A 55126-nucleotide genomic window follows, 5' to 3' on the forward strand; every position below is an offset into this window, starting at 1 on the left:
GCACGCCGCCAGCGTTCGTCCTGAGCCAGGATCAAACTCTCCATGAAAATCATGAAAAACTATAAACCTGACAAAATAAACAAACAACCAGCATTAACTGCTGTATCATCCGTTATAATCTGCCATTCAAAATAATGGCATCGATAAACAGACACGCTATTGAGATATCAAGCAACACGCGCACTCAGCGTTCCGAACCTTTTCAAGCTCTTCGCCCTGAGGCAACCCGTCTAACTTAGGACTTCCGCTCCCCCGAGTCAAATCGCTGCGGTGTGATCCGCGCCGCGATCCTCTTCCGAGAACCTTCCGCCCCAGGTCAGGACCAGTTCCAACCTCTCGACCATGGGCCGATCCGCTGTCCCGATCTCCTGGGCACGAGGAAGAACATTACGGGGGTTCCGAGACCCCGTCAAGCCAGAACGACCCTTTTCGGGGTGGCCTCGACCACATTGCCCAGAACGCCCTGCGGAAGTCTCCTCCTGTGCCTCGGTCGCGGCCTCCGAGGCGGCCCCGGTGCTCCCAGGAGTTCTTCGTGAATGCTGCGCAGGGCATCCCCGGTGCCGGCGCCCCTCGGACCGTTGGCGTCCACGTTGCCCGTCTGCTCGTACCGCTGCGCCAGCCTCCTGATCCCGGCGTCGTGCCGCTCCGGCGTTCGTCCTGGAACGAGCCAGAGCCCTTCCGGCTCGGTGCTCGGCCAGGGGCTCGATGCCGTTGCGCTCCCCCAGATGCCTGACAGCCCACCGCCCCGTGACCCCGCATCGCATCCTGCGACTGCCGACCGCTTCGCTCCCCTGCTCGCCGGATGCTCTCGGTCCTCGTCCTCTCGCACGGCCCTCGGGTCGGCATGACGAACGTGTCCCTCTGCGCCCATGTCATGCTGCTACGGGCCGGGGTGCGCGAACCGCGCGCCCCTCCCTCTGCTCGTCGGCCCGTGCGATCAGCTCCTCCGTGGCGAGTGTCCGCGCACGGGGCACCAGCTTTCCGAAGGCAGGAGTCGTCGTCGGCCTCCGTGCCCGCACGGGCTGCGGTCCATGACCGTCCCGCATCGGAGCGGATCGTGACCCACCCGTGAGTCACCCCTTTGACATGGCCAGATCACGCGATCCCGCACTCTTCACCCCCGCTGCGACGTCATCGCTGCCCGCATCCCCTGCTGCAACAGCTGTCAGCTGGTTCCCGCGGGGTTCCCCCTTTACACGCTGTGGCCGCCCCGCACGGCGGGCGGCGCGGTCACCGAGGCCCCACGCGGAGCCCCGCAACGCAGCGCCCAGCACCACCCGCACATCCCTGCTCCGCATGCCGCGCAGCACTCGCGGCACGGTGACTCCTCTCCTCCGCAGGATCTCGAACAACGCAGTGCAGCCCCGCCGCACGGCAGGTCGCGGAGGAGAAACGATCGGCCGCACCCCTCTGGACGAGGGCGTCGGCCTCCCCGGCTCAGGCTGCGGCCCATCCCGGGCTCGGTCTCCACCGACACCGGAACGATCCTCGCCCGCCCCGAGGGCGCCGCCCCGCGAGCCGGCGAGGGGGTGCTGGGCTTCCTGGGCTCCATCAGCAGGTTCGCCCGCATGCTCTTCGGGTCGGTGACATTGCCGCACTATGCTCTGGGCGGATGCTAGGGTCGAAGTCGATAGCCTGGCTACGTACGTCACGACGGACAACGGGAGGTCGCCGTGATCGGCACCGCTGCGACACGAACGGCCGGGACGGCCGACGAGGACCATGTGATCCTGCTGGACTCCGACGGCTCCCCCCGCGGGCTGGCCCCCCGCGCCACCGTCCATTCCATCGACACACCGCTCCATCTGGCCTTCTCCTGCCACCTGGTGCGCGAGGACGGGGCCGTGCTGCTGACGCGCCGGGCGCTCTCGAAGCGCACCTGGCCCGGAGTGTGGACGAACGCGTTCTGCGGCCACCCACGCCAGGGTGAGTCCCTCGAGGAGGCGATCTCCCGCCATGCCGCCGGTGAACTCGGTCTCCAGGTGCGGGAGGTGCGGCCGGCCCTGCCCGACTTCCGGTATCGCGCCGTCGACGCCTCCGGCATCGTCGAGAACGAGATATGCCCCGTCTTCACCGCGATCCCCCAGGGCGAGCCCGTGCCCTCACCCGAGGAGGTCATGGATCTGCGGTGGGTGACAGCGGACGAGCTCGCCGCGCTCGCACGCCTGGCGCCGTGGACGCTCAGCCCCTGGGCCGTCGCGCAGCTCGAGCAGCTGGGCGACCGGCTCGGACGTCTTCCGGCAGAAACCTCATGAGCATCCCCTGCCCTCCTGGCGTCGACCACGAGATCAGACGTCTCCTGCGTCGCGGCACCGCGCTCGGGGGCGCAGTGGCCTCCGCGGACCACCATCTGCTGTGGAACGCGCTCGGCGAGGCCACCGAGGGCGGCAGGAGATTCCGGCCCGCCCTCCTGCTGGCCACCCACGACTCCCTGGGAGGCTCGCGGCACGAGGCCGCGATCCAGGTCGCGGCGGCGGTCGAGATCCTGCACACGGCTTTCGTGGTCCAGGACGACGTGATCGACGGCGACCAGATGCGGCGCGGCGCCCCGAGCCTCCCCGCCTCCGTGGCCGCGCAAGTGCGCCGCGGGGGTGCCACCGCGCACACCGCACGCCGGGTCGGCGATGCTGCCGGGATCCTCGCAGGCGACCTCGGCCTGATCACGGCCCTGCGCGCGGTGGCCGGATGCTCGGCGCCTGCCCCCGTGGTCGCCGCTCTCCTGGACCTGATGGAGAGCTCGCTGCACGCCTCGGCCGCCGGGGAGATCGCCGATGTGCAGCTGCCGCTCCGGCCCGCCGAGCGGCCGGAGACGCTGCAGGAGGCGCTGACGGTCGCCGAGCTGAAGACGGCGGTGTACTCCTTCCAGCTCCCCCTCCACGCCGCCGGACTGCTCGCCGACGCGTCGCCGGACCGTCTCGAGGCGCTCGACGCGATCGGTGCTCTGCTCGGCATCGGCTTCCAGCTGGTCGACGATCTCCTCGGCGTCTTCGGCGACGAGGAGCGCACCGGCAAGAGCGCGCTGGGGGACCTGCGGGAGGGCAAGCGGACCGCCCTCGTCGCCCACGCCGCGACCACGGCTCACTGGTCGCAGCTGAGAACGCTGCTGGGGCGCGAGGACCTCACCGACGAGGAGGCGCGCAGCGCCCGTGACCTGCTCGCCGCGAGCGGATCGCGCGTCTGGGTCGAAGAGCTCGCCCTATGGCATCTGTCCAGCGCAGTCGACGCCGCTGCACGCCACGACCTCCCGCCCGCGTTCAGCGAGGCTCTCGCTGCCACCATCGCGGAGATCCACGCCGGCCTCGAGCTGCTGCTGCCGTCGGACGTGTCGGGAGGAGAGCCGACCGGGCCCGATCCCGTCGCGGCCGCCTGCTCGCAGAGCGCCGCCGCACAGCGTGACGCCGCCTCGCAGCGAGCCAGCGCATGAACGGCTCCGCCGGTCCCGACGCCCCGCTGGTGCTCGTCACCGGCGCGAGCGGGTACATCGGCGGCCGACTCATGCCGGCGGCGACTGAAGCCACCGCGGTGTCAGCCGGGACCGGGGCCCCCGCGCCCTCCCGCGCAGGGCCCGGCGCCGCTCCACCCACCGTCGACGACGAGGAGTCCGCATGACCGCCGCGAGCACCCCCGACCATTCGGCCGCCGCGCATCGCCGCCGGGAGGGCCGACGGCGCACCGGCCCCCGCCCGCTGGGCCGGCACCTCGCGGTGACCCTGGCCTTCCTGCTCGCGATGGCGGGCACGGCCGTGGGTGTCGGCGCCTTCGGCGGAGCACCGATCGACGAGGCCGCTGGCGGCCTGCTCTCCGCCGACGCGACCCACCTCGCTCCCGCGACCCCCGCCTTCCGGATCTGGTCGGTGATCTACCTGGGGCTCGGCGCGTACACGCTGTGGCAGTGGTGGGACCGGCACGACCACCGCGGGATCGCCGGCCTCACGATCGCCTCGCTGCTGCTGAACGCCGCCTGGATCCTCGTTGTCCAGGCCGGAGCGGTCGCGCTGAGCGTGCTGGTGATCTTGGTGCTGCTGATCGTGCTCGGCGCTCTGTTCCGTCGTCTCACGGCCAGCCCTCCTGCCGGGGCGGTCGAGCGGGTCGTCGTCGACGGCACCTTCGGGCTGTATCTGGGCTGGGTGAGCGTCGCGACCTGTGCGAACATCGCGGCGGCGCTCAAAGGCGCGGGCTTCTCGGGCTTCGGGGCTCCCGAGGTCCTCGCCGTGATGGTGCTGCTCGCGGTGGCCGTGGTCGGCGTGGCGCTGACCTGGGCCGGTCGCCGCCCGGTCGCCGCGCCCGCGGCGGTGGTCTGGGGTCTGCTCTGGATCGCGGTCGGCCGCGCGATCGAGGCGCCCTCGTCGCCGGTGGTCGCGACCGCCGCGGCGACTGTCGCCGCGGTGATCGTCCTGGCGACCCTGTTCGCCGTGCTGCGGCCGCCCCGGCGCCTCGAGGACGGGCACGGTCCCGCCGGGGTGCGGCCCTCCGACGGTGGTGCGCGATGAGCGCGCAGCGCCTCGCCCCGGACGCGCTGACCCTCTACGACCGGGTCGCGCAGCGCAGCGCCGGCTGCGTGATCGCCGGCTACTCGACCTCTTTCGGCTGGGCGACGCGCCTGCTCGAGGAACCCGTGCGCACCCATGTTCGCAGCCTGTACGCCCTGGTCCGCCTGGCCGACGAGATCGTCGACGACCCCGACTCGGGCCTCGACCCGGCCGCCAGGGCACGCGCCCTCGAGGAGCTCGCCGCCGAGACCGCCCGCGCGGTCGGCGGCACCCGCTCCACCAACCTCGTCGTGCAGGCCTTCGCCATCACCGCACGCCGCCACGGCATCGGCCCGGAGCTCATCGACCCCTTCTTCGGCTCGATGCGCGCGGACCTCACCGTCACCGCCCACGACCCTGAGAGCCTCGCGCAGTACGTGCACGGGTCGGCCGAGGTGGTGGGCCTCATGTGCCTGCGAGTCTTCGTCGACGGTGACGAGGCGGCAGCTGCGCGCCTGGCCCCCGCGGCGAGCGCGCTCGGCGCCGCCTTCCAGAAGGTGAACTTCCTGCGCGACCTCGCCGAGGATCACGACGGCCTGGGCCGCGACTACGTCCCCGGGGTGGACGTGGACCGCCTCGACGACGCGCAGCGGGACCTGCTGCTCGACGACATCGACGCCGACCTCGCCCGCGCCGCGACCGCGCTGCCCCATCTCCCCTCCTCGAGCCGCGCCGCTGTCACCGCCGCGCACGGCCTCTACTCGGCGCTCTCTCGTCGACTGCGCCGCACCCCCGCGGCCCGGATCCGCCGCGCCCGCGTGCGGGTGCCGGAGTCGGAGAAGGCCCTCGTCATCGCCCGCGCCCTGCTCGCGGCGCGCCGTGGAGCGGCCCGATGAACCGGCGGACGACGAATCCCGGCACCGGGTCACCACCCCGAGCCGCCGCCTCCGGGTCGCCGGCGGATGGATCCCGCCGAGCGCCCGACGGGTCCCGCCCGTCGGCCGTGATCATTGGTGGCGGCATCTCGGGCCTGGCCACCGCGGCGCTGCTCGCCCGGGACGGCCACGAAGTGGACCTGATCGAGGCGCGGGAAGAGCTCGGCGGCCGCGCCGGCAGCTGGGAGCGCGACGGGTTCCGTTTCGACACCGGCCCCTCCTGGTACCTCATGCCCGAGGTGTTCGACCACTTCCTGCGCCTGCTGGGCACCTCCGCCGCGCAGGAGCTCGACCTGCGCCCTCTCGACCCGGCGTATCGCGTCCTGTGCGAGGGGTACGAGGAGCCGTTGGACCTGAGCGCCTCCGCCGCCCGCAATGCCGACCTGTTCGAGCGGATCGAGCCCGGGGCGGGGCTGGGCCTGGCCCGCTATCTCGACTCCGCCGCGAGCACCTACGACATGGCTCTCGAGCGCTTCCTGTACACCTCGTTCACCTCGCCGCGGTCGCTGCTCCACCCCGCCGTGCTCGCCCGCGGCCCGCAGCTGCTGCGCCTGCTGGCCGAGCCGCTGGACCGCTTCGTCGCGCGCCGTTTCCGCGACCCCCGCCTGCGACAGGTGCTCGGCTACCCGGCTGTCTTCCTCGGCTCCTCCCCGGACCGCACTCCGAGCATGTACCACCTGATGAGCGCCCTGGACCTCACCGGCGGGGTGCAGTACCCCCAGGGCGGCTTCACCGAGCTCGTCGACGTCATCGCGCGGCTCGCGGTCCGTCACGGCGCACGCCTGCACACCGGCACCCGAGCCACCCGGGTCCTCACCGAGGACCACCGCGGCGGGCGCCAGCGCGGTGCGCACCTCGGCGGAGGGCCGGGCCGCCGCGCCGCGGCCCGCGGGGTCGAGATCCGCACGGCCGAGGGGGAGGTGCGCGAGCTGCGCGCCGACGTGGTCGTCGCGACCGCCGACCTCCACCACGTCGAGACCGAACTGCTGCCGCGGCGCCTTCAGACCTATCCCGCCTCCTGGTGGAGCCGCCGCACTCCCGGCCCCGGCGCGGTACTGGTGCTGCTGGGCGTGCGCGGGGCCCTGCCCGAGCTCGCCCATCACACGCTGCTGTTCACCCGGGACTGGGACGAGAACTTCGGGGCTCTGCGGGAGGGGCGGGTCCCCTCGCCCGCCTCGAGCTACGTGTGCCGTCCCTCCGCGACGGATCCGTCGGTCGCCCCGCCCGGTCACGAGAACCTCTTCGTGCTGGTCCCCGTCCCGGCCGACGCGTCGCTGGGCCGCGGCGGCGTGGACGGCAGCGGTGATCCCGCGATCGAGGAGATCGCGGAGGAGGCGATCGCACGCCTGGCCGCGGAGGCCGGGATCCCCGATCTCGCAGAGCGGATCGTGGTGCGCCGCACGATCGGCCCTGGGGAGTTCGCGGAGGACCTCGGCGCCTGGTCCGGGAGCATGCTCGGGCCCGCCCACACCCTGCGCCAGAGCGCCTTCTTCCGGGCCCGCAACGCCTCGCGGCGGGTGGAGGGGCTGCTGTACGCGGGCTCGAGCACGCTGCCCGGGATCGGACTGCCGATGTGCCTGATCAGCGCCGAGCTGGTCGCGAAGCGACTGCGCGGCGACCGCTCCTCGTCCCCGCTGCCGGAATCCGAGCGCGTCGTGGGGGCGCGAGAATGAGCGGGATCGTGTACCTGCTGTGCCTGCTGACCGCGCTGGCCTGCATGGTGCTGCTGGACCGGCGCTTCCGCCTCGCCCTGTGGCAGGCCCCGCGCCGCGCGGCGACGGTGCTCCTCGCCGGGGTCGCATTGTTCCTGGCCTGGGACCTCGCGGCGATCGCGGCGGGCCACTACCGGATGGGAGACAGCGCTCTGATGAGCGGCATCGAGCTCGGGCCGGAGCTGCCGCTCGAGGAGCTCGTGTTCCTCGTCTTCCTCTGCTATGTCACGCTCGTGGTGCGGGGGCTGGTGGATCTGCTGCTGGGTCGACGACGGCAGTCCCCCGCCCGACGGGAGGAATCATGAGCTACGCCGCCCTGGCCGGGCTCTTCCTGCTCCCCGTGCTGCTGGTGACGGTGCTGGCCGCCGTGCGCTGCCGCCCCGGGCCGCGCTGGTGGCTGACCACCGCTGTGACGATCACGGTGCTGCTGGTGCTCACGGTCGTGTTCGACTCGCTGATGATCGCGGCGGACCTGTTCCGCTACGCCGAGGAGGACCTGCTGGGCGTGCGGATCCTGCTCACCCCGCTCGAGGACCTCGCCTGGCCGCTCGCGGCAGGGCTCCTGCTGCCCTCGCTGTGGCTGATGCTGACCCCCGAGGAGGAGCGATGAGCGCCCTGTCCACCCCGACCCCGGGCACGCTGCCCCAGCTGTTGGGCACCTCTCGCCCCCTGAGCTGGATCAACACCGCCTACCCCTTCGCCGCCGCCTACCTGCTGGCCGGCGGGGGCGTCGACGCGGCGCTGCTGGTGGGCACGGTGTTCTTCCTCGTCCCGTACAACCTGCTGATGTACGGGGTGAACGACGTCTTCGACCACGAGTCCGACCTGCGCAATCCCCGCAAGGGCGGGGTGGAGGGGATCGTGCTGGACCGGCGCGTCCACCGCACGACCCTGTGGGCGGCGGGCCTCGGCTCGCTGCCCTTCGTCGCGGCGCTGCTGGTGCTGGGCGGTCTCGCCTCCGGGGCGGTGCTGCTGGTGGTGCTCGCCGCAGTGGTGGGGTACTCCGCGCCCGGGATCCGGCTCAAGGAGCGACCGGGGCTGGACTCGCTGACCTCGGCGGTCCACTTCGTGGGACCGGCGGCGTTCGGCCTGGTGCTGGCCGGTGGCCCGGTGGGCGCGACGGCCGTCGCCGCGCTGTCGGCGTTCCTGCTGTGGGGCATGGCCTCGCACGCCCTCGGCGCGGTGCAGGACATCCGCCCGGATCGCGAGGCGGGGATCGGCTCGATCGCGACCGTCCTGGGTGCGACGCGCACGGTGCGCCTGGTGCTGTGCCTCTACGCTGCGGCCGGCGTGCTGATGATGGTCACGGGGTGGCCAGCAGCGCTCGCGGGGCTGCTGGTGCTGCCGTATCTCGCGAGCGCCTGGCCCTTCCGCTCCCTGTCCGATGCCGACTCGGAGCGCGCCCACGCCGCCTGGCGCCGCTTCCTGCGCCTGAACCTGCTCAGCGGCTTCCTGCTCACGCAGCTCCTGCTCGTGATCGCGCTGACCGGCTGAGCCGAGGCGGGGACGGCGTCGGCGTCGGCGTCGGAACAGCATCGACGCCGACGGCCGACGGCGATCAGCCGAGCATGATCCCCGCGATCGTGGCGCTCATCAGGTTCGCGAGCGTGCCCGCGAGGATCGCCTTCAGGCCGAGCTGCGCGATCTCGGGGCGACGCTCGGGGGCGAGTCCGCCGAGCCCGCCCAGCAGGATCCCCAGCGAGGAGAGGTTCGCGAAGCCGGTGAGCGCGAAGCTCGTGATCGCGGCGGTCTTGGGGCTGAAGGTGTCGATCTCGGGACCGAAGCCGGCGAAGGCCACGAACTCGTTGACCACGATCTTCTGCCCCACGAAGCTGCCCGAGGCGACGGCCTCGTCCAGCGGCACCCCGATCATCACCATGATCGGCGCGAACACCCAGCCCAGGATCTGCTGGAATGTGAGGTCGTCGGCGCCGAACCAGCCGCCGACCGTGCCGATCAGCAGGTTGATCAGCGCGATCAGGGAGATGAAGGCGAGCAGCATCGCGCCCACGGTCAGGGCGAGCCGCAGCCCGTCGGCCGCTCCGCCGGCGGCGGCGTCGATGACGTTGCTGTAGGAGAGGGTGTCCTCCTCGTCGTCGTCCTCCGCCGACGTCGCGGCCGACGAGCTGCCCCCGGTGGGGGCGGGCGGATCGGACGTCGCGGCGGCGCCGGAGCGCGCGGCGGAGTCGACGGCGGTCGCGGAGATCGGCGCGGTCCCGTCGGCCGCGGCAGTGCCGGCCCCCGCAGCGGTGTCGCCGGCTGCGGCGGTCCCGTCGGCCGACGGCGCCATGCCCTTGCCCTTCCTGCGGGTCGTCGCGGCCACCAGCTCGGCCTCGCGGGCGACGGCCTCGGGATCGTCCTCGGGCAGGAGGATCTTGGCCATGAGCAGGGCGCCGGGAGCGGCCATGAAGCTCGCGGCGATCAGGTACTCGAGCGGGGCGCCGAGCAGGGAGTAGCCCACCAGCACGGAGCCAGCGACGGTGGAGAGACCGCCCACCATCACCGCGAACAGGCCCGAGCGGGAGAGTCTGCTGAGATAGGGGCGGATGACCAGGGGCGCCTCGGTCTGCCCCAGGAAGATGTTCGCGGCCGTGTTCACGGACTCGCCGTAGCCGGTGCCGAGCAGCTTGCCGAGGGCGCCGCCGAGCAGCTGGACGATCCACGGCAGGATCCGCCAGTGGTAGAGCACCGCGGTGAGCGAGGCGAAGAAGATGATCACCGGCAGCACCTGCAGCGCGAAGATCGTCCCTTCGCCCTCGGCCGGCAGCAGCCCGCCGAAGAGGAAGGAGATGCCCTCGGAGGAGGTGTCGATGACCGCCTGGAATCCGGCGCTCACCTGCTGCAGCGCCCATCGGCCGGGGCCCCAGTACAGGACGATCACCCCCAGCAGGAGCTGCAGCGCGAAGGCTCCCGCGACGGTGCGCGGGCGGATGGCACGGCGGTTGCTGGACAGGGCGAAGGCGATGAGCAGGAGGCCTGCCATCCCTCCGATGCCCCAGAGGACGTCGAGCATCGCAGCACCTCGCAGAGAGTCGGGGACAGGGGCGCGGTCGACGGCGACAGTGTAGGGGGCGACCGGTACCGTGTCCGCCATGACCCCCGGCCGCCCCGCCCACGTGAGGACCTCCTCCGAGGCCCTCGACGACGAGCAGCTGGTCGAGGAGCTGCGCAGCCTGCTCGCCGAAGAGGACGGCTTCGGCGAGCTCGCCGCGCGCATGGCGCTGCTGGCCGACGAGCGTCGCCTGCGGATCCTGTTCTGCCTGCACGCCCATCCCCTGATCCGCAGCTCGGACCTCGCCCGGGCGATCGGGGCGCACGAGTCCACCACCTCCCACGCCCTCGCACTGCTGCGGGAGGCCGGGTGGGTGCACGCCGTGCGGACCGGGCGCGTGGTGCGCTACGAGCTCGCGAGCGGCTTCGCCCACGACCTGCTGCACGAGCTCGGCTCCGAGCACCTCGACGACGTCGACCACCCGCACCACCACGCACACGACGGGCACCACGCGCACGGCGGACCGAGCGCGGACGAGGGCTCCGGTCGGCGCCCCGACGCCTGACACCGCACACCGCTCGGCGAGCCCGGGCAACCGCGGGCACGGCCCGCCCGGCCAAACGGCGATACTTGTAGGCTCGTGCAAGTGACGTCCTCTGCCCCTGCCTCGGCGACCCCGGCCAGCGCCCCGGCCGGCACCGCGCCGGCCGGCCGGCCCGCGACCGGCCCCTCCCCCGACGCGCTCGGGGTCCGCTCGCGAGCCCGACGCTCCGCGCTGCTCCTCGCCGTGCTCGCCGTCGCGAGCCTGGCGAGCATCGTGCTGTGCGTCGGGATCGGCCCGGTGCCGATCCCGGCGGGGACGACCGTGCAGGTCATCGCGCACCACCTGGGGCTGCCCGCCCCGGCGGCCCGGGAGGCCTCGGTCGACTCGATCGTCTGGGACGTGCGCGTGCCGCGAGTGCTGATGGGGGCCGCCGTCGGCGCCTGCCTCGCTCTCTCCGGCGCGGCGCTGCAGGCGATGGTCCGCAACATGCTCGCCGACCCGTACATCCTCGGCGTCTCCGGCGGCGCCTCCACCGGGGCCGCGGCCGCGATCCTCTTCGGCGTCGGCGCAGCACTGGGCGACTACGCCCAGTCGGCGCTCGCCTTCCTCGGCGCGCTCGGCGCGGCCCTGCTGGTGTTCCTCATCGCCCGAGCCGGCGGCCGAGTCACCTCGCTGCGCCTGCTGCTCTCCGGCGTCGCCGTCGGCTACGCGCTCACGGCGCTGACGAACCTTCTGATCTTCTCCTCCGACTCCGCCGAGGGCTCCCGCTCGGTGATGTTCTGGATGCTCGGCTCGCTGTCCCTGGCCCGCTGGAACGCCTTCCTGTGGGTCGCGCTCGTCGCGGCGGTGCTCGGCGCGATCGTGCTCCTCGCGGGCGCCCGCGTGCTCGATGCGCTCAGCGCCGGCGACGAGATCGCCCACGGCCTCGGGATCCACCCCGACCGCGCCCGCGTCGGCTTCCTGCTGGTCGTCTCGCTGTGCACCGCCGCCGCGGTCGCGGGGGCCGGCTCGATCGGCTTCGTGGGGCTGGTGATCCCGCATCTCGCCCGCCGTCTCGTCGGCGCCCGCCACCGCGTGCAGATCCCCGCCTCCGCCCTGCTGGGCGGGCTGTTCCTGCTCTGGGCCGATGCCTTCGCGCGCGTGGTCATGCAGCCGCGGGAGCTGCCGATCGGCGTGCTCACCGCCGCGATCGGCGCCCCCTTCCTGCTGATCCTCGTGCGCCGGCTCCACGCCCGGCAGCGCTGACCCCTCTCCCCCGCTCGAAGGAGCACGATGCCTCGCACGTCCCTCCCCCAGGCCGACGCCCTCGGGTCCGACGCGATCGGATCCGAGGCGGCGGAGCCCGGCTCCACCGGGCCCGTCGGCCACGGCCCCACGCCCGCGCCGCTGCGCCGCCGCACCCTGGTGGCGGGTCTCGTCGGCGCCGTCGGCCTGACCGCCGCCTGCGGCTCCTCGGAGGGGAGCACAGCCGACGGGGACTCCGACGGCGGCGGCTCGGCCGAGGGCTTCCCGCTCGAGCTCGCCAACTGCGAGGCGACGCTGACCTTCGACGCGCCGCCCGAGCGGATCGTGCTGCTGGAGTCGGCGCCGGTGACGACGCTGGACGGCATCGGGGTGCTGGACCGGGTGGTCTCGCGAGCCGGCGCCTTCCCGCCCGGCTACTACGACGAGGACCTCGCCGCACGCATCGAGGCGATCCCGACGCTCAGCGACGAGATCGACGCCTCCGGCCATCTGCAGATCTCCCAGGAGATGGTGATCGCACAGGAGCCCGACATCGTCTTCGGCCTGCCCGACGGCGTCACCCGCGAGGCGATGGCCGACGCCGGGGCGCAGGTGGTGGTGCAGAACATCTACTGCGCGACCGGCGGGCACCGCTCGAGCTTCGAGACGCTGCACGAGCAGATCGACGCCTACGGGCGGATCTTCGACCACGGCGAGCAGGCCGAGCAGCTCTCCACCTCCCTGCAGGAGCGGATCGACGCCGCCTCCGAGTCCGCGAAGGACCTCGCCACCGCCACCGCCGCGGTGCTCTACCCCTCCGTCGGCGGCGGCCCGCTCTACACCTACGGCGCAGCGTCCATGGTGACCGCGCAGCTGGACGCGCTCGGGATCGAGAACGTCTTCGCCGACACCGAGGAGCGCGTGTTCGAGATCAGCGCGGAGCCGCTGCTGGCCGCCGACCCGGACGTCCTCATCGTGCTCCACCAGACCGATGGCGACGGCTCAGACGTGGCCGAGGAGATGATCTCGCAGGATCAGCTGGGCAGCCTCCGCGCCGTGCAGGACCAAGCGCTGCTGCCGCTGCTGTTCAACTTCGCCGAGCCCGCCTCCCCGCTGGTCGTCGACGGGCTCGAGCGGATCCACGAGTGGCTCGTGGAGCTCGAGAGATGAGCGGGCCGGTGCTCGCCGCACCCGTGCTGTCCGCGCACGGGCTGCGCCACTCCTACGGCGCCTCGCCCGTGCTCGACGGGATCGATCTCGAGGTGCACGACGGGGAGATGCTCGGCCTCGTCGGCCCCAACGGCAGCGGGAAGACCACCGCGCTGCGGATCCTGCACCGCTCCCTCGTGCCGGAGGCCGGGAAGGTGCTGCTGGACGGCCGCGACCTCGCCGAGCTGCCTGGCCGCGAGCGCGCCCGGTCGATCGCGGTCATGGCGCAGGAGCTCAGCGGCGAGGTGCCCCTGACCGTCGCCGATGTGGTGCTGCTGGGCAGGATCCCCCACTCCGGCGCCTTCGGCGGGACCGGCGGCGAGGACCTCGAGATCGCGACCGATGCCCTGGAGAGCGCCGGCGCCCTGCATCTGGCACGACGGGACTTCGGCCTGCTCTCCGGCGGCGAGAAGCAGCGGGTGCTGATCGCCCGCGCCCTCGCCCAGCAGCCCCGTGTGCTCCTGATGGACGAGCCGACGAACCACCTCGACATCGGCTCCCAGCACCACGTGCTCGAGGTGGTGCGTGCTCGGGGTCTCGCGACCGTGGTGGTGCTGCACGACCTGAACCTCGCCTCCCGCTACTGCGACCGCGTGGCCGTGCTGGACGGGGGCCGGGTGCGCGCCGAGGGCCCGCCCGCCGAGGCGCTCGAGGTGGGGCTCGTCGGCGCGACCTACGCCGTCGCCGCCGAGCGGGCCCTCGCCGCCGACGGCACCACCCAGTTCCTCTTCCGCGGCCCGGACGACGCCGCGACCGCCGGCCTCGATTGACCCGTCGACCCCGTCGACCCGACGACCACCGCCCTGGCGCCCCCGGTGCCGCAACTGCCCCGACCATCCCTGGAGCCGCCCCGATGACCCGCACCGCCGCCGAGGACCAACGGGCCTGGAACCGCTACTGGACCCGCTGGGCCGCCGAGTACGACGAGCACCAGCTCTCGCGGCTCTCCCTGCCCGGCGAGCGCGAGGCCTGGTCGCGGGCCTTCGACGCCGCGCTGCCGCCCGGCTCGCGCGAGGTGCTCGACCTCGGCACGGGCAGCGGCAACGTCGCCCTCCTCCTCGCGGCCGACGGCTACGACGTCACCGGCATCGACCTCTCCCCCGGCATGCTCGCGCAGGCGCGGGCGAAGCTCGAGAGCCATCCGCACCCTCCGACCTTCCTGGAGGCCGACGCCGCGGATCCGCCGTTCCCGCACCGCAGCATGGACGCGATCGTCTCCCGCTATCTGCTGTGGACGCTGCGGGACGCCCCGACGGCGCTGCGGCGCTGGCACGAGCTGCTGCGCCCGGGCGGCGCGCTGGTCGCGATCGACGGGCAGTGGTTCGAGCCCGAGGACGACGGGGGTGCGCCGCCCGCGACCCCGCGCCAGGAGCATTTCGCCGAGGCCTACGACGCGCAGGCCGTGGACCAGCTCGCCTTCGCCCGCGCCGGGGTGGAGCGGATCTGCGCGGCCTGGGAGGAGGCGGGCTTCGTCGACGTGCGCGCCGACCCGCTGCCGGAGCTGCTCGAGCTCGACCGCGTCCACGGCGTCGCCCCGGGACACTCCCCACAGCTGCTGCATCGCTTCTCCGCGCGCCGCGCAGGCTGAGCACCGCTCACGCCCTTCCGGACCTCGGACGACATTATCCCCTAGCCAACACTGTGTCTCACACACTATGGTGTGGGGCATGAGCGATGCTGTCGACACCCACCTGCAGGAGCTGCGACGCGGCACGGTCGTGCTCGCCTGCCTGCAGCTGCTGCGCGAGCCCGGCTACGGCTACGCGCTGCTCGAACGGCTGGACTCCCACGGCCTGCCCACCGATGCGAACACCCTCTACCCGCTGCTGCGGCGCCTCGAGAAGCAGGGCTTCCTCACCAGCGAGTGGAACACCGAGGAGTCCCGGCCGCGGAAGTTCTACTCCACCTCAGCCGACGGGATCCGCCTGGCCGAGACCCTCCAGCAGGAGTGGCGTGCTCTGACCGAGTCGCTCTCCTCCCTCACCGAGCCCGACCCCGCGCACGAGGAGTCCTGACATGTCCGCCACCCTGACCGAGCGCTACATCAGCGCCACCATCCGCTCCCTCCCCGCCGAGTCCCAGGAGGACGTGCGCGCCGAGCTCGCCGCCTCCATCGCGGATGCCGTCGAGGCCCGCACCGAACAGGGCGAGGACCCTGAGGCCGCCGAGCGCGAGGTCCTCACCGGCCTCGGCGACCCCGCGGTGCTCGCCGCCGGCTACGCCGACCGACCCCTGCACCTGCTGGGGCCGCGCCACTACCTCACCTGGCGACGCCTGCTGATCCTGCTGCTGTGGATCGTCCCGGCCTGCGCCTTCGTCGGCGTGGGCCTGTCCCAGGCGCTGATCGGTGCCGACGGCGGGACCATCATCGGCCAGGCGATCTCGACCGCGCTCACCGCGGCCGTGCACGTGGCCTTCTGGACCACGCTCGTGTTCGTGATCCTCGAGCGCACCGGCGCGGACACCGCCGAGACGTGGAGCGTGGAGGACCTGCCCGAGCCGAAGGAGTCCGGCACCGGCCGCGCCGACCTGATCGCCTCCCTCGTGTTCCTCGGGCTCGTGCTCGCCGCGCTCGGCTGGGACCGGCTGATCGGGCTGGTCCGCGTCGAGGGCGACTGGCTGCCGGCCCTGCACCCGGGGCTGTCGCCGCTGTGGACGCTGCTGCTGGTCGCGATCGTCCTGGCCGAGATGGTCCACGCGATCGTGCTGCACGCAAGGGGCCGCTGGAACACGGGTCTCGCCGTGGCGAACACCGTCCTCGCGCTCCTCTTCGCGGGCTGGGCGCTGGCCCTCTTCGCGAACGACCTGCTGCTGAGCCCGGACCTGCTCGAGCTGGGCCGCACCGTCGGCGACATCGACGCGCAGTCCATGCACACCCTCGGCGTGATCCTGGTGGTCTCGATCCTCGCGGTCGCCGCCTGGGACGTGGCCGACGGCTGGCTCAAGACGCTCCGCGACCGGCGCCGCTGAACGGCAGGCCGACCGTCGCCGGCCCGCTCCGCCCGCCGGGGATCAGTCCGCCTGCGGACGATCGAGGCAGACCACGTGGAGGGAGTCCGGGGACCAGCAGTGCCCGCCCGCGGTCCCCGGCACGCCGTGGAGACGGGCGAGATCGCGCCCTCCCGACCCGTCCACCGCACACAGGCGCAGGAGCGGGTCGGCACCGCCTGCACCCTCCTCCCCGGGCGGTCGGCTGACGTAGGCGACCAGCCGACCGTCCGGGGAGACCTGCGGGAAGCGGTTCACGCGCTCGTCGTGGGTGAGCTGCTCGATCCCGGTGCCGTCGGGTCGCATGCGGAACAGCTGCGAATGCCCCGGCGCGGCGGGGTCGCTCTCCGCGTCGAAGACGGCCCAGCCGCCGCCGTGCGCGGCGCCCGGCGGGTCAGGGGCCGCTCCGGGATCGCGACCGCGGTCGGCCGGAGCGGCCGGGACTGCTCCGGCGCCGGGGACGCGGACGACCCGCGGGGGGATCCAGGTGCCGTCCGCGAGCCGGCACGCGCCGACGCGGGTGAGGACGACCTCGTCGAGCCTGCCCCCTGCGGCCCCGGTCGCTCCGTCGACGGGGTCCGCCGGGGCCGGGGCGGGGCCGAGCCGCTGCGGCTCCCCTCCCCCGACGGGGATGCCCCACTGCGCACCGCCTGCGCTCACGATCAGCGTCTCTCCCCCGTCGGGCCAGCTCACGGACTCGAGGAGCAGCTCGGAGGACTCGTGGACGACGGTGGCGCGGCCGGTCTCGACGTCGAGCACCCGGAGCCGGGAGCGTCGGCCCGGAACGCGGGACGAGGGGACCGGGTGTCGCGCCTCATGGCCGGGCCTCGCCGGGCCATGCGTCGACGCCATGCCGTCCGAGCCATCAGCCATGGCGCCTCCGTCGTCGTCGAGCCTGAAGGCCCGCATGCTATGCCCGGCCCCGGGGACGAGAGCAGGGATCCGACCGGTCGGACCGGCGGGGCGATCACCGCTCGGGCTCCCGTCGGCCGAGCGCGGACCGCCCGATGGCGCGGGGTGGGGCCGCCCGGGCCGAACACCCGGCCGCCCGTGTCGACACCTCCCGCTCCGAGGACGCCACGGCTCGGACTCTCAGCGCTCAGAGATCTGTGGTCGCGGTGCCGCCGGCAGGTCGGTCCCCGGTCAGTCGCGCCCTCACGATCTGTGCGACCGCGGCGACCTTCCCACCCGGCACGCCCCAGTACTGCGCGGAGTCCCCGGAGAACCGCAGCAGGCCCAGGTTCTCGTCCTCGGGCCCTTCCGGGAAGTAGGCCTCGGCCGCATCGGTCCAGAGAGCCCGGATCCGAGCGCGGTCGTCCTCGAACACCGCCTTCCCGGCCACCGAGAGCCAGGTCCCTCCCTCTGCCACCGCGAGGTTCACGGCCGATCCCTGCCTCAGCGCCTCGGCATGCCCGCTGTCGAGGCCCACGAAGAACAGCACGTCCACGTCGTCGCTCACCTCCTGGATCGTCATCGGATGGGAGACCAGCGCACCGTCCCGGAGCGCGGTGGTCAGCATGACCAGCTCCGTCCCTCGCAGGATGCGCACGACGTCGCTCTGTCCGAACTCCTCGATACCGTTCATGGCGTTCCTTCCGATCGTGGTGGCTGCGCCATCGCGGCCATTCACCGCATGACGACTCGCGACCACTGCAACGTACCCGTCTCCGCTGCGGGAGGAGGGCTGCCGACCGTTCGGTTCCTCGCCGACCCTCGCGACACCGGTTCGTCGTGCGTCCCGCCACCGCTCCGAGCTGGGTCGATGCAGTGTCCGGGGTGTGCCGACCGATCCGGTGGAGCGCACCTGGCCGAAAGAGCCCTCGGTCGGTGCGAGGTGCCGTAACGTGCAGCGGATGAGCACCACTCTCGAAGGCTCCGGCGCGTGGCGCCCTCAGACGACGGGCCGCGAGTCGATCGCGGTCGGGGTCTCCGCCGCGATCGGCCGAACGCCGCTGGTCCGCCTGGACCGGCTCTTCCCGGAGTCCGGCATCGAGGTCCTGGCCAAGCTGGAATCCGCCAATCCGGGAGGCAGCACCAAGGACCGGCCTGCGCTGGCGATGGTGCGCGATGCCGTGGCCTCGGGCAGACTGCGCCCAGGCGGCACGGTCGTCGAGTCCAGCTCGGGGAATCTCGGTGTGGCTCTGGCGCGAGTGTGCCTGGAGCACTCTGTGCGCTTCGTCTGCGTGGTGGACTCGCGCACGAACGGGACCGCCGTCGCGGCGATCCGGGCCCTCGGAGGACGCATCGAGATGGTGACGGACCCCGATCCGGAGACCGGCGACCTCCTCACAGCTCGACTGCGTCGCGTCGAACGACTCCTCTCGGAGATCCCGGGGGCCGTGAACCTCCACCAGTACGGCAACCCTGCGAACCCGGCCGCCCATGAGGACGGGACCATGCGGGAGATCGCCGAAGCCACCGGCCACCGGCTCGACGTGCTGATGGCCGCGGTGAGCACCACCGGCACCCTCGCCGGATGCAGCGCGTACCTCCGACGCACCTCGATGGACACGACCACAGTCGCCGTGGACGCGGAAGGGAGCGTGCTGTTCGGAGGGGCCGCAGCCCCTCGCCCTCTGCCCGGTCTCGGCGCCGGAGTGGTCACGGACATCTCCCGCACGGTCGACCCGGACCGGGTCGTCCGCGTCAGCGGGCTCGACTGCGTGGTCGGCGCGCGACTTCTCGCCGAGCGCGAGGGCATCCTCGCCGGCGCCTCGACGGGAGGCATCGTGCACGCGCTGGGAACCCTCGTGTCGGACCTCGCCCCTGGGAGCCGGGTGGCCCTGATCGTCCACGACAGCGGCGTCCCCTACCTCGGCACCGTCTACGACGACAGCTGGGTGCGCACGACGCTGCACGCCGGTCCCTCCGACGTCGCCACCGCGACCACGGCCCTGCAGACCCTCGCCCGCCGTGGTTGATGGCGCTCCGGCGGGCGATCAGCCGCTCTCCCTGGCCGTCGTCGGCGACGGCCCCAAGGCGCTGTTCGCGCTCGAGGAGCTGTGCGCCCAGCTCAGCGACGCCGCACGCCACGACTCCCTCCGAGCCCTCGAGATCACCGTGGTCGCCCCGGGACCGGTCGAGGGGACCGGCGCCGCCTACGACGTCACCCAACCGCACTCCCTCCGACTCAACGTCGACGCCGCTCTGCTGGACGTCCCGGCAACCGGGACGAGCCCGTCGTTCCGCGACTGGGTCGCCGCAGCTCATCCCACCCTCGTCTCCGCGACCTACCCGCCGCGCGCCGTGGTCGGCGAGTACCTCCATGCGCGGTGGCGCCGGGTGCTGGCGGACATGGCCCGGACCGGGGTGACGGCGAGGACCGTGAGCGATCGCGCGGTGTCGCTCCGGCGCACGGCCGGGGCTTGGGAGATCGTGACCGCGAGCCACGGCGCGCTCCCGCCGGTGGAAGAGATCCTGCTCGCCACCGGACATGCCGCGGAACACTCCGGTGCCCTGGCCCGCACCTGGTCCTCGACCATCCCGCTGCGTCCGGCGGTGCTGCCCGCCGCGGAGATGCTGGGTTCTCATGACGTCCCGCCCGGCGCGCGGGTGGCGCTGCGCGGCAGCGCCCTGACGTTCATCGACGCCGCCCTCGTGCTCACCCTCGAGCGCGGCGGGCGCTTCACCCCGCGCGCCGACGGCGTCCCCGGCCTCCTCCACCGGCGCGGCTCCGAGGAGCCGCTGGTCCTCCTGCCCACGGCGCGCCACGGCCGCCTCCTGGACGCGAAGCCCGACCCTCGGCTCCCACTGCCGGCCGGGGTGAGCCGTGCCGTCGCCGAGGGAGCTCGACGCCTGGGCTCCACCGAACGGACCGACGTCGGCCCCGACGCCGTGATCGACCTCGTCCTGGACGTCGCCACGGCCGCCCTCGCTGCGACGGGGACGGATCCCCACCTAGTGCGAGAGGCGGTCGAAGGCGCACTGGCCTCGGGATCCGACCCGGATCTGCACCGCGGACCGGGCCACGCCGAGGACGCCCTGCGACGGAGCGTGGAGATCGGCCGAGGCGGACGGGCCCCCGGCCCCGCATGGATCCTCGGACGCGTCTGGGCAGGGCTCTACCGCCCCCTCACGCTCGCGGTCCGCGGTTCCGCGGCCCCCGCCGAGGAATGGGCTCGCTTCCGTCGGGCCTCCCAGGTGCTCGAGAGGTTCGCGTTCGGCCCTCCCCTTGAGGTCGCGGAGATGCTGCTGGCCATGATCGGGTCCGGGGCGCTGGACCTCTCCTGGGTGGACGCCGGGGCCCGGATCACCGCGTCGGGCATCGAGGGCGCCCCGCTCGGTCACGCCCCTCCGGACGTCGTGGTCGATGCCGTGCTGGCGCCGCCGGGGATCGTGGGGATCCTCGACCCGCTCTCGCGAGCATTGGTGGACCAGGGGCTGGTGGAGGTGCGACCGGCACGCCGCGGCGCGGCCGTGGATCACGACGGCACTGCGCTCGCCGGGGACCGTCCCGGCGGCCGGAGCCAGCGGCAGGAGGGCCTCGCCCTGCTCGGGCGCCCGACGGAGGACCACGTCATCGGACACGACACCCTGAACCGGCACCTCCACGACGAGCCCCGTCTCTGGGCGGCGCGGATCACCTCGAGACTGCGCCGCACCGACGCCGGCCCCTCGGCCCCTCCCCGACCGACCACGACCACCACCCCCGAGCGGAGAATCGGTTCGCGATGACCAGACCTGCCCCCTCTTCCTCGACCGCTGCGGACCCCACCGCCGATCATCCGCCCGGCGACACCGAGGCCCTGCGACGCCGCTGCGGCGGGCTCCCCCCGCTCAGCGCCCGTCTCGAGCCGTGGATGCGAGAGCTGCTGGCGGATCGTCGGGCCTGCTCCGCACTGATCGAGGAGTACGGCAGCCCGGTGAACGTCCACGAGTTCTCGGCCCTGGCCCGCAACGCCTCCGAGCTGGAGTCCGCGGCCGCCCGTCACGGCGTGCCGCTGAGGATCTTCGTCGCGCGCAAGGCGAACAAGACCCTGGGCCTGGTCGAGTCCGCCAGACGCGCCGGTCACGGGGTGGACGTAGGGAGCCACCGGGAGCTGTCCCAGGTGCTCGACCAGGGGTACGCGCCCGAGGACGTCGTGGTGACCGCCGCTGTGAAGCCACCGGAGCTGCTGCGCCTCGCCCGCGACACCGGTGTCGTGCTGGTGCTCGACAACCTCGACGAGGCCGAGGCTTTCCTGCAGGTCGCAGCGGAGAACAGGACCGGTGGGCGGCAGCCCGTCGCGCTCCGCCTCGCACCGACCCCGACCAGCGGCATCGCCCCCACACGATTCGGGGAGTCCGCGGCGACCTGGCAGCACTGGGCCGATCACGCCCGGACCTCCGCCGCCGGCCTCAGGATCGACGGAGTCCATTTCCACCTCCACGGCTATGCCGCGCAGCACCGCGCCCTGGCCCTCGACGAGGCGCTCCGTCTCGGCGATGCGCTCCGCGACCTCGGGCACGACCTTCGATTCATCGACATCGGCGGGGGCGTCCCGATGTCCTATCTCGACGACGCCGGTCAGTGGGACGCGTTCTGGACAGCGCACGATGCGTCGACGAGCGACGGCGCCGACGCGGTCACGTGGCGAGGAGAGCCCCTGCGCCAGGTCTATCCGTATCACCAGGAACCGGTGCGCGGGGAATGGCTCGAACAGGTGCTGGGCACACGGCTCCCCACCGGGGAGACCGCAGCCGTCGCGCTGAGGGAGCGGGGTCTGGAGCTGCGCTGCGAACCCGGCAGATCGCTGCTCGACGGATGCGGCCTGACGCTGTCCCGCGTCGTGCAGCGCACTACGACCAGCGATGGGGTGCCGCTCGTCGGGCTCGAGATGAATCGGACCCAGTGCCGATCCACGTCGGACGACTTCCTCGTCGATCCGCTGCTGGTCCCCGGCGACGGTCCACGCTCTGCGCCGCTGCACGCGTTCCTCGTCGGGGCGTACTGCATCGAGGCGGAGCTGATCCTGCGTCGACGGCTCGACTTCCCGCAGGGTGTCGCGATCGGTGACCTCCTCGCCTTCCCGAACACTGCCGGGTACCTGATGCACATCCTCGAGAGCGCGTCCCACCAGATCCCGCTGGCCTCGAACGTCGTCCTCGGTCCCCGAGGCCCCCGCCGCGACGCCATCGACGCCGTCTCCCCGCTGCGGCCATGGGCCCAGGAGCCCGCCCCCGCGGCCGAGCGGGCAACCGGATCCGCCGCGGCCAACTGACTCGTCACGCGACGCGGCTCGGCGGCCGGCCCGTGACTCCCCGCGCCGGCCGCGGGGGCGGATGGCGTACTCGCAGGTGAGCGCGGCGCTGACGCAAGGACGCTCGAACAGCCCACCTGGCGGACTATGCCTCCTGCTCGTCCCGCGCAGGCCGCAGATCCTGCTCTGATGCCGCCCAGCTGGCGAGCAGACGCAGGCGCTCGGCGCTGGTCGAGCCGGGCTCGGCGGTGTAGACGAGCATCACCCGGCCGGGCTCGGCGGTCACCGCGAGCTCCTCGTAGGCGAGCTCGACCTCCCCCGCCACTGGGTGGACGAAGCGCTTGGTGCCGGAGCCGTGGGTGCGGACGTCGTGCGCTCCCCAGAGCCTGCGGAAGGTCTCCGAGCAGGTGGACAGCTCCCCCACCAGCTCCTGCATCACCGGGTCGTGGGGGTCGCGCCCGGCCTCGGCGCGCATGATCCCCACGCACATCTCGGCGAACCGCTCCCAGTCCGGGTAGAAGTCGCGCGAGGCGGGATCGAGGAACTGGAAGCGGGCGAGGTTGGGCACCCGCCCGCCGGCACCCTCCTCCCCCAGCAGCGGGGAGTAGAAGGCGCGGCCCAGCGCGTTGACCGCGACCATGTTCTGGTGCTGATCGCGCACGAAGGCGATCGCACCGGTCAGCGAGTCCATCATCCAGCGGGTGCCCTCGCGCACGGGTGCGACCCCGCAGCTGCGGGGTCTGCGGGTCCGGCCCGAGGTGGGGATCCCGTCGGCCGCGCGGGCGAGGTCGAGCAGGTGACGCCGCTCGGTCTCGTCCATCCGCAGCGCGGTGGCGAGCGCATCGAGCACCGCGGCGGAGGCGCCGGCGATCGCGCCGCGCTCGAGCTTCGCGTAGTACTCGACGCTCACCCCGGCGAGCTCCGCGACCTCGCTGCGGCGCAGCCCCGGCACGCGGCGGGACCCGCCCGCCGGCAGCCCCGTCTCCTGCGGCGTGACCTTCGCGCGGCGCGACATGAGGAACTCGCGCACCTCGGCTCTGTTGTCCATGGCGTCACGATAGGCCGCCGCCCCCCGCCGCGCCCGTCGTGGAGGGCGCCCTGTCGGTACACCCCTCGCCAGGGACTCCCCCGCGTGCCGAGCAGGGCGTGGAATGGTCCGCGTCCCGACCAGAAGGAGAACCCCCATGCGCGCAGTCATCATGCACGCCCCCGGCGACGTCCGCGTCGAGGAGCGCGAGGACCCGCAGATCATCGACCCCACCGACGCCGTCATCCGCCTCGCCGCCACCTGCATCTGCGGCTCCGACCTGTGGCCCTACCGCGGCGCCGACACCCCCGACCATCAGCACATGGGCCACGAGTACGTGGGCGTCGTCGAGGAGGTCGGCGACGAGGTGAGCACCCTCGAGGTGGGCGACTTCGTGGTCGGCTCCTTCGTGATCTCCTGCGGGACGTGCGAGATCTGCCGGGAGGGGCACCCCTCCCGCTGCGTGCACGCGATCTTCGTCGACGGGCAGATCGGCACCCAGGCCGAGAGGGCCCGGATCCCCTTCGCCGACGGCACCCTGGTGAAGACCCCCGGCATGCCCGACCCGGACCTGATCCCCTCGCTGCTGGCCGCCTCCGACGTGCTGGGCACCGGCTGGTTCGCGGCCGACGCCGCCGGCGCCGGACCGGGCCGGACCGTCGCCGTGGTCGGAGACGGCGCGGTGGGCCTGATGGGCGTGCTGGCCGCCCGGCAGATGGGCGCCGAGCGGATCATCGTCTTCAGCCGTCACCCCGAGCGGCAGGCCCTGGCCCGCGAGTACGGGGCCACCGACATCATCGAGGCCCGCGGCGACGAGGGCGTCGCGGCGCTGAAGGAGCTCACCGGCGGGCTCGGCGCGCACTCCACGATCGAGGCAGTCGGCACCCAGGAGTCGATGATGCAGGCGCTCCGCGCCACGCGCCCCGGCGGCGCGGTGGGCTTCGTGGGCGTCTCCCACGACGTGCAGATCCCCGGGGACGAGCTGTTCTTCTCCGCGGTCCATCTCCACGGCGGGCCCGCCCCGGTGCGCCGCTACCTGCCCGAGCTGATCGACCTGATCTGGCGTCGCGAGATCGATCCGGGGAAGGTCTTCGACCTCACGCTCCCGCTGGAGGATGCAGCCGAGGGCTACGCCGCGATGGACGAGCGCCGCGCGACGAAGGTGCTGCTCACACTCTGAGCAGCAGGGCGGTGGAGCGGCGACGGGGCGACCTCCCGTCGCCGCTCCCGGCCGTCGCGTGGCCCCGGCCATCGCACGGCCATCGCCCCTGGGCCTCCTCCGCCCCGGGGCCTCGCTCAGCCCTGCGGGGCGAGCGCGGCGACCGCCGCGTCGGCGTCGGCCATGACGAGCGCGCCGTGCAGGTGCGCGCCGGCGAGCGCCCCGGCCGCGGCGGACGCCCCGACCTGCGCGGTGGGGTCCGCGGCGTTCCCGGCGACCCACACGCCGGGCACCTCGGTGGTGCCGGCCTGGCCGGTGGCGACCTTCTGCCCCATCCCGGCGGGCAGCTCCTCGAGGGCGAGCCCGAGGCCGTCCAGCCCGTCCAGGCGCGGGGTCATCCGGGTGCCGGCGGCGAGCACGGAGCGCGCGACCACCTCGCCGCTCGCGAGGCGGACACCGGTGATCCCGCCGTCGGGCCCGGCGAGGACCTCCTGGATCTCGGTCTCGTGCACGGTGACGCCGAGCGCGGCGAAGCGCTCGCGGGCGGCGGGGTCGAACTCGACGCCTGCGGCGAAGACCTCGACGTCCTCGCTCAGCGCGCGGAACATGAGGGCGAGATGGGCATGGAAGGGCAGGCTCGCGATCACGCCGATCGCCCGGTCGCGCACCTCGTAGCCGTGGCAGAAGAGGCAGTGGACGAGGTCGTGACCCCAGTGCTCGGCGAGGCCGGCGATCTCCGGCAGCTCGTCGAGGATGCCGGTGGCGACCAGGACCCGGCGCGCGGTGAGGGCGCGCCCGTCGGCCAGGGTGATCTCGAAGCGCAGGTCCCCGTCGGCCGACGGGTCGACGGCGCGGGCGGAGGCGACCTCGCCGCGGACGACGAGCCCTCCGTACTGCCGCACCTCGGCCCGGCCCCGGGCGAGGAACTCACCGGGCGGGGTGCCCTCGTTGCCGAGCAGGCCGTGGATCCCCTCGGCGGGGGCGTTGCGCGGGTGGCCTGCGTCGAGCACGACGACGCTGCGGCGGGAGCGGGCGAGCATGAGTGCGCCGTTCAGCCCGGCGGCGCCGCCGCCGATCACGACGGCGTCGATGAGCGTCTCGGGCAGCGGGTCGGAGTGCGCCGGGTCAGCGGCGAACGGGCCGGTCTTCGTCGTCTCGGGCAGGGCGGGGGCGGCGTGCTGGTCATGGCCGGTCATGGCGGGGTCCTCTCGGTCGGGTGCTGCGCCCCTCGGCGGGGCGATGCCTCCACCCTGGACCGGCTTGCCTCGCCTGCATACACTCTTGCTCATGTCGCAAGGAACGGCGGAGCTCGACGACCTGGTGCGCAAGAGGCTGCGTGCGCTGCGTCTCGCCCAGGGGCTCACGCTCGACGATCTCGCCGGCCGCACCCACCTGAGCGCCTCGACGCTCTCGCGGATCGAGAGCGGCGGGCGGCGCCTGGCCCTGGACCAGCTGGTGGACCTCTCGCGCGCTCTGGACACGAGCCTCGACGAGCTCGTGGCGATGCAGGGCGCGCAGGTCGTCTCGAACCCGGTGAAGGACCACGGCATGGACGCGCTGCGCTGGCAGATGCGCCGCTCCCCCGACACCGTGATCCTGCGCCGACGGGTCGTGGACCCGCCCCCGGATCCCGCGCGGATGCGCGCCCACACCGGCCAGGAGTGGCTGGTGGTGCTCTCGGGGACGCTGATCCTGCAGCTCGGCGCTCAGCGCCATCGCATCACCCAGGACCAGTCCGCCGAGTTCGACACCCTGGTCCCCCACGCCTTCGGCGCCGAGGGCGGTCCGGCCGACGTGCTGCTGATCGTGGATCGGGCCGCCGGCCGCGGCCACCACGACGAGGACGGCGGGTGACCCGAAGGCCACCCGCCGTCACGCTCAGCCGTCGAGCAGCTCAGACCGCTGCGACGAAGTACGTGCCGGAGGTCAGGAAGCCCTCGACGCTGAACGCACCCGAGCCGACCGCCTCCTCGGGGATGAGGAAGGCCATGGTGCCCTCGGCGGTGCCGCCGTCGTAGAGATCGCCGACGTCCATGAAGTCGCCCTCGAGGACCACGGAGGCCTCGTCGTAGGACCGACCGTCCTCGGCGACATAGGAGATGTAGAGCTCGATCCACGGGGTGATCGACTCCGGTCCGGTGTACTGCACCGTCACCGGGACGGTGATGTAGACCTGCCCCTCGGGCGCCTCCTCGTTGAACATGTTGGCCTCGGCGATGGCGCTGTTCGCATCCCAGGTGACGTTGCCGAGGGTGACGGACATGGTCCCCCCGCTGGTCTCGATCGCGATCGCGTCGGTGACCGGCTGTGCGGGATTGTCGCGCGAGGTGCCGACCTCGGGGGCCGACGCGGGCTCGGAGGTGTCCTCCTCCGCGGCGTCCTCCTCGACAGCCTCCTCCGCCTCGGCGTCCTCGACGGCGGTCGCGGTCGTCACCGGATCGCCGGCGCGCACGCCGTCGTCGCTCGAGCCCGACGACGCGACCAGGGCGACGCATCCGCCGAGGCCGAGCAGACCGATCAGCAGGAGGACACCGCAGCCGACGACGAACCAGATCCAGGTCCGCTTCTTCCGCGGGGGCTCGGGGTGGCCGCCGGGACCGCCCACCGGACGGAACTGCCCGTCACCGTACGGTCCCGCCGGATTCGCCGAGGCAGGGTACGGAGATCCCTGGGCGGGATACGGGGAGCTCGCCCAGCTCGGCGATCCACCGGCCGGCGTCGCGCCGAAGCGCGGCTGCCCCTGAGGGTGGGAGTTCGGCGACCCCGGCATCGGCTGCTGCGGGTCACCCGGGAACTGCGGGGGCATGGACACTGTCATCACCTGTGCCGCGCGGCGCACGGCACCCTTTCGTATTGAGGCCCCGACACTCCGAGGCAGATGGATGAATCTTCGCCCATCTCACCGACAGTCGAGCTCGAAAAGACCCCGCACCACGGAGTGCCGTCTGTGCAGTCGCTCACCACATCGGCCCGCCGCCCCACTGCCACGGAATAAACCCCTGGACATCCCCGTTGACCACCCCGTAGCGTGCATAGCTCCGGATGATGGCCCCAGCCGTCGCCGGATGTGCGAGCCTCCCGGCCGGACCCGCCATGACGGCGGCGCCCCGGCCCTCGCACCGCGTGCAGCGCGAGCAGCCCGCCCCAGCGGGCGCCGCGAGCACCCCGCCATCTCGCAGCGGCATCGACAGCCTTGCGCGGCGGGACACGGATGCCTCGCTCCGCCCCGGCGGAGCTGCCGCACGCACACCCTCCCGGCACCGTGCCGGACACAGACATCACGTCGGCCGCGCGCCGACATCGAAGGAGAAGCACCATGACGACCACCCGAAATCAGCACCATCGACCTCAGCCCCATCTCGTCGTCTTCCGCGACCAGAGCGCCGGGCTGCGCTACCTCTCCCGCTCCACCCGCACCTCGGAGCACTCCACCACCTGGGAGGACGGGAACGTCTATCCCGTCATCGAGGTGGACCTCTCCTCCGCCGCGCACCTGGCGCGCACCGGAGGCCGTGCCGTGCAGGAGGAGCAGGCCCGACGCACACTCGTCGGTGCCTCCGCCTGACCTTGCGCGGCGCCCGTCGCCTCACGGCGGCGGGCGCCGCGACCAGCTGCGGCAGCCGGCCGGGCCCCGTGGGAATACGCGAACGCCCTGCGTCGTTGACTCTTCAGCCATCGACGCGGTGAGGAGATCGCCATGCAGAAGAACATCCACCCTCAGTACCGACCCGTCGTGTTCCGGGACCGGAGCGCCGGGGAATCCTTCCTGACCAACTCGACTCGCACCTCGGACAAGTCCGTGACCTGGGAGGACGGCCGGGAGTACCCGGTGATCGACGTCGAGGTCTCCTCGGCCTCGCATCCGTTCTGGACCGGTCGCGGCACCGTGCTGGACACCGCCGGGCGCGTCGAGCGCTTCCGCCGCCGCTACGCCGACAAGGTGCTGCCGGCGAGGACCGCGACCGCCTGAGGACCCCCGCACCGCCCCGACGGGCGGCGCACCCGCACATGCTGAGAGCCGTGACCCGGCGCCGACGAGCAAGCTCGTCCGGCCCGGGTCACGGCTCTCGTCGTCGGCGGGACCGTGCGACCGGACTCGCCGCCAGCAGCGCGGGGTGCTGGTCCCGGCCAGGCACGTGGCCTGGACGGGTGCGGTGTGCACGGCGCTGCGGATCGTGGTGGCGGCGGTGAGCGTGGGAACGCTGCTCACCCTCGTGGTCCTCACCCACCGCAGCCGCGCCCGACGCACCGTCACGGCAGCCTGAGCACACCCATGGGCCCTCTCACACCCTGGCGTCCCGCTCCCCGAGCCAGGGTGCGAGGGGGTCCTCGGCGCCGAGCCACGGTGCGAGGACTCGCGCCCATTCCTGCGGGGTGAGCAGGCTGCGGGCGAAGGCGTCCCGCACCCGCGGCAGGTCCTCGGGGTCCTGCCCGGTGACGACGAGCCGCGTGGTGGGCAGCTCGGAGTCGGTCCGCCAGACGGCGCCGATGGAGACCTGGCCACCCGCGCCGTCCCACTGGCAGATGCTGTCCGGGCGGTCCGGCACCCAGAAGCGGCCGCGCCCGCGCAGGCGCCCGCCGCCGAGCGCTTCGATGTTCTCGAGCAACCGGCCCGGATGGAAGGGCCGCTCGCAGAGCAGGTCGAGGGTCCAGGTGCCGTGGTCGGTGGGGCCGCCGTAGGGCTCGACGTACCGCGCGTCGCGGCGACGCAGACCGGCAGTGTGGTCGAGCCGGCCGCCGAGCACGTCCTGCACGGTCGCGACGAAGGGGTCGTGGAGGAGCCGCTGCTCGGGGGCGCGCAGGTGCTCGACGAGCTCGGCCCCGGCGCCGTCCGCGTCGCCGGAGAGCACGAGCAGGTCGGAGTACTCGAGCTGGGCGGCGAGCGCCTCGCCGACGGAGCGGGCGTCGCCGTCGGCCCAGCGCAGCCCGCGCTCGGCGAGCGTCGCGTCGCCCAGGAGGTCCTCGGAGGCGGTGCCGGCCGCGGCGAGCGCGACCGCGGAGGCGAGGTGCCAGGCGTCCTCGTGGGGACGCAGCGTGCCCGCCACGATCGACGGGTCGGCGCTCAGCGGCGGGGCGAGCAGGATGCCGGCCGCCCCGGGGAGCCCGGCGAGGCGGGCGAGGGTCGGCACGGCGTCCTCGCGCATGGCGCAGGAGACGCAGGGGTGGGCGAGGTCGACCAGCTCGTCCTCGCGCACCCCGTCGGCCGCGACGACGAGGCGACGCAGGGCGGAGGAGTCCTCGACGACCTCGTAGCGCAGGGCGAGGAGCCCCTCGCCGTCCAGGAGGAGGCTCGCCACCAGGGCGTCGCGCAGCACCTCGTCGAGCGCCGTGACGACGGCGACAGGGCGGGAATGCCGAGCCCCCGGGAGGGGTTCGGGGGAGACGGGCATCGAGGAGCGGCTCTCGGGCATGGGTCCTGCACTTCCTGCTTGACGATAATCATTCTCATTATTAGTATCGCTGCCCATGTCCCAGCGCTGTCAAGTCACCGGAGCGGCCCCCCGCTTCGGGAAGTCCGTGTCCCATTCGCACCGCCGCACCTCGCGACGCTTCGACCCCAACGTGCAGACGAAGAGGTTCTTTGTCCCCTCGCTCGGTCGGACCGTGCGCCTGCGCGTCTCCGCCCGGGGGCTGCGCACCATCGACCGCCGCGGGATCGAGGCGGTCGTCGCCGAGATCCGCGCCCGCGGAGAGAAGATCTGAGAGGAAACCCCTTATGGCCAGGAAGAACGACATCCGAGGCGTCATCAAGATGCGCTCCACCGCCAGCACCGGATACACGTACATGACCACCAAGAACCGACGGAACACCCCCGACCGGCTTGTCGCGCGGAAGTTCGACCCCCGCGTGCGCGAGGTCGTCGAGTTCCGCGAGGAGCGCTGATGGCGAAGACCTCGAAGATCGCCGCCGACGCACGGCGCCGCGAGACCGTGGCCCGATACGCCGAGCAGCGTGCGGCCCTGAAGCGGACGATCAAGGACAAGCAGGCGACCACCTCGGAGAAGGTCATCGCCCGACGCGCCCTTCAGCGCCTGCCGCGCGATGCGAGCCCCACCCGACTGCGGAACCGCGATGCGATCGACGGCCGTCCGCGCGGGTTCCTGCGCACCTTCGGGCTCTCCCGGGTGCGCTTCCGCGAGGCCGCCCACCGCGGCGAGCTGCCGGGCGTGACGAAGTCCAGCTGGTGAGCTCCGGCTCGCCCCACCCCATCCTCTGAAGGAGGACATCCCATGAAGCCGTCCATCCATCCCGACTACCGGCCCGTCGTCTTCCGCGACGCGAGCGCCGACTTCTCCTTCCTCACCCGCTCCACAGCCACCTCGGAGCGCACCATCACCTGGACCGATGGCCAGGAGTACCCGGTCATCGACGTGGAGGTCTCCTCCGCCTCGCACCCCTTCTACACGGGGCAGTCCAAGGTGCTGGACACCGCCGGTCGCGTGGAGCGCTTCCGCCGCCGCTACGGGCAGGCGACGCGATGAAGGTCCGCTCCTCGCTCCGCTCCCTCGCCGCCCGCCCCGGCGCCCAGGTGGTGCGCCGCCGCGGCCGGCTCTACGTGATCAACAAGAAGGAGCCCCGTTTCAAAGGCCGGCAGAAGGGGTAGGTGCTTCGACGAGCGCCTCGGTCGTCCGGGGCGCGAGCCGCCCCGCCATCACCCGGTAGCCCTCCGGCGTGGGGTGCAGCTGGTCGCCGAGCAGGTGCACCTCCTCGGCGGTGATGATCTCGGTCCCGTCGACGGCCGTGAGCAGCGGGTCCTCGGCCGGGAACAGTTCCGCGCCCCGAGGGGCGATCCCCCGGAGGCGGCTTGCACCGGGACCGCGCGACCTCAGACCTGCCCGCCGTCGAAGTACTCCCTGATCTCGTCCGCCACCGGCGGCACCTCGAGCGGCACGCCACCGGAGCGGATCGACTCCGCGCCGCGCACCCCGGTCGCCACCGCCTCGCGGGCCGCGATCACGGAGACCTCGGTGCGGCCGCCGCTGCGGGCGAAGCGCAGGAACTCGGCGACGAGGCTCGGGTCGGCGCCGCCGTGGCCGCCCTCGGCGCGGGCGATCACCTCGACGTCGTCGGGCCGGCCGGGCCCGGAGCGGCGCGAGGTCCACAGGTGGATCTGGTCGCCGGCGCCGTCGCCCATGTTCTCGATCCGTCCGGCGTCCCCGATCACGGTGTAGTTCCGCCAGTAGTCGGGGGTGAAGTGGCACTGCTGGTAGGAGGCGAGCACTCCGTTGTCCAGCGTCATCTGCAGCATCGAGATGTCCTCGAGGTCGACGACGGGGTTCAGCTCCTTCTGCGCGGTGGGCGGCCAGATGTCCTCGTCGTACCACTCCCCCATGCGGCGGTCCGAGTTGTCGCGGCGGTCGGTGATGCCGCCGTAGACCGCGAGGTCACCGATGCCGGAGACGCGACGGGTGGAGCCGCCGGCGAGCCAGTGGATCACGTCGATGTCGTGGGCGCCCTTCTGCAGCAGCAGGCTCATGGCCTTCTCCCGCTCGGCGTGCCAGTCCTTGAAGTAGAAGTCGCCGCCGGCGCCTACGAAGTGGCGGCACCAGATCGCCCGCACCCTGCCGATCCGGCCGGAGTCGACGATCGCCTTCATCTGCCGCACCACCGGCATGTGCCGCATGTTGTGGCCGATGTACAGCCGCGCCCGCTTCTCCTTCGCGATCTCGAGCATCGCGTCGGCGTCCTCGAGGGAGATCGCCATCGGCTTCTCGCAGAAGGTGGGGATCCCGGCGGCGAGGGTCTGCCGCGCGATGCCGGCGTGCGCGAAGTCGGGGGCGAGGATCATCACCGCGTCGACCTCGTGCTCGGCCAGCAGCTCCTCCACGGAGCGGGTGGTGGCGACTTCCTCACCGAAGCGATCGCGGGCGAGCGCGCGGCCGCGCTCGGCCGGGTCGGCGACGACGGTGACGCGGGAGCCCTCGCCGGGGCGGTGGGCATGGGAGGCGAGATCGGAGCGGGCGCCCATGCCGATCACGCCGATGCGCAGGTCAGGGGTCGAAGTCACGGGGATCAGCTCTCCTCGGTGGTGGGGTGGGCGTGGGGGGGCACGTCCGAAATGGTGCGACTCGGCGAGCGCGAAGCGCGTCGGCCGACGTTCGAGGTCCAGCAGCAGCACCTCGTTGCGGCCGGCGCGCAGGAGCGGGGCGGGGACGTAGAGCGTCTGCTGGGGCGGCGCAGGCGGTCCCGCCACTGCGCGGGGTGGACGCGGAAGTAGTGCAGCGCGCCGGAGACGTTCATGTGCGGCTCCCCGTGACGGAGCAAGCCCTCGGAGGTGGGGGTGAGCGCGGCGGGCATCCTCGTCGATCCTCTCGGCGGTGAATCGGTTTTCGCCAGTCTGTCAGCCGACGCGCGTGGGCGCGAACCGCTCCGGCGCATCAGCCCTCCCGTCGGCCCGCTGCTTCGGGCCCGGACCCGGCCGGAATCAGCCCCGGTCGGGCTCAGTCCCCATCGGACAGTTCTGACAGGAGCGCCTCCATGCGCTCCTCACGGGTGTCGCGCAGCGCGCGGGCCCAGGCGGGGTAGAGGAAACCCGGCAGCGGCAGCGGGGCGGTCAGGCAATAGAGCATCGGTACGACCAAGAGCCCCATCGCGCCGACGACGAGGAGGCGCAGGGCGTTCCACTCGGGGATCGCTCCGACCGCAGCGACGCAGAGCAGCATCGCACCGGCCGTCGGCAGGCCGAGGAGCACACTGCGCTCGGCCTGCCAGTCCTCCGACCAGGGATCCATCCAGCGGCTCATCAGCACCGGCCTGCCCACCCGGAACCACAGCGAGAGCGCGATCATCAGCGGGCCCGCCAGACCGACGACAAGGGGCACCACCAGGTCGTTCATGGACGACATCCTCGCAGACAGGGAGGAGAACGCCGGCCCGCCCTCATCTCGTCTGCCGCGGATCCCCGACCCAGCCGGCGACCAGCGGCGCGCGGGTCGTGCGCTCATAGGCCACGAAGAGGAACGGCCGGTCCAGGACGAGCTCCTTCGGCTCGGCCGGGGCCGCGGTCGTGCCGGCGATCGCCGCGGTCGCGGCCGCGGCCTCCATGCCCTCCTCGTCGACCGTGATCACGGCCTTCTGCAGGATCTCGGTGATCACCAGGTCCTCCGCGGCGGTGATGCCGGAGAGGTCCGCCGCCTCGGAGAACACGTCGGTCATCCCGAGGCCCTGCAGCACCGCCACCAGGGAGGAGTCCCAGGCGATGTCGAAGGGCGGCACGGCGAGGTCGACCTGCTCGGAGGAGTCCTCGAGCCCGTCGAGCAGCCCGCCGAGGCCCGCCGCGGGTGTTCCCGCGACCTCGGCCCAGGCGTCCATCGTCTCGCCGATGCTCCCGGCCGGCTGGACCAGCGCGAGGGCGAGCTCGCCGCCGGCGGCCTCGAGCACGGTAGCGCGGCACACCGAGTCCTCGAACCAGGCGGAGCTGCTGCCGTGGAGCAGCTCGACGGAGAGCTCCTCGCCCTCGTCCGTGGTGAAGGTGCCGCCGCGGCGCTCGAGCGGGCTGGGCCAGGCGGCCTTCAGATGCAGGGCGTTCACGAGCACGGCGCGGGTGCGGTCGGAGAGGGCCTGCTCGGGCACGAGGTCCTCGATGAGGCCGTTCGTCTGCTCGGCCACCCAGTCGTTGATCCGCTCTCGGCCCTTCTCGCGCGCCGCCTCGTCGAGGACGTCGATCTGGAACACGCCGCTGCCGAACCATTCGGCGAGGCCGTCGAGGAATCCCTGCTCGACCGCCATGTCCTCCTGCAGCCAGGTGCTGCTGACGAGGGAGGCGACGGCAGGCTCCGGCCCCTCGGGATCATCCTCCTCCCGGGCCGCGTCCCCCACGGCGGCGAGCACCGCGGAGAGCGTGTTGGCGGTGGTGGCAAGCTCGTCGACGGTGCCGCCGAGCACCTCCTCCATCTGGGCGCGGGTGTCTCCCGCAGCGCCCAGCGCGGCCATGGTCAGCACGGTCTGCGCCGAGAGCGGGGAGCAGACGGCGTTGACCGGCTCGCGGTCGATGCCGGAGAGCAGGTGGGCGGCGAAGGGGACGACGCGCCGGCCGAGCCCGTCCGTCTCGCCGGGCTTCCGACGGGGCAGCTCGGCCACGAGGTCGGGTTCCATGTCGTCGCCGACGATCCCTTCGAGCGCGCCGCAGCCCGACAGCCCGGCCCCGGCCAGGGGCAGCGCCGCCGCCGCGGTGAGGACGGAGCGTCGGGGCGGGGCGTGGACGGAGCGCCGCCGCGGCGGGGAAGGGAGCCGGTCGGCGGCCGGCGCGGGGCGTCGGGCGGGGACGGGGGCGGGGCCGCGGGAGGAGCTCATCCCTCCATCCAAGAGCACCCGGGGCCGTCCCGCCACCGTGTGCGGGAAACCGGCGTGCCGGAAAAGTGGCGGACGGGTCGCGCACCGACACCGCCGTGCCACAGGGCCGGGCGGGGCCGCGGAGGGGCACAGCCGCGTCACGTGGCGGCCGCCGAAGGGGCGGACGGGCGCTCGGCAGCACGACGTGGCATATATGGCACGTCGTGCTGCCAGGAGCCCGCGCGGTCACCTCCGGGGCAGCGCAGTGCAGGGCGGCGAAGGGGTGCGGGCGGCGACGCCCGACGGGAGAGCTCTGGCACGAGAAGGGCGGCACGCGCCGGCGCATCTGCCGGTGCGTGCCGCCCTCGCTGCGGGACTGTCCGGTGGATCAGCCCTTGACGGAGCCCTCGGTGAGGCCGCCGCGCCAGAAGCGCTGCAGCACCAGGATGAGGATCGCCAGCGGGATCACCGACAGCAGCGCGCCGCCGGTGGTGAGCTGGAAGAACTCCGGCAGGCGATCGGTCTGGGCCCGCCAGTTGTCCAGGCCCAGGGTGATCGGGTACAGCTTCTCGTCGGCCAGCATGACCAGCGGGAGCATGTAGTTGTTCCAGATCGCGATGAACTGGAACAGCAGGATCGTCACGATCGCGGGCGTCAGCTGCGGCAGCGACAGGCGGTGGAAGAGTCCGATCTCGTTCACGCCGTCCAGACGACCCGCCTCGAGCATCTCGTCGGGCACCGCGGCGCCCGCGTAGATCGAGGCGAGGAAGAGCCCGAAGGGGCTCACCAGCGAGGGGATCAGCACCGCCCAGTAGGTGTTGGTGATCCCGATCGAGCTGAACAGGAAGAACAGCGGCAGCGCCACGGCCGTGCCGGGCACGAGCACGCCGCCGAGGACGAGCCCGTAGACGAGGCCGCGGCCGCGGAAGCGGTACTTGGCCAGGGCGTATCCGGCGGCGACCGCGAAGTAGGTCGCGAGCACGGAGCCGACCCCGGAGTACAGGATCGAGTTCAGGGCCCAGCGGGGGAAGATCCCGCCGTTGGCCGTGAGCACGGACTGGAGGTTCTCCCACAGCTGGAAGGTCTCGCCGAACCAGAACCCGCTGGTGCCGAAGAGGTCCTCGGTGGACTTGGTGGCGTTGATGACCACCCAGTACACCGGCACCAGGAAGTACACGGCGACGATCGCGAGGATCGCGGTGACGATGATCGTGGTGGTGGGCTTGCGGCCCGCGTCGCGGCTTCCCGCGCGGCCGTCGCCACGGGCGGCCCTGGCCGCGTTGCCGAGCGGCTTCGCGCGGTGGGTGGGTGCGTTGTCGGTGGTGCTCATCGGCGCTTCTCCATCCAGTTCGAGATCCCCAGCGCGAGGGCCGAGAACAGGAAGGCGGCGACCGCGATGATCACGGACTGCGCCGCGGCCATGCCGATGTCGTTGTACTGGAACGCGAAGGCATAGGCGGACATGTTCGGGGTGTACTCCGAGGTGATCCCCGCGCTCATGGTCTGCAGCAGGCGCGGCTCGGCGAACAGCTGCAGGGTGCCGATGATCGAGAAGATGATCGTGAGCATCAGGGCGGGGCGGATCAGCGGGATCTGGATCGAGCGGGCCACCCGGAAGGAGCTCGCCCCGTCGATCTTCGCGGCCTCGTACAGCTCGCCGGGGATGGCCTTGAGCTGCGCGACGATGATCAGCATGTTGTAGCCGGTGTAGGTCCAGGTGACGATGTTCGCGATGGACCACAGCACCATGTTCGGGCCGAGGAAGTCGACGGTGATGCCGACGGCGCCGAGCACGTCCACGATCGGGGACAGCCCCGGGATGTAGAGGAAGGACCACAGGATCGTGGCGATCACGCCGGGGATGCCGTAGGGCAGGAAGTAGGTGGCGCGGAAGAAGCCGGGCCACTTCGCCGAGGCGCTCTCGAGCAGCAGGGCGAGGAGCGTGGCGGCCACGATCATCACCGTCACCTGCACGACGCCGAACAGGACCATCCGCCCGATCGAGGCGATGAAGTTCGCGTTCGTCAGCGCGGCGATGTAGTTCTCCAGGCCGGCGAAGACGCTGTCCACACCGGCTTCGCCGAGCAGGCCCAGGCGCTCGACGCGCGTGAAGCTGTAGCCGATCGCCATGATGATCGGGACGATCATGGTCCCGATGAACAGCACCAGGAACGGTGCCAGCAGCAGCCAGGGGGCGCTCTTGCCCTTCATCGTGCCTCCTCCGCGTTCAGACCGATGGTGCGCATGATCTCGACGATCTCCTTCTGCGCATTGGCGAACATGTCCGCGAGCGGGACCTCGCCGGTGACGGCGGTGGTCATGCCGTCGCCGATCAGGGCCTGGGCGCGCTGCATGAGCGGCGCCCAGGTCCAGTCGAGGTTCTGCCCGGCGGCCATCGGGACGATGACCTCCTCGTTGTAGTTCTGGCCGGAGAAGAACTCGCTGGGCTGCTGCCGCTTCTCGCCGATGTAGTCGGCGGCGGGCGACCAGCCGATGCCGGAGTACTCGATCATCGCGTCGATGCCGGCGGGGTCGGTGCACATCCAGGTGAGGAACTCGAGCGCCTCGGCCGGGTGCTTCGAGTTGGCGAGGATCGCGGCGGCGGAGCCGCCGTGGCCGCCGGAGGCGTAGCCGTCGGGCCAGGTGGGCATGGGCGCGACGGCCCACTTGCCGGAGCCGCCGGGCACGGTCTCGTTCAGCGCGTCGGACCACGAGCCGCTGATCGAGGCGAGCACGTTCCCGTCGGCCGCCGCGGCGTACCAGGGGGTGGTGTAGGAGCCGTAGCCGGTGCCGACCAGGCCCTCGCCGAAGATGCCGTCCCAGAACTCGGCGACGCGCATCGAGGCCTCGTCGGTCATGTCGACGATCCAGCCGTCGCCCTCGGGCCGGAACCACGCGGCGCCGGACTGCATGACCCAGCCGATGGGGTGGGAGCCGTCGGAGGGATCGAGGCTGATGATCTGCTTGCCGGCCTCGGAGACGATGCCGGCGGTCTCGCGGAACTCGTCCCAGGTGGAGGGGAAGGTCAGGCCCAGCTCGCCCTCGAGCACCTCGCGGTTGTAGAAGCTCGCCATGGGGCCGGTGTCCTGCGGGACGCCCCAGATGTTCTCGCCCACCTTCGCCTGGCTGATCGCGCCGGGGTCGAAGGCGGACTCGTCCTCGTCGAAGCCGTAGCGGCTGAGGTTCACCAGCGCGCCGGCGAGCGCGAACTCGGGGATCTGGCGCAGCTCGACCTGGGCGATGTCAGGGCCTCCGCCCGCGGCGACCGCGGAGAGGATCTTCGCGTAGCCGCCGGTGTTGCCGCCGGGGATCCAGGTGGCGTCGACCTGGATGCGGTCCTGGGAGGCGTTGAAGACGTCGAGGACCTTCTGCAGGTCCTTCAGCCAGGCCCAGTACGTCAGATGGACCTTGCCGTCAGCGGCAGGGATGGTCGGCTCGGCGTTGACCTCGCCGGGGTTGGGCGGCGCACAGGCCGCGAGGCCGGCGGCGAGCGCCGCACCACCTCCGACCAGCGCCGATCGTCGTGACAAGCGGGGGTTCATCGCAGGTCATCACTCCTCGTCCTTGAGTGCACCGCGGTCGCGGGCGTGATGTGCTCGGGGGCACAAATACATCGTGAACGTTCACGACCCGTTTGTCCACCCCGGGGCGCGAGCGGCGCGCGATCGCCGCACGGGCGAGCTCGCGCCCGACGAGGATGCCGCATCGTCTACCGTTGGTCAATATTCGTGGGAACTGCGAGGACGCTCCCGACGGGCGAGCGCACGCCGACCTGCGCGCCCTGGCCGCACCACCGCCAGCGTGTCCCACCTCACTCCCCCGCCGCGGCGCCCGTCGGGCGACGGGAACACGCGGCACCCCGGTGGTAACGTCCCCCGTCGGCGCCACGGCGGCGCTGTTCCCCGCCCGCGCGCCACCTCCTCCTCGACGTCGCGGCACGCCTCCTCGTCGCAAGGAGACCCTTCATGGTCGACCTCAGACTCGACGCGCAATGGATCGACTACGCGATCATCGCGCTCTACTTCGTCTTCGTCCTCGGTGTGGGCTGGTACGCCAAGCGCGGTGTCTCCACCTCCATCGAGTTCTTCCTCTCCGGCCGCTCGCTGCCCGCCTGGGTCACCGGCCTCGCCTTCGTCTCCGCCAACCTCGGCGCGGTCGAGATCATGGGCATGTCCGCCACCGGCGCCCAGTACGGCATGCCGACGATGCACTACTTCTGGGTGGGCGCGATCCCCGCCATGCTGTTCCTCGGCGTGGTGATGATGCCCTTCTACTACGGCTCGAAGGTGCGCAGCGTCCCCGAGTTCATGCGCATGCGCTTCGGGAAGGGTGCGCACCTGGTCAACGCGATCTCCTTCGCGGTCGCACAGCTGCTGATCGCGGGCGTGAACCTCTCGCTGCTGGCCACGATCGTCAACCGCCTGCTGGGCTGGCCGATGTGGGTGGGCCTCGTGCTCGCCGCCGCGTTCGTGCTCTTCTACATCACCGTCGGCGGCCTCTCCGCCGCGATCTACAACGAGGTGCTGCAGTTCTTCGTGATCGTCGCGGCGCTGCTGCCGCTGACGCTGATCGGCCTGCACCGCGTGGGCGGCTGGTCCGGGATGAAGGAGCGCATCGCCGGGGACGGGATGCTCGGCTCCGAGCAGCTGCACTCCTGGCCCGGCCAGGCCCTCTCCGGCTTCGACTCCCCCGTGCTGTCCGTGATCGGCATCGTGTTCGGCCTGGGCTTCGTGCTCTCCTTCGGCTACTGGACCACGAACTTCGTCGAGGTGCAGCGTGCGATGGCGTCGAAGTCCATCACCGCCGCGCGGATGACCCCGATCATCGGCGCCTTCCCGAAGATGTTCATCCCCTTCATCGTGATCATCCCCGGCATGATCGCCGCGGTGCTGGTCGGGGAGCTCACCGAGTTCAAGCAGCTCGACCACGCGGGCGACGCCTCGGGCGCTGCTGCGACGGGCGTGAACTACAACGACGCGCTGCTGCTGCTGATGCGGGACGTGCTCCCCAACGGCCTGCTCGGCGTCGCCATCGCGGGCCTGCTCGCCGCGTTCATGGCCGGCATGGCCGCGAACATCTCCGCCTTCAACACGGTGATCTCCTACGACCTCTACCAGCAGTACGTGAAGAAGGACGCGCCCGACGACCACTACACGAAGGTGGGCCGGATCGCGACCGCCGCGGCCTGCGTCATCGCGATCTTCACCGCGCTGATCGCCGCGCAGTTCTCCAACCTGATGGACTACCTTCAGACCCTGTTCGGCTTCTTCAACGCGCCGCTGTTCGCGACGTTCATCCTGGGCATGTTCTGGAAGCGGATGACGCCGACGGCCGGCTGGACGGGCCTGGTCGCGGGCACCCTCTCGGCCGTGATCCTGTGGGGCTCCTCGACCTTCCTCGGGGTCTTCTCCCTGCCCGGCCAGGGCCTCGCGTTCATGAGCGCGGCGACCGCGTTCGTGGTCGACATCGTGGTCTCGGTCGCCGTCACCCAGATCACCGCCCCGAAGCCCGCCCACGAGCTCAAGGGACTGGTCTACTCGGAGACGCCGAGGGCCGATCTGGTCGACCCCGAGGAGAAGGACATGCCCTTCTGGCGCCGCCCGGTGCCGATGGCGGGCATCGCCCTGGTCCTGGTCATCGTCCTGAACATCGCGTTCGCCTGAGCGGACGGAGGAGAGAAGCAATGAGCACTTCCGAGGAGAACACCCCCGCCGGGGCCGATGTCCCGGCCGACGCGACCGTGCAGACCGCCGGCGCGTTCGACATCCGCAACTTCATCGGCACCCTGCTGGGCCTGTTCGGTCTGATCCTGGTGATCATGGGCCTGGTGGCCTTCTCGCCCGACGAGGCGGCGAAGACCGACGGGATGAACGCGAACCTGTGGGCCGGCCTGGCGATGCTCGTCGTCGGCGTGCTGTTCGTGGTCTGGACGAAGCTCGACCCGATCCGGATGGTCGTGCGGGACAACGAGGACGGCGCCGAGGAGCCCCACGACATCTCGGCCCTGGACTGATCCCGCCGCCGCGTCCGCACGAAGGGGACGTGAGCGACACGCTGCGCGGCTGAGCTCCGCGGCGTGCCGCTCACGTCCCCTTTCTGCAGGAGGCCCCGCGCAGCGGGCCCGCGTAGCATCGAGCGCGATGCCGCATCCGACGAAGGAGTTCGTGTGAACGACCAGTCCGCCGCCCCCAGCACCTCCCCCGCGACCGGCAGCAGCCCGGGTTCCGATGCCGACCGGGCCGCCCCCGAGGACCGCCTGGTCACGACCCTGCACAGCCTCGCGCTCGAGGACGGGCCGCTGAACTACACGGCGACCGCCGGCACCGTGGTGCTGCGCGAGGAGCCGGACGGCGAGGAGTACGGCCGCGGCAGGCCCTATGCGGAGCTGTTCTCCGTCTCCTACGTCGCGACGTCCCCGGGCGAGCAGCCCCGCCCGGTGGTGTTCGCCTTCAACGGCGGCCCCGGCGCCTCGACCGTCTGGCTGCACCTGGGCCTGCTGGGCCCGCGCCGCGTCGACTCGGGGGACGCGGGCGCCCCCGCCGCTCCCCCTCACCGCCTGCTGGACAACCACGAGACGATCCTGCGCGACGCCGATCTCGTCGTGGTCGACGCGATGACCACTGGCTTCTCCCGCCCCGCGCCCGGGCAGAAGCCCGACCGCCATCACGGCCTCGCCGCGGACCGCGACCTGATCGCCGCGTTCGTCATCGACTGGCTGACCCGCAACGACCGCTGGACCTCCGAGGTCCATCTCGCCGGCGAGTCCTACGGCACCACCCGCGCCTCCGCCGTCGCGGCCCGGCTGCTGGACCGCTACTACCTCGCCGTCGCCGGGATCGTGCTGATCTCGCCGGTGCTGGACTTCGGCACGATCGTGTTCTCCCCCGGCAATGACCGTCCCTACCTCCACTATCTGCCCACCTATGCCGCGCTCGCGCACGCCCACGGCAAGCACGAGGACCGGCTGCTGCAGGACGTGGTCGACGAGGCCGAGGCCTTCGCCGAGCAGGAGTACCCGGCGCTGCTCGCGGCGGGGCTGCGGCTGGACCCCGCGCAGAAGCAGGAGGCCGCGGCCCGGATCGGCGCGCTGATCGGCGTGGACCCGGACTGGGTGGAGCGCGCGGACCTGCGCGTCGAGCACCAGGCCTTCCTCGCCGAGCTGCTGCGGGACGAGGGCCTGGTGACCGGCCGGATCGACGGCCGTTTCACGGCGCCCGCCGGGGCCGGCAACGCGGCGCGGATGGAGACCGATCCGTCGATCGACCAGCTCGCCCCGAGCTACACCGCGGCGATCAACCACTACCTGCGCGGGGAGCTCGAGTTCTCCGCCGACGTGGTCTACGAGATCATGTCCGGGCGCGTGCACCCGTGGAGCTACAAGGACTTCGAGAACCGCTCGGTGGAGGTCGCCTCCGATCTCGCCCGCGTGCTGCGCAAGTCCCCGCACACCCGGGTGCTGGTCTCCCACGGCTATCACGACGCGGCGACCCCGTTCCACGCCAGCGAGCACGTGCTCGCCCAGCTCGCGATCCCGCGCGAGGACTACTCGGAGCGGATCCGGGTGGAGTACTACGAGGCGGGGCACATGATGTACTGCCACGAGCCGAGCCGCCTCGAGCTCTCCGCCCACCTGCGCGAGTTCATCGCCGGGGCGGGCGGCACGGAGGACGACGGGGAGGCCCGAGCGACGACTGTCGCAGGCTGAGGGTCGGCTGCCACCGGCTGAGGGCCGACGGGCCGGGCCCCGGGACCGCTCGACCCCGCGCCGCCGCCGGACCTGCCGGAGGCACCGCCGACGGGTCAGCTCTCGGAGCCGGTCGAGCCCGATCCGCTGCCCGAGGCACCGCTGCCGGAGCTCGCACTGCCCGAGGAGCCGCTCCCGGAGGCGCCGCTCTCGGACGAGCCGCTCCCGGAGGCGCCGCCGTCCTGGCCGCCGCTTCCGGAGGAGCTGCCGCCGGAGGAGCTGCCGTCGCCGCTCGTGCCGCCGCCCTGCCCGGAGGTGCCGTCGCCGGTGGTGCCCTCCTCGGCGGATCCGTCGCCGGTGGCGCCCTCCCCGGTCGTGCCGTCCTGCTGCCGCGGGTCGACGGTGGTGCCGTCCTGCTCACCGATCCCGTCCTGCTCACCGGTCCCGTCCTGCTGCCCGGACCCGTCCTGCTGCTCCGTGCCGTCCTCGCCGGTGCCGTCCTCGGACGTCCCGTCCTCGGTCGTGCCGCCGGAGTCCTCGCGCGGGGTCACGTGCTCGGTGCCGGTGACGGAGCGCTGGATCTCGCCGGTGCCCGGGGAGAGCTCCGTGCCGGTCAGACGCTGGATGCCGAACACAGCGGCCATGCCGATCAGGGCGATGACCACGCTCATCAGGGCGATCCTCCCGATCCGTCGGCCGCGACCCGGCGTCTTCCCGGAGGCGCCGTCCGCACCGGCCCGGTGCTCGGACGCCCCGGCGACGACCGTCCCGACGGCGCCGTCCTCGCCCGCACCGCGGCGCGTGCGCGAGGAGTGGACCTCCCCGCCCCGGCCGCGGGACTGCGCCTTCTCCCCCGCCTTGGCCTTGACCTGCTTGAGCCTGCGGGCGGTGCCGTTGACGGAGTCGGTGTAGAAGGCGACCACGGCCGCGGAGATCACGGAGGTGATCGCGGCACCGAGCACGGTGCCGCTGATGCCGAGCTGGCCGCCGATCACGGAGGTGGTCGCCGCGGCGGCGCCGCCGGCGAGCAGGCCGGGCACGGAGAGGCTCTTGACCTCCGATGCCGAGGCGCCCGCGCCGTCCTCGACGGGCGGGGCTTCGGGGCCCTGCGGGGAGTGAGGAGGCACCGGGGAGGAGGGCGGGGTGGAGCTCATGGCCCCACGCTCCGCACCATGCCTCGGACTCCCGTCGAGGAACCCTCGGAGAACCCTGGAAAAGCGGCGGGAAAGCGCCTGCGATCAGGGGCTTCGCGGCGCGATGAGCTGCCTCACCCGGCAGTGCCGACGGGTGGCACGGCGGGGCGGGGAGGACGCCATCCGCCCCCGTCCCGCCGCGCCCGCGGCTCACTCGACCGGCGCGAGCTTCCCGAGCGTCTCGTTGAGCGCCTCGGTCGAGGAGGGGTGGGTCCAGATCCCGTCCCGCAGCTGCGTCGCCGTGGTGCCGGTGCGCACCGCGAGGGCGATCAGGTTGATGACCTCCTGGGCGTCGACGTGGAACAGCCGTGCGCCGAGGATCTCGTCGGTGCCCGCGTCGACCACGATCTTCACCAGCCCGCGGGGGTCGCCGAGGGTCTTCGGGCGGGGCATCGCCTTGATCGCGGCGACCTTCTGCGTCGCGACCAGCACGTCCCGTCCCTGCTCCCGCGCCTCCGACTCGGTGAGGCCCACGGCCGCGAGCGGCGGGGTGAGGAAGGTCGTCGTCGGCACCGCGACCCGGTCGGAGGTGGAGCGGGAGCCGTCGCCGGTGAGCTGGGAGAGGACGATGCGGTGGTCGTCGAGGGAGAGGTAGGTCTGCTGGGCGCCGCCGTGCACGTCGCCGAGCGCGAAGACGCCGTGGGCGCTGGTGCGCAGGTGCTCGTCGACCACGATCGCGCCGCGCTCGTCCACGTCGATGCCCGCCGCCTCGAGCCCGAGGTCGTCGGTGGCGGGGCGACGCCCGGTGGCCAGCAGCACGGCATCGGCCGCGAGCTCGCGCGACCGCCCCGCGACCTCGAGGCGCAGCAGCGCCTCCTCCGCCCCGTCCTCGACGCCGCGGAGGTCCGCCTCGTGCAGCACGGTGATCCCGTCGCCCTCGAGCACGGACTGCACCTCGGCGGCGACCTCCTCGTCCTCGGCGGGCAGCAGGCGGGGGCGACGGTTCAGCACCGTCACCTCGGCGCCGAAGCCCGCGAACATCGAGGCGAACTCGAGCCCGATCGGCCCGGCGCCCACCACCGCGAGCCGCCGCGGGAAGGGATCGACGTGCTGCAGCGAGGTGGAGTCGTGCACCCGAGGGGAGTCGATCCCGGGCAGGTCCGGTCGCGAGGGCACGGCGCCGGTGTTCACCACGACCGTCGGCGCGGTGACGGTGAGGCGGTCCTCGCCGCCGCTGACCTCCACGGTCCGCTCGCCCACGAAGCGGGCACGGCCGTCGACGAGGGTGACCGTGTCGAGGTCGGCGAGCATGTGGTGGTTGACGTCGCGGAGCGTCCCGATGAGGGTGTCGCGGCGCTGGACGGCCCGGGTCCAGTAGGAGGCGGCGTCGTCGTCCTCGCGGCGCTCCTGGGCGTCGTGCACGAGGGTCTTGGTGGGGACGCAGCCGATGTTGATGCAGGTCCCGCCGTGCATCGACTCGAACTGCTCGATCATCGCGACCTTCTGGCCGGTGCCGGCGAGGGCCGCGGCGAGGGTCTTGCCGCCCTTCCCCCAGCCGATCACGAGCACGTCCACGGACAGGCTGATCTCGGAGTTCGTCATGGGCTCACCGTAGTCCGCCGGTCCACCTCCGTCCCCGTCCTCTCCCGGTCCGCTCCGGCCCGTCGGCCCGCCGTCCGTGATGCACTGGCCCCATGACCGCCGCACCGATCGAGGACCACGCCCTGCTCTCCGACCAGCGCACCGCCGCGCTCGTGACGCGGGAGGGGGACGTCGACTGGCTGTGCATGCCGCGCTTCGACTCCGACGCCCTGTTCACCTCGCTGCTGGGCGAGGACCGGCACGGGCACTGGTCGCTGCGGATCGCGGACGGGGAGGTGTTCTCCCGCCGCTACCTGCCGGGCACGATGGTGCTGGAGACTCAGTGGCGCTCCCCCACCGGTGCCGCGACCGTGGTCGAGCTCCTCCCGGTCGACGCCGAGCGCGCGATCCCCTCGCCGGACCCCGTCGCCCACCCCGACGGCGCCGACGCGGACCTCTCCGACCTGATCCGCTCGGTCTCGTGCACCGAGGGAGAGGTCGAGGTGGTCCAGGAGCTCGTGCTCCGCTTCGAGTACGGCGAGGCGGTGCCGTGGGTGCGTCGCAGCGCGGACGCCGCCGGCCAGGGGGTGCTGCTGGCCGTCGCGGGCGGGGACGCCGTCTCGCTGCACGGCCCGGCCCTCCGCGCCGGGCACCGCTCCCACCACGGCCGGCACCGCCTGAGCGCCGGGGAGGGCGCCGACTGGGTGCTGACCTGGTTCCCGTCCTGGCAGGAGGTGCCCGCGGCGCCCGACGTCGAGGCCGCGCTCGCGGCGACCAGCGTGGAGTGGTCCTCCTGGCTGGGGAGCATCCGCGTCGAGGACGAGTACGCCGAGCCCGTCGCCCGCTCCCTGCTGGTGCTGCGCGCCCTGACCCATCGCCGTAGCGGCGGGATCGTCGCCGCGCCCACGACGAGCCTGCCCGAGGACCTCGGCGGGGTGCGCAACTGGGACTACCGCTTCTGCTGGCTGCGGGACGCGGCGCTGTCGCTGGAGGCACTGCTCGCGCACGGGCACGTCGACGCGGCGGTGTCCTGGCGGGAGTGGCTGCTGCGCGCGATCGCCGGGGACCCCGCGCGGCTCCAGATCATGTACACGATCACCGGGGACCGGAACCTCCCCGAGCGGGAGCTCGTGCACCTGCCCGGCTACGAGAGCTCCCTCCCGGTGCGGATCGGCAACGGCGCCTCCACCCAGTACCAGGCGGACGTGGTCGGGGAGGTGATGATCGCGCTGTCGACGATGCGGGAGGCCGGGGTCGCGGAGTCGCGCTGGTCCTGGCCGCTGCAGAAGGCGCTGGTGCGCTTCACGACCGCGCACGTCGACGACCCCGACCAGGGCATCTGGGAGATGCGCGGGGAGCCGGCCTTCTTCACCCACGGCCGGGTGATGGTGTGGGCGACCTTCGACCGGGCGGTGCGCGCCGTCACCGAGCACGGCCTGCCCGCCTCCGAGGAGGAGCTCGCGGAGTGGACCCGGCTGCGCGACCGGGTCCGCGCGGAGGTCCTCGAGAAGGGCGTCGGTCCCGACGGCGCCTTCACCCAGACCTACGGCAGCACCGAGGTGGACGCCTCCCTGCTGCAGATCCCGCACACCGGCTTCCTCCCGGCCGACGCCCCGCAGATGCTCGCGACCGTCGACCGGATCGAGCAGGACCTGCGCACCGAGGACGGCCTCCTGCTGCGCTACCGCACCCGCGGCCAGGACGGCCTGCCCGGCGACGAGCACCCCTTCCTCGTCTGCGGGTTCTGGCTGGTCCAGCAGTACGCCGCCACCGGCCGACGGGACGAGGCCGAACAGCTGATGGAGACCCTGCTCGCCTGCGGGAACGACCTGCACCTGTTCGCCGAGGAGTACGACGGGACGCACCGCCGCATGATCGGGAACTTCCCCCAGGCCTTCAGCCACCTGGGCCTGATCGGCGCGGTCGACGCCCTCGCCGCCGCCGGCTGAGCCCGGCTGGGCACGGCTGAGAACGACCGGGCACGGCGGGGCGGGTGCAGACTGGAGGGAGCACCCGTCGACGCAGGAGGTTCCGATGCCCCAGCAGCCCGCCCTCACCCCCACCCGGATCGCGGAGGTGCTCGAGCGCACCCCGACCAGCTCCTTCGTCGGCGGCCGCTTCCTCGGCGGCACCGCCGCGCTCGAGGTGATCGACCCCGCCACCGGCGCGGCGCTGACCCACGTGGTCGACGCCGACGCCGCGACCGTCGGCACGAAGGCCCTGGACGCCGCCTGCGCCGCGCAGGCGGACTGGGCCGCGACCACGCCCCGCGAGCGCTCGGAGATCCTGCGCCGCGCCTACGAGCTGTGCCACGAGCGGGCCGACGATCTCGCGGCGCTGATGACGCTGGAGATGGGCAAGCCGCTCGCCGAGGCGTACGGGGAGGTCTCCTACGGCGCGGAGTTCCTGCGCTGGTTCAGCGAGGAGGCGGTGCGCCAGCCCGGCCGGTTCCGCCACGCCCCCGCGGCCGACCACGCCGTGCTCACCACGGTCCGGCCCGTCGGCCCCACCCTGCTGATCACGCCGTGGAACTTCCCGCTGTCGATGGGGACGCGGAAGATCGGCCCGGCGCTCGCGGCCGGCTGCACCGTGGTGCTCAAGCCCGCGCAGAAGACGCCCCTGACCTCGCTGGCGCTGATGGCGATCCTCGCCGAGGCCGGCGTGCCGGACGGGGTGGTGAACTGCGTGGTCACGAGCGACTCGAAGGGCCTGTCCTCGACGCTGATGGCCGATCCGCGGCTGCGGAAGGTCTCCTTCACCGGCTCCACCGCGGTGGGCCGCACCCTCATCGCGCAGTCCGCCGAGCACGTGCTGCGCACCTCGATGGAGCTCGGCGGCAACGCACCCTTCCTGGTCCTCCCCTCGGCGGACGTCGAGACCGCGGTCGAGGCGGCGATGCTCGCGAAGTTCCGCAACAACGGCGAGGCCTGCACCGCCGCGAACCGCTTCTACGTCCACTCCTCCGTCGCCGAGGAGTTCACCGACCGGCTGGTCGAGCGCACCGAGCAGCTCGTGCTCGGCCCCGGCGCGGATCCCGCCACGACCCTCGGCCCGCTGATCGATCGGGCCGCCGTCGACTCCGTCCAGGAGCTGATGGCCGACGCGGTCGAGCGCGGCGCGAAGATCCTCACCGGCGGCGGCACCGGCGAGGGCGAGGGCTTCTTCCACGAGGCGACGGTGCTCGGCGACGTGCCGCGCGATGCCCGCGTGCAGCGCGAGGAGATCTTCGGCCCGCTCGCGCCGATCACGGTGCTGGACGACGTCGAGGAGATGATCGCGGCGGCAAGCGCCACCGAGTTCGGGCTGATGGCCTACGTGATGGGCGAGGACCTCGGCGAGGTCACGGCCGTCACCGGACGGCTCGAGTCGGGGATCGTCGCGGTGAACCTGGGCGTGGCCTCCGACCCCTCGGCCCCCTTCGGAGGGGTGAAGGAGTCGGGGCTGGGCCGGGAGGGCTCCCACGAGGGGCTCGCCGAGTACCTCGAGACGACCTACGTGCGACTCCCGCTCTGACCTGCGGCCGGGGCGAGGGGGACGAGAGCTCGTCGCCCGGGGCACGAGCAGGGGAAATCTCGGTGAACTCCCGCGAATCTGGCCGAATCGATTGTCCGGTGTGATGTGAGTCGCTACCGTCGGGACGCACCCCTATCGAACCCCACAGCCCCGCCCTGCCCGGCGCGGCGACCAAGGAGCCCCAGTGCGCACCCTCTCCCGTTCCGTGACCCTGCTCTCCGCCGCGGCTCTCGCCGCCGCCGGCATCGCCGCGACCGCCGGCTCCGCGAGCGCCGCCCTGACCACCCGCTGCGACGGCGAGGCCTCCTCGGTCACCGTCCCCGGCGACCTCGTCGTGGCGAAGGACACGTCCTGCGTCCTCACCGACGTCACCGTCGAGGGCGAGGTGCGCGTCCAGGCCGGCGCCGACCTCCTCATCACCGACTCCTCCGTCGGCGGCCGCGTCGTCGTCCAGGGCGACGGCTACTTCGACGCCTCCACCTCCGAGATCGCAGGCAACGTCGTCTCCAACGGCGGCTACGGCGTCTACCTCGACGAGTCCGCGGTGGAGGGCAACTACAACGGCCGTGCGGCCGAGGGCGCCTCGCCCTTCCTGTACTCCTACGACTCCTCGATCTCCGGCCGCGTGAACGTCGCCCAGGGCCTCGTGCACCTCAGCGGCAACACCATCGGCGGCAACGTGACCAGCGAGAACACCGAGTTCACCGACATCCTCGACTCGAGCCTCGCCGGCGACCTGACCGTCACCGGCGCGACCGAGGGCACCACCTTCTGCGCCGGCGAGCTCGACGGGAACGCGTCGCTGACCGGCAACGCCGGCGTGCAGCTCGGCTCCGGCGGCCAGAAGATCACCTGCGAGGGCGCCACCTACTTCGGCGGCGACGTCACCGCCTCGGACAACACCGACGGCGTCGACGTCACCGACACCATCATCCGCGGCGACCTGACCGGCGAGGGCAACGACCCCGCGCCCACCGGCTCCGAGAACCGTGTCCGCGGCGAGCTCGGCGGCCAGTTCGTCGACCTCCAGCCCGCCGCCCAGCAGCGTGCGCTGATGACGCAGTCCGCCCCCGCGGACAACGCCGAGGAGCTCGACACCCAGCGCGACGAGCGTCGCGCCGAGGCCGAGAAGGCCGCGGAGCAGGCCGGTCCGGCGAACCTGCGCTGACCTCCTCCCTCCTACGACGCGGCCCCGGGCCGGGCACCGCCCGGTCCGGGGCCGCAGCGTCGAGACCACCTCGTCCGCTCTCCTGGACCCCGCATAGGATCACCGGATGACCCGCACGATCTACCTCACGGGTGAGGCGAAGTCCCCGAGCAACAATCCGATCACGACGCAGTGGGGATTGTTCTTCGTCGGCCTCGTCGTCGATACTGAGACCCACGTCATCCAGGCAGCCGACTGCACCGCCACACTGACGCTCACGGTCGAGTTCGTCCGCGAGCTGGTGGTCGGTCGATCCCTGCTCGAGGAGGACGCCCTGGTGGAGTCGATCACCGACAGGTACCACGGGTCCTCGCAGAAGGCGCTCGCCGCCGCCGTGCGCAGCGCCGCCGCGAAGTACCGCGACCTGTCGGCCCTCCCCGACCAGGAGTCATAACCGCATACCCGCAGCCGTCCGCCCGGAACCTCACCGAACCGGATCCCGTCGGAAGCACCGCACCGCGCCTCGCCCGAGGCGCCGGTTCCCGGTGCTTCCGATTTTTTTGTCCCCGCAGCCGCCGGGGCACGGCCGCATCCCCTTCCCCACTCACCGAGGAGACCCCGTGATCACCGACGGACTGCTGATGCTCGGCGTCCTGCTGGCACTCTCGTGCGCGCTGATCGTGCTCGAGCGCACCACCGGCTGGAAGCTGTTCAAGTACGTGCCCGGCATGGTGCTGATGTACCTGCTGTGCGCCGCCCTGAACTCCGCGGGGGTGTTCGGGCAGGACGATGCGACCCGCGCCCCCATCGCCGCCGTGAAGGACGTCGTCCTGCCGGCGATGATCCTGCTGTTCCTGTTCGGCTGCGACCTGCGCCGCATCATCAAGCTCGGCCCGCGGCTGCTGCTGACCTACGCCGTCTCCGCCGCCTCCCTGTTCGTGGCGATGGTGGGCGTGTTCCTCGCCTTCCAGAGCGCCCTGCACCCGGAGGCGTGGAAGGTGCTCGGCGCACTGCTGGCCTCCTGGACCGGCGGCAGCGCGAACATGGTCGCGGTGCAGGACATCCTCCAGGCGCCGGAGAACATCTTCGGCTACGCCCTGATCACCGACACGCTCATCTACTCGATCTGGCTCACCGTCGCCTTCTCCTCCGTCGCGATCTCCGGCCGCTTCGACCGCTTCACGAAGGCCCGCTCGACGCATCTGATCGACCACGGCGACGACTTCGAGACGGAGGAGGCGCCGATCACCGTCCAGTCCCTCGCGACCGTCGTCTTCGGCTCGCTGTTCGTCTCGACCCTCGCGATCTGGGTCGGCGGCCTCCTCCCGGAGCTGGGCGACGTCGTCAACGGGACCACCTGGACCATCGTCATCGTCTCCGTGCTCGGCCTCGTGATCGCCCAGACGCCGCTGGGACGGATCGGCGGCTCCACCGAGATCGCGACGCTGATGCTGTTCATCGTGATCGGCCAGATCGCCGCGGGCTCCGACTTCTCCGCGCTCACGCAGGCGCCGCTGTACCTGCTGATCGGTCTCCTGGTGGTGCTCGTGCACCTGGCGATCATGGTCGTCTACGCCAAGCTCACCCGCACCGACCTGTTCTCGATCGCGGTCTCCTCGACCGCGAACATCGGCGGGATCGCCTCTGCGCCGGTCGTGGCCAGCGCCTTCAACCGCCAGCTCGTGCCGGTCGGCGTGCTGATGGCGCTCATGGGCTCGTTCCTGGGCACCTTCCTCGGCCTCGCCTCCGCACAGATCATGTCGGCCCTGTGACCGGCGGTCCCATGGAGCAGGACGCCGAGCAGGCGGTGCTGGAGGTGGCGGCGGTGCGCCGCCACCTCCATCGGGCGCCGCTGCGCCATCCCTTCGTCACCGCGGCCCGCCGCACCGAGGCGGTCGAGTACGTGGTCGCCGAGGTGGAGCTCGCCGGCGGCGCGGTCGGGCAGGGCTCGGCCGCGGAGACCGTCGCGGTCACCGGCGAGGACGCCGCCAGCATCCTCGCCGCGCTCGACGGGCCGCTCGGCGCCGCGCTGCGCGGCGCGCGGGGCACGATCGGCGAGCTCTCCGCCCGGATCGCGGGGGCGATGCCCGGGGCGACGAGCGCGAAGGCGGCGCTCGAGGTCGCCCTCCACGACGCCTGGGCGCGCGCCGCGGGCCGGCCGCTCGTGGAGCTGCTGGGCGGGAGCGCCGAGGAGACGATGCGCAACGACATGACCGTCTCCCTCGAGGAGCCGGCGACCATGGCGGAGCGGGCGCGGGAGGCCGTCGCGGCCGGGCACGAGATCCTGAAGATCAAGCTCGGCCACGACATCGCCGAGGACCGGGAGCGGCTCGCCGCGGTCGTCGAGGCCGCCCCGTCGGCGCGGCTGCGGCTGGATGCGAACCAGGGCTGGCTGCCCGGCCAGGCGGTCGAGATCATCACCGGCTTCGAGAAGGACGGACTGCCGGTCGAGCTCGTCGAGCAGCCCGTCGCGGCCGGCGACGTGGAGGGGCTCGCCCGGGTCACCGCCGCGGTGTCCGTGCCGATCATGGCCGACGAGGCCGTCTGGTCGGCGGCCGATGCGCACCGGCTCATCGAGGCGCGGGCCTGCGACCTGCTGAACATCAAGCTCGCCAAGACCGGCGGGCTGCGCGGCGCGATCGAGGTCGCCGAGGCGGCACGTCGGGCCGGGATCGACTGCATGCTGGGGGCCATGATGGAGCCGCGCATCTCGATCACGGCCGCCGCGCACCTCGCGCTCGCGCACCCGGCGATCACGATGATCGACCTGGACCCGCCGGCCTGGTTCGCCTCCGCGCTGCCCCGCGGCGGGATCGTCCAGCAGCACGGCGTGCTGCGCCTTTCCGGCGGGCCCGGGCTCGGCCTCGAGCTGCTCCGCCCCCACGAGGACGCCGAGGGAGGTGATCGGTGAGCAGCCAGATGTCCGACCGTCCCCGATCCCTCACGCCCCTCCCCCGTCGGCGCTCCGGCGCCGACCCCCTGAAGGAGATGCCATGACCATCCGCCGATTCCCCGACCTCACGCGACGCGACGGGCTGCGCCTGGCCGCGACCGGCACCGCCGGCCTCGCCGTCGCCTCCCTCGCCGCGCTCGGTCCCGCCTCCGCCGCCCCCGCGCCGCGCCCCGCCGCCGGCACGGCGCCCGCGCCGGGCGATCGCGCCCACGTCGCCGTCTCCGCGACGACGCTGTGGGTCGATCCGCGCACGAACCGGCCCGGGATCGACGACCCGGCGGTGTCGGCCCCCGTCGACCTCGACGCCTGGAACGCGAACATGGAGGACACCGAGACCCGCCGCTGGCTGACGGGCGAGCTGGAGAGCCAGGCGGTGCTCGGCAGCGAGGTGATCGTCGACGAGATCGACGGCGACTGGGCGCACGTGGTCGTCACCGCGCAGTCCACCCCGCGCGATCCGCGCGGCTACCCCGGCTGGGTGCCGCTCTCCCATCTCGTGGTCGACGAGGGCTTCGCCCGCCGCGCCGAGACCTCCCAGACCGCGACCGTCACCGCGCTGACCAGCACCCTCACCGGGACGCCGTCCGGGAACCACCCCGGGATCGACGTCTCCTTCGACACGATCCTGCCTGTTCTGGGCCGCACCGCGAAGGCCGTGAAGGTCGCCGTGCCCGGTGCCGGTCCGGCCTATCTGCCCTCCGCCGACGTGGTGGTGCGGGCGCAGGGCGAGCAGCCGCCGGAGCCGACGGTCGAGGACGTGATCGCCACCGGCGAGCGCTTCCTGGGCCTGCGCTATCTGTGGGCGGGCGTGAGCGCCTGGGGCTTCGACTGCTCCGGGTACACGTACACGCTCTTCCATCACCACGGCCTCCAGATCGGCCGCGATGCCGGCGACCAGATGAACCACTCCGGTCTCGCGGAGGTGGCGCGGGAGGACCTGCGCCGCGGCGACCTGGTGTTCTTCGCGACGGAGCCGGGCGGCGACTCGATCCGCCACGTCGCCCTGTACCTCGGGGACGACCTGATCATGCAGGCCCCGAACGCGGCGCGCAGCGTGGAGATCATGTCGCTGACCGAGTACGACCCGACCGGGGAGTACGCCGGGGCGCGTCGCGTGATCGACGCCTGAGCCGCGTGCGGCCGCGCCGCCCGTCGGACGCTCCGTCCCGTCGGGCGGCGCGCGGCCTACCCTCGGGGCCATGACCGCCCCTCGTTTCCTGCTCGTCCACCCCGTCGACGCCCCGCCCGCGGCCGTCTGGGAGGTGCTCACCGACATCGCCGGGGCCCCGCAGGTGCTCACCGGGGTGGAGGAGGTCGAGATCCTCTCCGACGGTCCCTACGCCGAGGGCACCCGCTGGCGGGAGACGCGCTCGATGCTGGGGATGACCGGGACGATGGAGCTCGAGGTCGTCGAGGCCGAGCCGCTGCAGCGCACGGTGATCCGCTCCGCGGTGGGCGAGATCGGCTATCGCACCGTGTTCACGCTGCGGGAGCTCGTGGGCGGGGACACCGAGCTGCGCCTCGAGAGCGTCGCCGAGCTGCCGCTGCGGCGCGGGCCGCGAGCCCTGGTCGACGGCGCCTCGGCCCGCTTCGGGCTCGCCGCCTCGAAGCCGACGATGACGCAGGATCTCGCGGACATCGCCGCGGCCGCGGCCCGTCGCGCGCGCTGAGGCTCCTCGCTCAGGCGGTGAGCCCGGGCAGGAGCTCCGCGGCGAGTGCGGTGATCCGCGCATCGGCCTCGTCCTCCGCGAGTCCCGCGGTCATCACCGCGAGGATCCGGCGCCCGGCCCCGGCGGGATCCTCGACGTAGGCGACGTCGTGCCGGTACCCGTCGACCCACCCGGACTTCGACCCCCATCGGACGCCGTCGCGCAGCACCGTGGCGATGATCGGGATCGTCTGCGCGTGCAGCGCCGCGAGGGCGAGCTCGTGGGAGTCGTCAGAGAGGCCGGGGCCTGCGACGAGGTGGTGCATGGTGCGGGCGAGGTCCGCGGCGGAGGTCTCGTTGGTCAGGCCCCGCTCGAGCGCCGAGGCGTCCCCGATCAGCCTCTCGACCCGGGTCGCCCCGAGCCCCAGCTCACCCACGACCGCCGCGACCGCGTCCAGGCCGACGAGCTCGAGCAGCTGATCGGTCGCCTCGTTGCTGGAGCGGTCGATCATCCGCGTGGCGAGATCGCGGAGCGCGATCGGGGCGCCGGGCTCGGGATGGGTGGGATCGAGGTGATCGCCGGACAGGGTGAACTCCTCCCCGTCGGCGCCGGTGAAGGTGCACGTCGCGGGCAGCTCCGCGTCGAGGTCGAGCTCGCCCTGCTCGGCGGCGCGCAGCACCGCCAGCAGCACGTGCAGCTTGATGGTGCTCGCGGCGTAGAACGGATCGTCGGCACGCGAGGCGGAGAGCACGGCG

56 protein-coding genes (1 of these 56 cut by a window edge) are annotated in these 55126 nt (G+C 72.7%); 40 read left to right on the plus strand and 16 right to left on the minus strand.

From position 1 onward, the window contains the following. Positions 1–1673 precede the first annotated feature (1673 nt). From idi to DEU31_RS10435, 9 genes are all read left to right on the plus strand, one after another. Complete coding sequence (gene idi, locus DEU31_RS10395; RefSeq protein WP_234695674.1) at positions 1674–2255, plus strand: isopentenyl-diphosphate Delta-isomerase; 582 nt, start codon at positions 1674–1676, stop codon at positions 2253–2255. Beyond that, a complete protein-coding gene (locus DEU31_RS10400) occupies positions 2252–3424 on the plus strand; it encodes a polyprenyl synthetase family protein (RefSeq protein ID WP_010550686.1) in 1173 nt (390 codons plus the stop codon). Before idi ends, DEU31_RS10400 begins: the two co-directional genes overlap by 4 nt. Then, positions 3421–3609, plus strand: a complete 189-nt coding sequence (locus DEU31_RS10405) for a hypothetical protein (protein WP_133677060.1) — start codon at positions 3421–3423, stop codon at positions 3607–3609. The genes DEU31_RS10400 and DEU31_RS10405 overlap by 4 nt, the downstream gene beginning before the upstream one ends. Then, positions 3606–4490 (plus strand): tryptophan-rich sensory protein, encoded by an 885-nt coding sequence (locus tag DEU31_RS10410; RefSeq protein ID WP_133677061.1) that lies wholly within the window; start codon positions 3606–3608, stop codon positions 4488–4490. The genes DEU31_RS10405 and DEU31_RS10410 overlap by 4 nt, the downstream gene beginning before the upstream one ends. Then, positions 4487–5365 carry a squalene/phytoene synthase family protein gene (locus DEU31_RS10415; RefSeq protein ID WP_133677062.1) on the plus strand — a complete coding sequence of 293 codons (879 nt, stop codon included), beginning with the start codon at positions 4487–4489 and terminating at the stop codon, positions 5363–5365. The genes DEU31_RS10410 and DEU31_RS10415 overlap by 4 nt, the downstream gene beginning before the upstream one ends. A gap of 107 nt (positions 5366–5472) precedes the next feature. Further along, entirely contained in the window at positions 5473–7077 is a 1605-nt protein-coding gene (gene crtI, locus DEU31_RS10420; protein WP_166649470.1) for a phytoene desaturase family protein, read from the plus strand. Continuing rightward, the gene (locus DEU31_RS10425; RefSeq protein ID WP_010550691.1) at positions 7074–7421 is read left to right on the plus strand and encodes a lycopene cyclase domain-containing protein; all 348 of its coding nucleotides are present in this window, start codon (positions 7074–7076) and stop codon (positions 7419–7421) included. The genes crtI and DEU31_RS10425 overlap by 4 nt, the downstream gene beginning before the upstream one ends. Then, positions 7418–7726, plus strand: a complete 309-nt coding sequence (locus DEU31_RS10430; RefSeq protein ID WP_133677064.1) for a lycopene cyclase domain-containing protein — start codon at positions 7418–7420, stop codon at positions 7724–7726. Before DEU31_RS10425 ends, DEU31_RS10430 begins: the two co-directional genes overlap by 4 nt. After that, positions 7723–8610 (plus strand): prenyltransferase, encoded by an 888-nt coding sequence (locus DEU31_RS10435; RefSeq protein ID WP_133677065.1) that lies wholly within the window; start codon positions 7723–7725, stop codon positions 8608–8610. The genes DEU31_RS10430 and DEU31_RS10435 overlap by 4 nt, the downstream gene beginning before the upstream one ends. A gap of 64 nt (positions 8611–8674) precedes the next feature. Here the strand turns inward: DEU31_RS10435 and DEU31_RS10440 are convergent, their stop codons facing one another. Beyond that, positions 8675–10129, minus strand: coding sequence for a nucleoside transporter C-terminal domain-containing protein (locus DEU31_RS10440; protein WP_133677066.1), 1455 nt, complete (start codon positions 10127–10129; stop codon positions 8675–8677). A 79-nt stretch (positions 10130–10208) separates the two neighbouring features. Between DEU31_RS10440 and DEU31_RS10445 the strand changes: the two genes are divergently transcribed. From DEU31_RS10445 to DEU31_RS10475, 7 genes are all read left to right on the plus strand, one after another. After that, positions 10209–10673, plus strand: a complete 465-nt coding sequence (locus tag DEU31_RS10445) for a MarR family transcriptional regulator (RefSeq protein ID WP_133677067.1) — start codon at positions 10209–10211, stop codon at positions 10671–10673. 81 nt (positions 10674–10754) lie between these two features. Further along, positions 10755–11897 (plus strand): iron ABC transporter permease, encoded by a 1143-nt coding sequence (locus tag DEU31_RS10450; RefSeq protein ID WP_133677068.1) that lies wholly within the window; start codon positions 10755–10757, stop codon positions 11895–11897. 27 nt (positions 11898–11924) lie between these two features. Beyond that, positions 11925–13046 (plus strand): ABC transporter substrate-binding protein, encoded by a 1122-nt coding sequence (locus DEU31_RS10455; RefSeq protein ID WP_166649471.1) that lies wholly within the window; start codon positions 11925–11927, stop codon positions 13044–13046. Next, a complete protein-coding gene (locus DEU31_RS10460; RefSeq protein ID WP_133677069.1) occupies positions 13043–13855 on the plus strand; it encodes an ABC transporter ATP-binding protein in 813 nt (270 codons plus the stop codon). Before DEU31_RS10455 ends, DEU31_RS10460 begins: the two co-directional genes overlap by 4 nt. 83 nt (positions 13856–13938) lie before the next feature. Then, complete coding sequence (locus DEU31_RS10465; RefSeq protein ID WP_133677070.1) at positions 13939–14673, plus strand: class I SAM-dependent methyltransferase; 735 nt, start codon at positions 13939–13941, stop codon at positions 14671–14673. 79 nt (positions 14674–14752) lie between these two features. Continuing rightward, complete coding sequence (locus DEU31_RS10470) at positions 14753–15100, plus strand: PadR family transcriptional regulator (protein WP_010550700.1); 348 nt, start codon at positions 14753–14755, stop codon at positions 15098–15100. A 1-nt stretch (position 15101) separates the two neighbouring features. Then, positions 15102–16055, plus strand: coding sequence for a permease prefix domain 1-containing protein (locus tag DEU31_RS10475; RefSeq protein WP_133677071.1), 954 nt, complete (start codon positions 15102–15104; stop codon positions 16053–16055). A gap of 42 nt (positions 16056–16097) precedes the next feature. Here the strand turns inward: DEU31_RS10475 and DEU31_RS10480 are convergent, their stop codons facing one another. Further along, positions 16098–16832 (minus strand): hypothetical protein, encoded by a 735-nt coding sequence (locus DEU31_RS10480; protein ID WP_133677072.1) that lies wholly within the window; start codon positions 16830–16832, stop codon positions 16098–16100. Between the two features lie 340 nt (positions 16833–17172). Beyond that, positions 17173–17658 carry a pyridoxamine 5'-phosphate oxidase family protein gene (locus DEU31_RS10485; RefSeq protein ID WP_010550703.1) on the minus strand — a complete coding sequence of 162 codons (486 nt, stop codon included), beginning with the start codon at positions 17656–17658 and terminating at the stop codon, positions 17173–17175. A 268-nt stretch (positions 17659–17926) separates the two neighbouring features. On the opposite strand from DEU31_RS10485, the gene DEU31_RS10490 reads away from it, so the two are divergent. From DEU31_RS10490 to DEU31_RS10500, 3 genes are read left to right on the plus strand one after another with little or no spacing between them, the layout of a single operon-like run. Then, the gene (locus DEU31_RS10490) at positions 17927–18994 is read left to right on the plus strand and encodes a pyridoxal-phosphate dependent enzyme (RefSeq protein ID WP_010550704.1); all 1068 of its coding nucleotides are present in this window, start codon (positions 17927–17929) and stop codon (positions 18992–18994) included. Further along, positions 18987–20747, plus strand: a complete 1761-nt coding sequence (locus DEU31_RS10495) for an FAD/NAD(P)-binding domain-containing protein (RefSeq protein WP_133677073.1) — start codon at positions 18987–18989, stop codon at positions 20745–20747. Before DEU31_RS10490 ends, DEU31_RS10495 begins: the two co-directional genes overlap by 8 nt. Next, positions 20744–22273, plus strand: coding sequence for an alanine racemase (locus DEU31_RS10500; protein ID WP_133677074.1), 1530 nt, complete (start codon positions 20744–20746; stop codon positions 22271–22273). Before DEU31_RS10495 ends, DEU31_RS10500 begins: the two co-directional genes overlap by 4 nt. A gap of 124 nt (positions 22274–22397) precedes the next feature. Here DEU31_RS10500 and DEU31_RS10505 read toward each other — a convergent pair whose 3' ends face one another. Continuing rightward, a complete protein-coding gene (locus DEU31_RS10505) occupies positions 22398–23300 on the minus strand; it encodes a helix-turn-helix transcriptional regulator (RefSeq protein ID WP_010550707.1) in 903 nt (300 codons plus the stop codon). A gap of 136 nt (positions 23301–23436) precedes the next feature. On the opposite strand from DEU31_RS10505, the gene DEU31_RS10510 reads away from it, so the two are divergent. Next, the gene (locus DEU31_RS10510) at positions 23437–24459 is read left to right on the plus strand and encodes a zinc-dependent alcohol dehydrogenase family protein (protein ID WP_133677075.1); all 1023 of its coding nucleotides are present in this window, start codon (positions 23437–23439) and stop codon (positions 24457–24459) included. A gap of 116 nt (positions 24460–24575) precedes the next feature. Here DEU31_RS10510 and DEU31_RS10515 read toward each other — a convergent pair whose 3' ends face one another. Then, a complete protein-coding gene (locus tag DEU31_RS10515) occupies positions 24576–25634 on the minus strand; it encodes an NAD(P)/FAD-dependent oxidoreductase (protein ID WP_133677076.1) in 1059 nt (352 codons plus the stop codon). 91 nt (positions 25635–25725) lie between these two features. On the opposite strand from DEU31_RS10515, the gene DEU31_RS10520 reads away from it, so the two are divergent. Continuing rightward, entirely contained in the window at positions 25726–26292 is a 567-nt protein-coding gene (locus DEU31_RS10520) for an XRE family transcriptional regulator (protein WP_133677077.1), read from the plus strand. A 40-nt stretch (positions 26293–26332) separates the two neighbouring features. Here the strand turns inward: DEU31_RS10520 and DEU31_RS10525 are convergent, their stop codons facing one another. Then, positions 26333–27043 (minus strand): hypothetical protein, encoded by a 711-nt coding sequence (locus tag DEU31_RS10525; RefSeq protein ID WP_133677078.1) that lies wholly within the window; start codon positions 27041–27043, stop codon positions 26333–26335. Positions 27044–27754: 711 nt separating this feature from the next. On the opposite strand from DEU31_RS10525, the gene DEU31_RS10530 reads away from it, so the two are divergent. The 3 genes from DEU31_RS10530 (at position 27755) to DEU31_RS16815 (ending at position 28703) form a co-directional block, all read left to right on the plus strand. Further along, entirely contained in the window at positions 27755–28003 is a 249-nt protein-coding gene (locus DEU31_RS10530; protein ID WP_133677079.1) for a 50S ribosomal protein L31, read from the plus strand. A gap of 132 nt (positions 28004–28135) precedes the next feature. Further along, on the plus strand, positions 28136–28408 hold the full coding sequence (locus DEU31_RS10535; protein WP_010550714.1) for a type B 50S ribosomal protein L31: 273 nt from the start codon (positions 28136–28138) through the stop codon (positions 28406–28408). 145 nt (positions 28409–28553) lie between these two features. Continuing rightward, entirely contained in the window at positions 28554–28703 is a 150-nt protein-coding gene (locus tag DEU31_RS16815) for a hypothetical protein (protein ID WP_166649472.1), read from the plus strand. 18 nt (positions 28704–28721) lie between these two features. Here the strand turns inward: DEU31_RS16815 and DEU31_RS10540 are convergent, their stop codons facing one another. Beyond that, positions 28722–29849, minus strand: a complete 1128-nt coding sequence (locus tag DEU31_RS10540) for a GTP-binding protein (RefSeq protein WP_133677080.1) — start codon at positions 29847–29849, stop codon at positions 28722–28724. Between the two features lie 55 nt (positions 29850–29904). On the opposite strand from DEU31_RS10540, the gene rpmB reads away from it, so the two are divergent. The 5 genes from rpmB to ykgO are packed head-to-tail and all read left to right on the plus strand — an operon-like array spanning position 29905 to position 31043. Continuing rightward, the gene (gene rpmB / locus DEU31_RS10545) at positions 29905–30141 is read left to right on the plus strand and encodes a 50S ribosomal protein L28 (RefSeq protein WP_133677081.1); all 237 of its coding nucleotides are present in this window, start codon (positions 29905–29907) and stop codon (positions 30139–30141) included. 13 nt (positions 30142–30154) lie between these two features. Next, entirely contained in the window at positions 30155–30322 is a 168-nt protein-coding gene (rpmG, locus tag DEU31_RS10550; protein WP_133677082.1) for a 50S ribosomal protein L33, read from the plus strand. Then, entirely contained in the window at positions 30322–30627 is a 306-nt protein-coding gene (gene rpsN, locus DEU31_RS10555; protein ID WP_053917304.1) for a 30S ribosomal protein S14, read from the plus strand. Before rpmG ends, rpsN begins: the two co-directional genes overlap by 1 nt. Before the next feature lie 42 nt (positions 30628–30669). After that, the gene (locus DEU31_RS10560; RefSeq protein WP_053917305.1) at positions 30670–30921 is read left to right on the plus strand and encodes a type B 50S ribosomal protein L31; all 252 of its coding nucleotides are present in this window, start codon (positions 30670–30672) and stop codon (positions 30919–30921) included. After that, entirely contained in the window at positions 30918–31043 is a 126-nt protein-coding gene (ykgO, locus tag DEU31_RS10565; RefSeq protein WP_053917306.1) for a type B 50S ribosomal protein L36, read from the plus strand. The genes DEU31_RS10560 and ykgO overlap by 4 nt, the downstream gene beginning before the upstream one ends. Positions 31044–31265: 222 nt before the next feature. Here ykgO and DEU31_RS10570 read toward each other — a convergent pair whose 3' ends face one another. From DEU31_RS10570 to DEU31_RS10600, 6 genes are all read right to left on the minus strand, one after another. Next, positions 31266–32447, minus strand: a complete 1182-nt coding sequence (locus DEU31_RS10570; protein WP_166649473.1) for a Gfo/Idh/MocA family oxidoreductase — start codon at positions 32445–32447, stop codon at positions 31266–31268. Positions 32448–32880: 433 nt separating this feature from the next. Continuing rightward, positions 32881–33276, minus strand: a complete 396-nt coding sequence (locus DEU31_RS10580; RefSeq protein WP_010550726.1) for a hypothetical protein — start codon at positions 33274–33276, stop codon at positions 32881–32883. 43 nt (positions 33277–33319) lie between these two features. Further along, positions 33320–34732: a serpin family protein gene (locus DEU31_RS10585; RefSeq protein WP_133677084.1), complete on the minus strand. Its 1413-nt coding sequence runs from the start codon at positions 34730–34732 to the stop codon at positions 33320–33322. A gap of 367 nt (positions 34733–35099) precedes the next feature. Continuing rightward, a complete protein-coding gene (locus DEU31_RS10590) occupies positions 35100–36041 on the minus strand; it encodes a carbohydrate ABC transporter permease (protein WP_010550728.1) in 942 nt (313 codons plus the stop codon). Beyond that, positions 36038–36922: a sugar ABC transporter permease gene (locus tag DEU31_RS10595; protein WP_010550729.1), complete on the minus strand. Its 885-nt coding sequence runs from the start codon at positions 36920–36922 to the stop codon at positions 36038–36040. Before DEU31_RS10595 ends, DEU31_RS10590 begins: the two co-directional genes overlap by 4 nt. After that, the gene (locus tag DEU31_RS10600) at positions 36919–38253 is read right to left on the minus strand and encodes an extracellular solute-binding protein (protein WP_010550730.1); all 1335 of its coding nucleotides are present in this window, start codon (positions 38251–38253) and stop codon (positions 36919–36921) included. The genes DEU31_RS10595 and DEU31_RS10600 overlap by 4 nt, the downstream gene beginning before the upstream one ends. A 423-nt stretch (positions 38254–38676) precedes the next feature. Between DEU31_RS10600 and DEU31_RS10605 the strand changes: the two genes are divergently transcribed. The 3 genes from DEU31_RS10605 (at position 38677) to DEU31_RS10615 (ending at position 42416) form a co-directional block, all read left to right on the plus strand. Beyond that, a complete protein-coding gene (locus tag DEU31_RS10605; protein WP_133677085.1) occupies positions 38677–40374 on the plus strand; it encodes a sodium:solute symporter family protein in 1698 nt (565 codons plus the stop codon). Positions 40375–40394: 20 nt separating this feature from the next. Continuing rightward, entirely contained in the window at positions 40395–40724 is a 330-nt protein-coding gene (locus DEU31_RS10610; protein WP_133677086.1) for a hypothetical protein, read from the plus strand. Positions 40725–40877: 153 nt separating this feature from the next. Then, positions 40878–42416: a carboxypeptidase gene (locus DEU31_RS10615; protein WP_133677087.1), complete on the plus strand. Its 1539-nt coding sequence runs from the start codon at positions 40878–40880 to the stop codon at positions 42414–42416. Between the two features lie 95 nt (positions 42417–42511). On the opposite strand, the gene DEU31_RS10620 is transcribed toward DEU31_RS10615, so the two are convergent. Both DEU31_RS10620 and DEU31_RS10625 read right to left on the minus strand, forming a co-directional pair. Beyond that, complete coding sequence (locus DEU31_RS10620) at positions 42512–43549, minus strand: hypothetical protein (protein WP_010550734.1); 1038 nt, start codon at positions 43547–43549, stop codon at positions 42512–42514. A 189-nt stretch (positions 43550–43738) separates the two neighbouring features. Continuing rightward, positions 43739–45130 carry an FAD-dependent oxidoreductase gene (locus DEU31_RS10625; protein ID WP_208109982.1) on the minus strand — a complete coding sequence of 464 codons (1392 nt, stop codon included), beginning with the start codon at positions 45128–45130 and terminating at the stop codon, positions 43739–43741. 92 nt (positions 45131–45222) lie between these two features. Between DEU31_RS10625 and DEU31_RS10630 the strand changes: the two genes are divergently transcribed. The 8 genes from DEU31_RS10630 (at position 45223) to DEU31_RS10660 (ending at position 54392) form a co-directional block, all read left to right on the plus strand. Continuing rightward, complete coding sequence (locus DEU31_RS10630) at positions 45223–47058, plus strand: glycoside hydrolase family 15 protein (protein ID WP_133677088.1); 1836 nt, start codon at positions 45223–45225, stop codon at positions 47056–47058. A gap of 85 nt (positions 47059–47143) precedes the next feature. Beyond that, the gene (locus tag DEU31_RS10635; protein WP_208109983.1) at positions 47144–48622 is read left to right on the plus strand and encodes an NAD-dependent succinate-semialdehyde dehydrogenase; all 1479 of its coding nucleotides are present in this window, start codon (positions 47144–47146) and stop codon (positions 48620–48622) included. 184 nt (positions 48623–48806) lie between these two features. Then, positions 48807–49790: a hypothetical protein gene (locus DEU31_RS16825; protein ID WP_166649474.1), complete on the plus strand. Its 984-nt coding sequence runs from the start codon at positions 48807–48809 to the stop codon at positions 49788–49790. A 106-nt stretch (positions 49791–49896) separates the two neighbouring features. Then, a complete protein-coding gene (locus DEU31_RS10640; RefSeq protein WP_053917318.1) occupies positions 49897–50223 on the plus strand; it encodes a DUF3870 domain-containing protein in 327 nt (108 codons plus the stop codon). Between the two features lie 166 nt (positions 50224–50389). After that, the gene (locus DEU31_RS10645; protein WP_010550740.1) at positions 50390–51541 is read left to right on the plus strand and encodes a DUF819 family protein; all 1152 of its coding nucleotides are present in this window, start codon (positions 50390–50392) and stop codon (positions 51539–51541) included. After that, positions 51538–52680 carry a dipeptide epimerase gene (locus tag DEU31_RS10650; protein WP_243733805.1) on the plus strand — a complete coding sequence of 381 codons (1143 nt, stop codon included), beginning with the start codon at positions 51538–51540 and terminating at the stop codon, positions 52678–52680. The genes DEU31_RS10645 and DEU31_RS10650 overlap by 4 nt, the downstream gene beginning before the upstream one ends. An 82-nt stretch (positions 52681–52762) precedes the next feature. Then, positions 52763–53851, plus strand: a complete 1089-nt coding sequence (locus DEU31_RS10655; protein WP_133677089.1) for a C40 family peptidase — start codon at positions 52763–52765, stop codon at positions 53849–53851. Between the two features lie 70 nt (positions 53852–53921). Continuing rightward, positions 53922–54392 carry an SRPBCC family protein gene (locus DEU31_RS10660; RefSeq protein ID WP_133677090.1) on the plus strand — a complete coding sequence of 157 codons (471 nt, stop codon included), beginning with the start codon at positions 53922–53924 and terminating at the stop codon, positions 54390–54392. A 10-nt stretch (positions 54393–54402) separates the two neighbouring features. On the opposite strand, the gene DEU31_RS10665 is transcribed toward DEU31_RS10660, so the two are convergent. Next, positions 54403–55126 carry the 3' portion of a serine hydrolase gene (locus DEU31_RS10665; protein WP_133677091.1) on the minus strand. The gene runs 68 nt beyond the window's last position, so 724 of the gene's 792 nt are visible here — the last part of the coding sequence; its start codon lies off the right edge, out of view; it ends in the stop codon at positions 54403–54405.

It is taken from the genome of Brachybacterium sp. AG952 (genome assembly GCF_004362645.1).
Taxonomy (GTDB): Bacteria; Actinomycetota; Actinomycetes; order Actinomycetales; family Dermabacteraceae; genus Brachybacterium; species Brachybacterium conglomeratum.

Bases quoted from the DNA above. Each gene is read 5' to 3' on its own strand.
- DEU31_RS10540 (WP_133677080.1), bottom strand. From the start codon at position 29,849: ATGCCCGAGAGCCGCTCCTCGATGCCCGTCTCCCCCGAACCCCTCCCG.
- rpsN (WP_053917304.1), top strand. From the start codon at position 30,322: ATGGCGAAGACCTCGAAGATCGCCGCCGACGCACGGCGCCGCGAGACC.
- DEU31_RS10635 (WP_208109983.1), top strand. From the start codon at position 47,144: ATGCCCCAGCAGCCCGCCCTCACCCCCACCCGGATCGCGGAGGTGCTC.
- DEU31_RS10490 (WP_010550704.1), top strand. From the start codon at position 17,927: ATGAGCACCACTCTCGAAGGCTCCGGCGCGTGGCGCCCTCAGACGACG.
- DEU31_RS10630 (WP_133677088.1), top strand. From the start codon at position 45,223: ATGACCGCCGCACCGATCGAGGACCACGCCCTGCTCTCCGACCAGCGC.
- DEU31_RS10440 (WP_133677066.1), bottom strand. From the start codon at position 10,129: ATGCTCGACGTCCTCTGGGGCATCGGAGGGATGGCAGGCCTCCTGCTC.
- DEU31_RS10460 (WP_133677069.1), top strand. From the start codon at position 13,043: ATGAGCGGGCCGGTGCTCGCCGCACCCGTGCTGTCCGCGCACGGGCTG.
- DEU31_RS10445 (WP_133677067.1), top strand. From the start codon at position 10,209: ATGACCCCCGGCCGCCCCGCCCACGTGAGGACCTCCTCCGAGGCCCTC.
- DEU31_RS10470 (WP_010550700.1), top strand. From the start codon at position 14,753: ATGAGCGATGCTGTCGACACCCACCTGCAGGAGCTGCGACGCGGCACG.
- DEU31_RS10585 (WP_133677084.1), bottom strand. From the start codon at position 34,732: ATGAGCTCCTCCCGCGGCCCCGCCCCCGTCCCCGCCCGACGCCCCGCG.
- DEU31_RS10610 (WP_133677086.1), top strand. From the start codon at position 40,395: ATGAGCACTTCCGAGGAGAACACCCCCGCCGGGGCCGATGTCCCGGCC.
- DEU31_RS10515 (WP_133677076.1), bottom strand. From the start codon at position 25,634: ATGACCGGCCATGACCAGCACGCCGCCCCCGCCCTGCCCGAGACGACG.
- DEU31_RS10625 (WP_208109982.1), bottom strand. From the start codon at position 45,130: ATGACGAACTCCGAGATCAGCCTGTCCGTGGACGTGCTCGTGATCGGC.
- DEU31_RS10465 (WP_133677070.1), top strand. From the start codon at position 13,939: ATGACCCGCACCGCCGCCGAGGACCAACGGGCCTGGAACCGCTACTGG.
- rpmB (WP_133677081.1), top strand. From the start codon at position 29,905: ATGTCCCAGCGCTGTCAAGTCACCGGAGCGGCCCCCCGCTTCGGGAAG.
- DEU31_RS10520 (WP_133677077.1), top strand. From the start codon at position 25,726: ATGTCGCAAGGAACGGCGGAGCTCGACGACCTGGTGCGCAAGAGGCTG.
- DEU31_RS10595 (WP_010550729.1), bottom strand. From the start codon at position 36,922: ATGAAGGGCAAGAGCGCCCCCTGGCTGCTGCTGGCACCGTTCCTGGTG.
- DEU31_RS10500 (WP_133677074.1), top strand. From the start codon at position 20,744: ATGACCAGACCTGCCCCCTCTTCCTCGACCGCTGCGGACCCCACCGCC.
- DEU31_RS10455 (WP_166649471.1), top strand. From the start codon at position 11,925: ATGCCTCGCACGTCCCTCCCCCAGGCCGACGCCCTCGGGTCCGACGCG.
- DEU31_RS10405 (WP_133677060.1), top strand. From the start codon at position 3,421: ATGAACGGCTCCGCCGGTCCCGACGCCCCGCTGGTGCTCGTCACCGGC.
- DEU31_RS10530 (WP_133677079.1), top strand. From the start codon at position 27,755: ATGACGACCACCCGAAATCAGCACCATCGACCTCAGCCCCATCTCGTC.
- DEU31_RS10400 (WP_010550686.1), top strand. From the start codon at position 2,252: ATGAGCATCCCCTGCCCTCCTGGCGTCGACCACGAGATCAGACGTCTC.
- DEU31_RS10435 (WP_133677065.1), top strand. From the start codon at position 7,723: ATGAGCGCCCTGTCCACCCCGACCCCGGGCACGCTGCCCCAGCTGTTG.
- DEU31_RS10660 (WP_133677090.1), top strand. From the start codon at position 53,922: ATGACCGCCCCTCGTTTCCTGCTCGTCCACCCCGTCGACGCCCCGCCC.
- DEU31_RS10430 (WP_133677064.1), top strand. From the start codon at position 7,418: ATGAGCTACGCCGCCCTGGCCGGGCTCTTCCTGCTCCCCGTGCTGCTG.
- ykgO (WP_053917306.1), top strand. From the start codon at position 30,918: ATGAAGGTCCGCTCCTCGCTCCGCTCCCTCGCCGCCCGCCCCGGCGCC.
- DEU31_RS10605 (WP_133677085.1), top strand. From the start codon at position 38,677: ATGGTCGACCTCAGACTCGACGCGCAATGGATCGACTACGCGATCATC.
- DEU31_RS10560 (WP_053917305.1), top strand. From the start codon at position 30,670: ATGAAGCCGTCCATCCATCCCGACTACCGGCCCGTCGTCTTCCGCGAC.
- DEU31_RS10510 (WP_133677075.1), top strand. From the start codon at position 23,437: ATGCGCGCAGTCATCATGCACGCCCCCGGCGACGTCCGCGTCGAGGAG.
- DEU31_RS10425 (WP_010550691.1), top strand. From the start codon at position 7,074: ATGAGCGGGATCGTGTACCTGCTGTGCCTGCTGACCGCGCTGGCCTGC.
- DEU31_RS10475 (WP_133677071.1), top strand. From the start codon at position 15,102: ATGTCCGCCACCCTGACCGAGCGCTACATCAGCGCCACCATCCGCTCC.
- rpmG (WP_133677082.1), top strand. From the start codon at position 30,155: ATGGCCAGGAAGAACGACATCCGAGGCGTCATCAAGATGCGCTCCACC.
- DEU31_RS10655 (WP_133677089.1), top strand. From the start codon at position 52,763: ATGACCATCCGCCGATTCCCCGACCTCACGCGACGCGACGGGCTGCGC.
- DEU31_RS10535 (WP_010550714.1), top strand. From the start codon at position 28,136: ATGCAGAAGAACATCCACCCTCAGTACCGACCCGTCGTGTTCCGGGAC.
- DEU31_RS10505 (WP_010550707.1), bottom strand. From the start codon at position 23,300: ATGGACAACAGAGCCGAGGTGCGCGAGTTCCTCATGTCGCGCCGCGCG.
- DEU31_RS10580 (WP_010550726.1), bottom strand. From the start codon at position 33,276: ATGAACGACCTGGTGGTGCCCCTTGTCGTCGGTCTGGCGGGCCCGCTG.
- DEU31_RS10485 (WP_010550703.1), bottom strand. From the start codon at position 17,658: ATGAACGGTATCGAGGAGTTCGGACAGAGCGACGTCGTGCGCATCCTG.
- DEU31_RS10600 (WP_010550730.1), bottom strand. From the start codon at position 38,253: ATGAACCCCCGCTTGTCACGACGATCGGCGCTGGTCGGAGGTGGTGCG.
- DEU31_RS10640 (WP_053917318.1), top strand. From the start codon at position 49,897: ATGACCCGCACGATCTACCTCACGGGTGAGGCGAAGTCCCCGAGCAAC.
- DEU31_RS10415 (WP_133677062.1), top strand. From the start codon at position 4,487: ATGAGCGCGCAGCGCCTCGCCCCGGACGCGCTGACCCTCTACGACCGG.
- DEU31_RS10590 (WP_010550728.1), bottom strand. From the start codon at position 36,041: ATGAGCACCACCGACAACGCACCCACCCACCGCGCGAAGCCGCTCGGC.
- DEU31_RS10620 (WP_010550734.1), bottom strand. From the start codon at position 43,549: ATGAGCTCCACCCCGCCCTCCTCCCCGGTGCCTCCTCACTCCCCGCAG.
- DEU31_RS10410 (WP_133677061.1), top strand. From the start codon at position 3,606: ATGACCGCCGCGAGCACCCCCGACCATTCGGCCGCCGCGCATCGCCGC.